General features: G+C 58.4%; 48 protein-coding genes and 1 pseudogene (2 of these 49 cut by a window edge). 28 read left to right on the top strand and 21 right to left on the bottom strand.

Going from position 1 to position 57,671, the window contains the following annotated elements; genetic code table 11:
• Positions 1–498 carry the 5' portion of a symmetrical bis(5'-nucleosyl)-tetraphosphatase gene (locus tag M0D68_RS19105; RefSeq protein ID WP_266224958.1) on the bottom strand. It extends 414 nt beyond the left edge of the window, so the window shows 498 of its 912 coding nt (coding positions 1–498); the start codon lies at positions 496–498; its stop codon lies off the left edge, out of view.
• 225 nt (positions 499–723) lie between these two features.
• Between M0D68_RS19105 and M0D68_RS19110 the strand changes: the two genes are divergently transcribed.
• The 20 genes from M0D68_RS19110 (at position 724) to M0D68_RS19205 (ending at position 23,373) form a co-directional block, all read left to right on the top strand.
• The gene (locus M0D68_RS19110) at positions 724–1,635 is read left to right on the top strand and encodes a GDP-mannose 4,6-dehydratase (RefSeq protein WP_266224959.1); all 912 of its coding nucleotides are present in this window, start codon (positions 724–726) and stop codon (positions 1,633–1,635) included.
• Positions 1,636–2,020: 385 nt separating this feature from the next.
• The gene (rfbB, locus tag M0D68_RS19115) at positions 2,021–3,082 is read left to right on the top strand and encodes a dTDP-glucose 4,6-dehydratase (RefSeq protein WP_266224960.1); all 1,062 of its coding nucleotides are present in this window, start codon (positions 2,021–2,023) and stop codon (positions 3,080–3,082) included.
• 10 nt (positions 3,083–3,092) lie between these two features.
• Positions 3,093–3,986, top strand: a complete 894-nt coding sequence (rfbA, locus tag M0D68_RS19120; RefSeq protein WP_266225040.1) for a glucose-1-phosphate thymidylyltransferase RfbA — start codon at positions 3,093–3,095, stop codon at positions 3,984–3,986.
• Entirely contained in the window at positions 3,971–4,522 is a 552-nt protein-coding gene (gene rfbC, locus M0D68_RS19125) for a dTDP-4-dehydrorhamnose 3,5-epimerase (protein WP_266224961.1), read from the top strand. Before rfbA ends, rfbC begins: the two co-directional genes overlap by 16 nt.
• Positions 4,523–4,533: 11 nt before the next feature.
• Positions 4,534–5,460: a dTDP-4-dehydrorhamnose reductase gene (gene rfbD / locus M0D68_RS19130; protein ID WP_266224962.1), complete on the top strand. Its 927-nt coding sequence runs from the start codon at positions 4,534–4,536 to the stop codon at positions 5,458–5,460.
• Between the two features lie 246 nt (positions 5,461–5,706).
• On the top strand, positions 5,707–7,122 hold the full coding sequence (locus M0D68_RS19135; protein ID WP_266224964.1) for a mannose-1-phosphate guanylyltransferase/mannose-6-phosphate isomerase: 1,416 nt from the start codon (positions 5,707–5,709) through the stop codon (positions 7,120–7,122).
• Between the two features lies 1 nt (position 7,123).
• Positions 7,124–7,942, top strand: coding sequence for an ABC transporter permease (locus tag M0D68_RS19140; RefSeq protein WP_093636413.1), 819 nt, complete (start codon positions 7,124–7,126; stop codon positions 7,940–7,942).
• Between the two features lie 4 nt (positions 7,943–7,946).
• Positions 7,947–8,723, top strand: a complete 777-nt coding sequence (locus M0D68_RS19145) for an ABC transporter ATP-binding protein (RefSeq protein ID WP_211702999.1) — start codon at positions 7,947–7,949, stop codon at positions 8,721–8,723.
• Between the two features lie 210 nt (positions 8,724–8,933).
• Positions 8,934–10,316, top strand: coding sequence for a phenylacetate--CoA ligase family protein (locus tag M0D68_RS19150; RefSeq protein WP_093636407.1), 1,383 nt, complete (start codon positions 8,934–8,936; stop codon positions 10,314–10,316).
• On the top strand, positions 10,313–11,890 hold the full coding sequence (locus M0D68_RS19155) for a polysaccharide deacetylase (protein ID WP_266224967.1): 1,578 nt from the start codon (positions 10,313–10,315) through the stop codon (positions 11,888–11,890). The genes M0D68_RS19150 and M0D68_RS19155 overlap by 4 nt, the downstream gene beginning before the upstream one ends.
• On the top strand, positions 11,887–13,008 hold the full coding sequence (gene wecB / locus M0D68_RS19160) for a non-hydrolyzing UDP-N-acetylglucosamine 2-epimerase (protein ID WP_266224969.1): 1,122 nt from the start codon (positions 11,887–11,889) through the stop codon (positions 13,006–13,008). Before M0D68_RS19155 ends, wecB begins: the two co-directional genes overlap by 4 nt.
• Positions 13,001–14,257 carry a glycosyltransferase gene (locus M0D68_RS19165; protein WP_266224971.1) on the top strand — a complete coding sequence of 419 codons (1,257 nt, stop codon included), beginning with the start codon at positions 13,001–13,003 and terminating at the stop codon, positions 14,255–14,257. The genes wecB and M0D68_RS19165 overlap by 8 nt, the downstream gene beginning before the upstream one ends.
• Positions 14,254–15,381, top strand: a complete 1,128-nt coding sequence (locus M0D68_RS19170) for a glycosyltransferase (protein WP_266224972.1) — start codon at positions 14,254–14,256, stop codon at positions 15,379–15,381. Before M0D68_RS19165 ends, M0D68_RS19170 begins: the two co-directional genes overlap by 4 nt.
• Positions 15,382–15,406: 25 nt before the next feature.
• The gene (locus tag M0D68_RS19175; protein WP_266224973.1) at positions 15,407–16,831 is read left to right on the top strand and encodes a UbiA family prenyltransferase; all 1,425 of its coding nucleotides are present in this window, start codon (positions 15,407–15,409) and stop codon (positions 16,829–16,831) included.
• The gene (locus tag M0D68_RS19180; RefSeq protein ID WP_266224974.1) at positions 16,828–18,147 is read left to right on the top strand and encodes an FAD-binding oxidoreductase; all 1,320 of its coding nucleotides are present in this window, start codon (positions 16,828–16,830) and stop codon (positions 18,145–18,147) included. Before M0D68_RS19175 ends, M0D68_RS19180 begins: the two co-directional genes overlap by 4 nt.
• Positions 18,144–18,884: an SDR family oxidoreductase gene (locus M0D68_RS19185; RefSeq protein WP_175052597.1), complete on the top strand. Its 741-nt coding sequence runs from the start codon at positions 18,144–18,146 to the stop codon at positions 18,882–18,884. The genes M0D68_RS19180 and M0D68_RS19185 overlap by 4 nt, the downstream gene beginning before the upstream one ends.
• 8 nt (positions 18,885–18,892) lie before the next feature.
• Positions 18,893–20,533, top strand: a complete 1,641-nt coding sequence (locus tag M0D68_RS19190; protein WP_266224976.1) for a hypothetical protein — start codon at positions 18,893–18,895, stop codon at positions 20,531–20,533.
• 178 nt (positions 20,534–20,711) lie between these two features.
• Positions 20,712–21,650, top strand: coding sequence for an NAD(P)-dependent oxidoreductase (locus M0D68_RS19195; protein WP_266224978.1), 939 nt, complete (start codon positions 20,712–20,714; stop codon positions 21,648–21,650).
• 14 nt (positions 21,651–21,664) lie between these two features.
• On the top strand, positions 21,665–22,948 hold the full coding sequence (locus M0D68_RS19200) for an NAD(P)/FAD-dependent oxidoreductase (protein ID WP_266224980.1): 1,284 nt from the start codon (positions 21,665–21,667) through the stop codon (positions 22,946–22,948).
• 2 nt (positions 22,949–22,950) lie between these two features.
• The gene (locus M0D68_RS19205; RefSeq protein ID WP_093636619.1) at positions 22,951–23,373 is read left to right on the top strand and encodes a GtrA family protein; all 423 of its coding nucleotides are present in this window, start codon (positions 22,951–22,953) and stop codon (positions 23,371–23,373) included.
• An 11-nt stretch (positions 23,374–23,384) separates the two neighbouring features.
• Here M0D68_RS19205 and M0D68_RS19210 read toward each other — a convergent pair whose 3' ends face one another.
• A complete protein-coding gene (locus M0D68_RS19210; RefSeq protein ID WP_266224982.1) occupies positions 23,385–24,398 on the bottom strand; it encodes a methyltransferase domain-containing protein in 1,014 nt (337 codons plus the stop codon).
• Positions 24,399–25,140: 742 nt separating this feature from the next.
• Between M0D68_RS19210 and M0D68_RS19215 the strand changes: the two genes are divergently transcribed.
• Entirely contained in the window at positions 25,141–27,120 is a 1,980-nt protein-coding gene (locus M0D68_RS19215) for a hypothetical protein (protein ID WP_266224984.1), read from the top strand.
• A gap of 142 nt (positions 27,121–27,262) precedes the next feature.
• Here M0D68_RS19215 and M0D68_RS19220 read toward each other — a convergent pair whose 3' ends face one another.
• Positions 27,263–28,330 (bottom strand): phytanoyl-CoA dioxygenase family protein, encoded by a 1,068-nt coding sequence (locus tag M0D68_RS19220; RefSeq protein ID WP_266224986.1) that lies wholly within the window; start codon positions 28,328–28,330, stop codon positions 27,263–27,265.
• Positions 28,331–28,674: 344 nt separating this feature from the next.
• Here M0D68_RS19220 and M0D68_RS19225 point away from each other — a divergent pair, with 344 nt between their 5' ends.
• Complete coding sequence (locus M0D68_RS19225; protein ID WP_266224988.1) at positions 28,675–29,403, top strand: class I SAM-dependent methyltransferase; 729 nt, start codon at positions 28,675–28,677, stop codon at positions 29,401–29,403.
• Positions 29,404–29,440: 37 nt separating this feature from the next.
• Here M0D68_RS19225 and M0D68_RS19230 read toward each other — a convergent pair whose 3' ends face one another.
• From M0D68_RS19230 to M0D68_RS19265, 8 genes are read right to left on the bottom strand one after another with little or no spacing between them, the layout of a single operon-like run.
• Entirely contained in the window at positions 29,441–30,319 is an 879-nt protein-coding gene (locus M0D68_RS19230; protein WP_266224990.1) for a hypothetical protein, read from the bottom strand.
• Positions 30,316–30,909, bottom strand: a complete 594-nt coding sequence (locus tag M0D68_RS19235; RefSeq protein ID WP_266224992.1) for a histidine phosphatase family protein — start codon at positions 30,907–30,909, stop codon at positions 30,316–30,318. The genes M0D68_RS19230 and M0D68_RS19235 overlap by 4 nt, the downstream gene beginning before the upstream one ends.
• Positions 30,910–30,926: 17 nt before the next feature.
• Positions 30,927–31,982 carry a glycosyltransferase gene (locus tag M0D68_RS19240; RefSeq protein ID WP_266224993.1) on the bottom strand — a complete coding sequence of 352 codons (1,056 nt, stop codon included), beginning with the start codon at positions 31,980–31,982 and terminating at the stop codon, positions 30,927–30,929.
• A 1-nt stretch (position 31,983) separates the two neighbouring features.
• Positions 31,984–32,967 (bottom strand): glycosyltransferase family 4 protein, encoded by a 984-nt coding sequence (locus tag M0D68_RS19245; RefSeq protein WP_266224994.1) that lies wholly within the window; start codon positions 32,965–32,967, stop codon positions 31,984–31,986.
• On the bottom strand, positions 32,964–34,031 hold the full coding sequence (locus tag M0D68_RS19250; RefSeq protein ID WP_266224995.1) for a glycosyltransferase family 4 protein: 1,068 nt from the start codon (positions 34,029–34,031) through the stop codon (positions 32,964–32,966). The genes M0D68_RS19245 and M0D68_RS19250 overlap by 4 nt, the downstream gene beginning before the upstream one ends.
• Positions 34,028–36,370, bottom strand: a complete 2,343-nt coding sequence (locus tag M0D68_RS19255) for a glycosyltransferase family 4 protein (RefSeq protein ID WP_266224996.1) — start codon at positions 36,368–36,370, stop codon at positions 34,028–34,030. Before M0D68_RS19255 ends, M0D68_RS19250 begins: the two co-directional genes overlap by 4 nt.
• Positions 36,371–36,374: 4 nt before the next feature.
• Positions 36,375–38,549: a glycosyltransferase family 2 protein gene (locus M0D68_RS19260; protein WP_266224997.1), complete on the bottom strand. Its 2,175-nt coding sequence runs from the start codon at positions 38,547–38,549 to the stop codon at positions 36,375–36,377.
• A gap of 4 nt (positions 38,550–38,553) precedes the next feature.
• Positions 38,554–39,531 carry a glycosyltransferase family 4 protein gene (locus M0D68_RS19265; RefSeq protein ID WP_211605841.1) on the bottom strand — a complete coding sequence of 326 codons (978 nt, stop codon included), beginning with the start codon at positions 39,529–39,531 and terminating at the stop codon, positions 38,554–38,556.
• A gap of 606 nt (positions 39,532–40,137) precedes the next feature.
• Between M0D68_RS19265 and M0D68_RS19270 the strand changes: the two genes are divergently transcribed.
• The 3 genes from M0D68_RS19270 to M0D68_RS19280 are packed head-to-tail and all read left to right on the top strand — an operon-like array spanning position 40,138 to position 44,028.
• On the top strand, positions 40,138–41,097 hold the full coding sequence (locus tag M0D68_RS19270; RefSeq protein WP_266224999.1) for an SDR family oxidoreductase: 960 nt from the start codon (positions 40,138–40,140) through the stop codon (positions 41,095–41,097).
• Between the two features lie 10 nt (positions 41,098–41,107).
• Complete coding sequence (locus M0D68_RS19275; protein ID WP_266225000.1) at positions 41,108–42,130, top strand: glycosyltransferase family 4 protein; 1,023 nt, start codon at positions 41,108–41,110, stop codon at positions 42,128–42,130.
• Between the two features lie 11 nt (positions 42,131–42,141).
• Positions 42,142–44,028 (top strand): nucleoside-diphosphate sugar epimerase/dehydratase, encoded by a 1,887-nt coding sequence (locus M0D68_RS19280; RefSeq protein WP_200621934.1) that lies wholly within the window; start codon positions 42,142–42,144, stop codon positions 44,026–44,028.
• Between the two features lie 70 nt (positions 44,029–44,098).
• Here M0D68_RS19280 and M0D68_RS19285 read toward each other — a convergent pair whose 3' ends face one another.
• Both M0D68_RS19285 and M0D68_RS19290 read right to left on the bottom strand, forming a co-directional pair.
• On the bottom strand, positions 44,099–45,100 hold the full coding sequence (locus M0D68_RS19285) for a glycosyltransferase family 9 protein (protein WP_266225001.1): 1,002 nt from the start codon (positions 45,098–45,100) through the stop codon (positions 44,099–44,101).
• A 75-nt stretch (positions 45,101–45,175) separates the two neighbouring features.
• On the bottom strand, positions 45,176–46,276 hold the full coding sequence (locus M0D68_RS19290) for a glycosyltransferase (RefSeq protein ID WP_054041755.1): 1,101 nt from the start codon (positions 46,274–46,276) through the stop codon (positions 45,176–45,178).
• A 269-nt stretch (positions 46,277–46,545) separates the two neighbouring features.
• Here M0D68_RS19290 and M0D68_RS19295 point away from each other — a divergent pair, with 269 nt between their 5' ends.
• Positions 46,546–48,099, top strand: coding sequence for a methyl-accepting chemotaxis protein (locus M0D68_RS19295; protein ID WP_093636340.1), 1,554 nt, complete (start codon positions 46,546–46,548; stop codon positions 48,097–48,099).
• A 184-nt stretch (positions 48,100–48,283) separates the two neighbouring features.
• Entirely contained in the window at positions 48,284–49,780 is a 1,497-nt protein-coding gene (locus tag M0D68_RS19300) for a hypothetical protein (protein ID WP_266225002.1), read from the top strand.
• A 152-nt stretch (positions 49,781–49,932) separates the two neighbouring features.
• Here M0D68_RS19300 and M0D68_RS19305 read toward each other — a convergent pair.
• The 3 genes and pseudogenes from M0D68_RS19305 to M0D68_RS19315 all read right to left on the bottom strand — a co-directional run.
• A pseudogene (locus M0D68_RS19305) lies at positions 49,933–50,061 on the bottom strand (UDP-glucose 4-epimerase); the annotation flags it as partial.
• Positions 50,062–50,347: 286 nt separating this feature from the next.
• Positions 50,348–50,527 carry a hypothetical protein gene (locus M0D68_RS19310; protein ID WP_266225003.1) on the bottom strand — a complete coding sequence of 60 codons (180 nt, stop codon included), beginning with the start codon at positions 50,525–50,527 and terminating at the stop codon, positions 50,348–50,350.
• A gap of 50 nt (positions 50,528–50,577) precedes the next feature.
• A complete protein-coding gene (locus tag M0D68_RS19315; RefSeq protein ID WP_266225042.1) occupies positions 50,578–51,396 on the bottom strand; it encodes an integrase domain-containing protein in 819 nt (272 codons plus the stop codon).
• 209 nt (positions 51,397–51,605) lie between these two features.
• Between M0D68_RS19315 and M0D68_RS19320 the strand changes: the two genes are divergently transcribed.
• On the top strand, positions 51,606–51,953 hold the full coding sequence (locus M0D68_RS19320; protein ID WP_266225005.1) for a hypothetical protein: 348 nt from the start codon (positions 51,606–51,608) through the stop codon (positions 51,951–51,953).
• A gap of 998 nt (positions 51,954–52,951) precedes the next feature.
• Here the strand turns inward: M0D68_RS19320 and M0D68_RS19325 are convergent.
• The 5 genes from M0D68_RS19325 to M0D68_RS19345 form a co-directional block, all read right to left on the bottom strand.
• Positions 52,952–53,824: a hypothetical protein gene (locus tag M0D68_RS19325; protein WP_266225006.1), complete on the bottom strand. Its 873-nt coding sequence runs from the start codon at positions 53,822–53,824 to the stop codon at positions 52,952–52,954.
• 224 nt (positions 53,825–54,048) lie between these two features.
• Positions 54,049–54,603 (bottom strand): hypothetical protein, encoded by a 555-nt coding sequence (locus tag M0D68_RS19330; RefSeq protein ID WP_266225008.1) that lies wholly within the window; start codon positions 54,601–54,603, stop codon positions 54,049–54,051.
• 103 nt (positions 54,604–54,706) lie between these two features.
• On the bottom strand, positions 54,707–55,726 hold the full coding sequence (locus M0D68_RS19335) for an integrase domain-containing protein (RefSeq protein ID WP_266225010.1): 1,020 nt from the start codon (positions 55,724–55,726) through the stop codon (positions 54,707–54,709).
• Between the two features lie 1,350 nt (positions 55,727–57,076).
• Complete coding sequence (locus M0D68_RS19340; RefSeq protein ID WP_266225012.1) at positions 57,077–57,457, bottom strand: hypothetical protein; 381 nt, start codon at positions 57,455–57,457, stop codon at positions 57,077–57,079.
• Positions 57,458–57,580: 123 nt separating this feature from the next.
• Positions 57,581–57,671, bottom strand: the final stretch of a protein-coding gene (locus M0D68_RS19345; protein WP_266225044.1) for a DUF6516 family protein. It continues 122 nt past the right edge of the window; 91 of the gene's 213 nt are visible here — the last part of the coding sequence; the start codon falls outside the window, past its right edge; its stop codon occupies positions 57,581–57,583.

Below are 57,671 nucleotides of genomic sequence, written 5' to 3' on the forward strand. Positions count from 1 at the left end.
CAGCGCTCGCTGCAATTCATCGGCGAGTTCCATCGTCATGGCGGCATCCCATTGCGGCAGCACGCCCGCATGCACCATCAGCATGCCGTTATCGAAATGCGCGATCGGACGGTGGCGGACCCAGTCGAGCAGATCGGCGGCATCCGGGGCGGCGAGGATGTCGTCGATCGTGTCGCCTTTCTTCGATTTGCGAATTCCCGCCGACACCGACAGCAGATGCAGGTCATGGTTACCCAGCACCGGCACCGCCTGATCTCCCAACGCGATGATGTCGCGCAGCGTGGCAAGCGATTCGGAGCCGCGGTTGATCAGGTCGCCCGCGAACCACAGCGGCGTGCCTTCGGGCGGCGCGGCTTTGGCCAGCAGTTGCTGGAACGGCGTGCGGCAGCCCTGAAGGTCGCCGAAAGCGAGCGGTAGCGGGTGCGCCTCTGAAACGGCAGCGGATCCGGCACTAAACGCAGCAGGAGAAGCGACGGTGGAAGCGGTGGAAGATGTCATCGGAAAGTCGGTGCAGTTCGATACACGCGGTTACGAACAAGGCGTGCCGCGTTGGGCAGTGCAGCAAATTAGCGTGACATAATAGCCCGTTTGAAGCACGGATATCGCGGCACGCCCGCCGGGAGCCTCAAGCAAGTGGCATTCCCAGGGGCGTTGTCAGGCGCACCGCAAGGGCCGCGCGCGATATTGCACTACAACAGGATGACCCTCGTGAACGGAGAAAGCATGTCGTCTATTCATGCGAATCAACCTATCCGCACCCTCGTTACTGGGGCGAGCGGCTTCACTGGGCGCTATCTGGTCGACAACCTGCTCGGCCGCGGCCATACGGTGATCGAAACGGTGGCCGGGCGCGACGAGCCTGAAACACCGACGCGCCTCAGGCTCGACATTACGTCGCCCGACGCCTGCCGGCGCGTGATCGAAACCGCGCGGCCCGACTACATCGTGCATCTGGCGGCCATCAGCTTTGTCGGCCACAACGATCCGCTCGACTTTTACCGCGTCAATGTGATCGGCACGCTGAACCTGCTTGAGGCCTGTGCGGCCGTCGGCCATACACCCCGCAAGCTGTTGATCGCGAGCAGCGCGAATGTGTACGGCAACGTCACTAGCGACGCCATCGACGAAACCTTCCCGGTCACGCCGGTGAACCACTATGCCGCCAGCAAGGCGGCCATGGAAACGATGGTGCGGACCTGGTTCGACCGGCTGCCCATCGTGATCGTGCGGCCGTTTAACTACACCGGCCGCGGGCAAGCGTCGAACTTCCTCGTGCCGAAGATCGTCGAGCATTTCGCGCGGCGCGAACCCGCTATCGAGCTCGGCAATATCGACGTGGCACGTGATTTCTCGGATGTGCGCTACGTGGCGAACGCTTATGAGGCTTTGCTCGAGTCAGATGCCGCTTCTGAAACGGTCAACGTCTGTACCGGCACGCCTTACACGTTGCGAGAGATTCTCTCGGCGGCGAGCAATCTGACTGGGCACGAACTCGAGATTCAGGTCAACCCTGCTTTCGTGCGCCAAACTGACGTGAAGATGCTGGCCGGGTCGCCGGCCAAGCTGCGCTCGATGGTTCCGGCGGTCGAGGCAATTCCGTTTATGGATACGCTGCGCTGGATGTTGGCGGCTTAACTGACACAATCGGCGGTATCTTGAGGTATCTGCCGTTATCTTGCGTAGTAGGTCCGCTCGCCGGCGCCGCAACGTGGACGCCTGCCCAAGTGGCCGGCCGGTTCATCTCCCCTTGCGGCAGTACCCGCTGGACGCGGCGCTCGCCGTCAAACTCCCCCTCAGTAATGAACGGAAACCAAACTTGTCAAGCTGTTTCAAGTTGTTAGGGTTCTGGTTTTTGCCCCGAGCGGCTTTATAATCAGGGCTTTATAAGATTGGCGTCTGAGCGCCTGCCTGCTGTGCGAGGGGCGCCGCCGGGCGTCGACAAAAATCGGATTCCACCACGCGGGATGCGTAGATCGGTGAAACGATGCCGATCTGCCGCCAACATCTAGAAGGGAAATTCATGATCCTGGTAACGGGCGGTGCCGGCTTTATCGGCGCCAATTTCGTGCTCGACTGGCTCGATGCGTCGGACGAAGCGGTGCTGAACGTAGACAAACTGACCTACGCCGGCAATCTGGGTACGCTCAAATCGCAACAGGGCAATCCCCGCCATGTGTTCGCGCGGGCCGATATCTGCGATCGTGCCGCGATGGATGCGCTCTTTGCCGAGCACAAGCCGCGCGCCGTGCTGCACTTTGCCGCTGAAAGCCATGTGGATCGCTCGATTCACGGCCCGGCTGATTTCGTGCAGACCAACGTGGTCGGCACCTTCACGCTGCTCGAAGCCACCCGTCAGTACTGGAATACGCTCGGCGGGGCCGACAAGGCCGCGTTCCGTTTCCTGCATGTCTCGACCGACGAAGTGTTCGGCTCGCTGTCCGCTACCGATCCGCAATTTTCCGAAACCACGCCGTACGCGCCGAATAGCCCTTATTCGGCCACCAAGGCGGGTTCCGACCATCTGGTGCGCGCCTACCATCACACGTATGGCCTGCCGGTGCTCACCACGAACTGTTCGAACAACTACGGTCCGTACCAGTTCCCCGAAAAGCTGATTCCGCTGATGATCGCCAACGCGCTAAGCGGCAAGGCGCTGCCGGTGTACGGCGACGGTCAGAACGTGCGCGACTGGTTGTATGTCGGCGACCATTGCAGCGCGATCCGCGAAGTACTCGCGCGCGGCACGCCGGGCGAGACGTACAACATTGGCGGCTGGAACGAAAAGAAGAACCTCGACGTCGTGCATACGCTGTGCGACCTGCTCGACCAGTTGCGTCCGAAGGCAGGCGCCTCGTACCGCGACCAGATCACCTATGTGAAGGATCGTCCCGGCCACGACCGCCGTTATGCGATCGACGCCCGCAAGCTCGAGCGCGAACTCGGCTGGAAGCCGGCGGAGACGTTCGAAACAGGTCTCGCCAAGACGGTCCAGTGGTATCTGGACAATCAGGTGTGGTCTGACGAAGTCGCTTCGGGTGAGTATCGGAAGTGGGTTGAGACCAACTACGCGCAACGCGCGTAAGGGCACGGCAATGGCGCGCAAAGGCATTATTCTCGCGGGCGGATCGGGCACGCGCCTGTATCCGATTACTCATGTCGTCTCCAAGCAGTTGCTGCCGGTCTACGACAAACCGATGATCTACTACCCGCTGTCCACGCTGATGGTGGCGGGGATTCGCGACGTGCTGATCATCTCCACGCCGCAAGATACGCCGCGTTTCGAAGCCATGCTCGGCGACGGCAGCCAGTGGGGCATGAACATTCAGTACGCGGTTCAGCCTTCGCCGGACGGTCTCGCGCAGGCGTTCATCATCGGCCGCGACTTTGTGGGCAACGATCCGTCGGCGCTGATTCTTGGCGACAACATCTTCTACGGTCACGATCTCGCGAAGCAGCTGGAACGCGCCAATGAGAAAGACGAAGGCGCTACCGTCTTCGCTTATCACGTGCACGATCCGGAGCGGTATGGCGTCGTCGAATTCGACAAGCAGTTCCGCGCGTTATCGATCGAAGAGAAGCCGGTCAAGCCGCGCTCGCACTACGCCGTTACTGGCTTGTACTTCTACGACAAGCAGGTCTGCGATATCGCGGCGGACATCAAGCCGTCGCCGCGCGGCGAGCTCGAGATTACGGACGTCAACTCGCGTTATCTGGCCAACGCCGCGCTCAATGTCGAGATCATGGGCCGCGGCTATGCGTGGCTCGACACCGGCACGCACGATTCGCTGATCGAAGCGGCGACGTTCATCGCGACGCTGCAAAAGCGCCAGGGTCTGGTGGTTGCGTGTCCGGAAGAGATTGCTTACCGGCAGGCATGGATCGACGGTGAACAGCTGCTCGCGCTGGCCAAGCCGCTGGCGAAGAACGCGTACGGCAAGTATCTGCAAAACCTTCTTACGGACCACGTTGCATGGCCATCCAAGTAACCGCTACGGCGCTGCCCGAAGTCAAGATTATCGAGCCGAAAGTGTTCGGCGACGCCCGGGGCTATTTCTACGAAAGCTTCAATGCGGTGGAGTTCGCGGAGCACGTGGAGAAAGACGTGACGTTCGTGCAGGACAACCATTCGCGTTCGGCGAAAGGCGTGCTGCGCGGCCTCCACTATCAGATTCAGCATGCGCAGGGCAAGCTCGTGCGCGTGGTTGAAGGGGAAGTGTTCGACGTTGCTGTCGACATTCGGAAGAGTTCGCCGAATTTCGGCAAGTGGGTGGGTGTGCCGCTGTCGGTGGAGAACCATCGGCAGTTGTGGGTGCCGCCTGGTTTCGCGCACGGCTTTGTCGTGTTGTCCGAATCGGCGCAGTTCCTCTACAAGACCACCGACTACTGGTTTCCTGAACACGAGCGCAGCATCGTCTGGAACGATCCGGCGGTCGGCATCGAATGGCCGATCGACTTCGAGCCGTTGCTGGCTGCGAAGGATGCGGCAGGCAAGCGCCTTGCCGATGCTGACGTCTTCGCCTAAGGGGTTGCCGCATGAGCGCACATGATGCCAAGCGGACGATTCTCGTCACCGGTGTAAATGGCCAGGTTGGCTTCGAGCTCGCGCGTACGCTGCAAGGGCTCGGCAACGTGGTCGCGGTTGATCGCGCCACGCTGGATCTGTCCAATCTGGACCAGATCCGTGCGGTTGTTCGTGACGTGCGGCCTGCGCTGATCGTCAACCCGGCGGCCTACACCGCGGTCGACAAGGCAGAAGAGGAGTTCGATCTCGCCATGCGTATCAACGGCGAAGCGCCGGGTGTGCTGGCTGAAGAAGCGAAAAAGCTCGGCGCAGCGTTGATTCACTATTCGACCGATTACGTATTCAACGGCGAGAAAGACGGCGCCTACGTCGAAGACGATCCCACCGATCCTCAGAACGCGTATGGCCGCACCAAGCTCGCTGGTGAGCAGGCAATCGCCGCGACTGGCGTGAATCACCTGGTGCTGCGTACTAGCTGGGTGTACGGCACCCGCGGCAAGAATTTTCTGCTCACCATGCTGCGTCTCGGCGCCGATCGGCCCGAGTTGAAGGTCGTTGCCGACCAGTTCGGCGCGCCGACCTGGAGCAACACGATCGCGACGTTGAGTGCGCATCTGAGCGCACAGGCCTTTGCCGCGGAAGACAGCGCGACGTGGTGGAGCGAGCGCTCGGGCATCTATCACCTGTGCGCCGGCGATGCGACTTCGTGGCACGGCTTTGCGTCGGCCATTTTCGAACTCGCGGACCTGCCGAATCGGCCGAAGGCGCTACCGATTCCGGCTTCCGACTATCCGACGCCGGCAAAGCGTCCGTCCAATTCACGCATGTCGAACGAGAAGCTGGCACAGGTGTTCGGGCTGGCCGCGCCGCATTGGCGCGATGCCTTGAAGCTGTGTCTGACCGATGCTTTTCCTCGGTCGCCTGCGGCCCGTTCTTAACGCATAGCACGCGCCCTCGCTCGAAGCTCGCCTGGCGGCGTAGCGCCTTTGCTGTCTGACGATAGTGAAAGGGGGCGGGGGTAGAATATCGGTCAGTCTGGAAGGCTCGCGCCGGCCCTGTATTCGGGCCTGGCGCGTCAACGTTCAGGGCGCGCGGATCGTCGCACAGCCCATTGATTTTCTGGGTTGTGCTGACTATTCGTGGTCATGGCGCTTCCGTAATAAATACGGTACTGAGAGGACTCTGTGAGTTTGTTACCGATCATTCTTTGTGGCGGGGCGGGTTCGAGACTATGGCCGGTCTCGCGCGAGTCGCACCCGAAACCGTTCATCCGCCTTGCGGATGGCGAAAGCTTGCTGCAAAAGGCGTTCTTGCGCGCGGTGGCACTGCCGGGCGTGAAGGAAGTGCTCACGGTAACGAACCGCGATCTGTTCTTCAAGACTGAAGACGATTTCCGCGAAGTGAACGCGAAAGGCTGTGCAACCTCGTTCATTCTCGAACCGTTCGGTCGCAACACGGCTGCGGCGGTTGCCACGGCGGCGTTGCATACGGCGAAAGTGCACGGCGACCAGACGGTCATGCTGGTGCTGGCCGCCGATCACCTGATTACCAACCAGCAGGCCTTCGGCGCGGCTGTCGCGGCTGCGCAGAAGCTTGCTTTGGCGGGCAAGGTGGTGACCTTCGGCGTGCATCCGGAGACGCCTGAAACGGGCTATGGCTACATCGAGGCGGATGGCGACAAGGTAGTGCGTTTCGTCGAGAAGCCGTCGCTCGAGAAGGCCCGCGAGTATCTCGCCTCGGGCAAGTTCGTGTGGAACTCGGGCATGTTCTGCTTCACCGCAGGCACGATCCTGAAGGAAATGAAGCAGCACTGCCCTGAGATTCTCAGCGCGGCTGCCGAGTGCATGGAGAAGTCGCCTTCTGCCGCGGGTAAGGATGGCGCGCAGGTTCGTCTCGAGCCGGGCTCTTTTGGCGCGGTGCCGGACGTGTCGTTCGACTATGCGGTGATGGAGAAGTGCGAGCAGGCTGCGGTGGTTCGCTGCGACATCGGCTGGACGGACGTCGGTTCGTGGACGGCGCTCAGCGATCTCTCGCCGGCGGACGGCAGCGGTAATCGCGTGGAAGGCGAAGCGCTGCTGTTCGACGTCAAGAACTGCTATTTGCGTGGCGGCGACCGGCTGATCGGCGCAGTAGGCGTCGAGAACCTGATCGTGATCGATACGCCGGACGCGCTGCTTATCGCGGACAAAGACCGGGCGCAGGACGTGAAGCAGATTTTTGCCGAACTCAAGTCGCGCGGTCACGAAACGTACAAGGTGCATCGCACGGTGCATCGGCCGTGGGGAACGTATTCGGTGCTTGAGGAGGGCCCTCGCTTCAAGATCAAACGCATCGAGGTCAAGCCGGGCGGAAGCCTCAGCTTGCAGATGCATCATCACCGCAACGAGCATTGGGTCGTGGTCAGCGGCATGGCCAAGGTCGTGAACGGAGAGAAGGAGTTGTTCGTTTCGACCAATGAGTCGACCTACATCCCGGCGGGTCACAAACATCGCCTCGAGAACCCGGGCGTGGTCGAGCTCGTGATGATCGAAGTGCAGAGCGGCGAATATCTTGGCGAAGACGACATCGTCCGCTTTGAAGACATTTACGGACGTACTTGAGATGGATATTAGTTTTAGCAACGATTCGGAAGATCTGACTCGTCACAATGAAAGCGACGATCTGATCGTTGGCATGAAGGCGGTGCGGGTATGGGGTACGCTGGGCTGGCACGATATCCGGCAACGGTATCGCCGTTCAGTGCTCGGGCCGTTCTGGTTCACGTTGAGCACCATCATCATGGTGGTGGTGCTGGGTGCGCTGTATTCCACCTTGCTGCATCAGGAAATCTCCCAATATCTTCCGTACCTCGCGGTCGGTCTGGTCGTGTGGGCGTATCTGTCCGCGGTAGCCAATGAGGGCTGCGTTGCCTTTATTAGCGCCGCCTACCTGATCAAGCAGATCCGCTTGCCACTTACCGTCCACGTATGTCGCATTGCGTGGCGCAATTTTGTGATTCTGCTGCACAGCTTGCCGGTGGTCGTGGTGCTGCTGCTCATCTTTGGGCGCTGGCCCGGTTGGGAATTCCTGCTGGTGCCGTTCGCGCTCGCCATTCTGCTGCTGCATGGCGTCTGGCTCGGCGTGACGCTCGGTGTGCTGTGCGCGCGCTTTCGCGACATTCCGCCGATCGTGACCAACCTGATCCAGGTCGTGTTTTTCTTCACCCCTGTGATGTGGTCCCCGGAAATTCTGAAAAACCGGGCGTGGGTCGCCGAATACAACCCGCTTTATCACCTGATCGAAACGGTGCGTGCGCCGCTGACCGGTCGTCCGACGCATTGGGAGTCGTGGGCGTGGTCGATCGGCCTGTTGATTGTCGGTTTTGCCTTTGCGCAATTCCTGATGAAACGTTTCCGTAATCGCGTTCCTTACTGGCTTTGATATTGTGAGTTCTTCATCGATTGTTGCTCGTAACATCTCCGTCGAATTTCCGATCTACGAGAACTCGCATCGCTCGTTGAAAAAGGCGGTGCTTAATCTCACGACGGGTGGCCGGATCGGTCAGGATGCCGGTCGTCATGCGATCGTCAAGGCGATCGACGACCTCAGCTTCAGTTTTACCGAAGGCGAGCGCGTGGGTTTGATCGGCCACAACGGCTCGGGCAAGACAACCCTGCTGCGCACGCTCTCGGGCGTGTACGCGCCGGTGCGCGGCGAGCTCAAGGTGAACGGCAAGATTGCTTCGCTGCTGGACGTGTCGATGGGTCTCGACCCGGATGCAACCGGCTTCGAAAACATCTATCTGCGCGGCATTCTCGACGGCCTGAAGCCGGTGCGTATCCGCAGCAAGATCGACGAAATCGCCGACTTCAGCCAGTTGGGCGACTACCTGAATCTGCCGGTGCGCACCTATTCGAGCGGGATGATGTTGCGTCTTGCGTTCGCGATTTCGACCAGCGTCGAAGCCGACATCCTGATCATGGACGAGTGGCTGAGCGTGGGCGACGCGGAGTTCAGCATCAGGGCGGCCGAACGTCTCGAGAGCCTGGTGGGCAAGGCATCGCTGCTGGTCGTTGCTTCGCACGATCCGGGTCTGGTGGCGCGAGTGTGCAACCGGAAGATTTCCATGGAGCACGGCAAGATGGTCTCCGACGAACCGGTGATCGCGCCGGAAGTCAACGAGGGGCCGTTGATTAGCGAAACTGCGCGGTTGCCGCACTAACGCCGCAAGCGGGCGTGCCTGAATGGGTCGCGTGACCACGGCACTGCCCGGTGTGATCATTCAGAAAAGTGTGATGCGGGTGCCGAGCTTCGGTCCGTAGACAGGCTTCGCGCCCAATACAACGGTGACAACGATGCCACTGAACGCGCCCGCGAACCTCCCGCAGCGCGTTTGGCGGGAGCCACACAGGCGCAACAAGGTTCGAATTTCATGCGAGCTAACCATCCATTTCTGCGGTATTCCGAGTCCCTGCTGGTGCGCCAGCCGTTTCGCACGTTAAAGGGTTTCGCGGGCGGCTACATTGCGTACCCGATCGCGGAGAGTCGCGAAAAGCGTAGCGTACGTCCGAAGATCGAAGAGTTGCGGCAGCACTACACGTTGCCGATGCCGCATCGTCGCCGCATTGCGCTTGAGCGGTTGGCCAGCATTCTCGAATTCGCCGGTGCGCAGGTGCCGTATTACCGCGACCTGTTCCAGGCGAAGCAGTTCGATCCGGCCAAGGTCAAGCAGGACCCGCGGTATCTGGAAGAGCTCCCGTATCTGACGAAAGACATCATCCGCGAGCAGGGTGCGCGCATGCTGTCGATTCCGCTTGAAGCGGGTCGCCATCACGTGTGCAAGACCGGTGGTTCGACGGGGTTGTCGACCACGATCTACTACGACCAGGAAGGCGCGGACTATTCGTCGGCGGTCACGTTCTACGCGCGTGAACGGATCGGCAAGCTGCGCCACCGCTCGGAACTGCACTTTGCCTGCCGTTTCCCGGATCAGGTGATGCCTGAATGGCCCTCGCGCGAAGACTTCAAATGCTTCGCGATGAATCGCAGCAACATTTTCTTCGACCGGATCGACGATCAGGGTCTCGAAGAAATGTGGCAGACGCTCAAGCGTCGCAAGCCTTATCTCGCGCACTCACATCCGTCGACCATGTATGCGCTGGCTTGCTACGTGCAGCGCAAGTACGGCGGCGGCAAGGCGTTCGCGGTGTTCGAATCGAGCGGCGAATTGCTCGAGCCGCACGCCCGCGAAATGATCGCGAAGGCGTTGCGCTGTCGGGTGATCGATCGCTACGGTCTCGCCGAACTCGGCGTGATGGCCTACGAACTCGACGGCCATGAGGGCGGCTTCCAGATTCTCGAATCCGAAGGGTGGCCGGAAAGCCGCGTGTCGGAAGGCAATCCGGATGGCGCGCATGAGCTCGTATTCACGGGTTTCCGCAACCGCTTGATGCCGTTGATTCGCTACGCAACGGGCGATCTCGCGCGTGTGCAGGAGACCGAAAAGGGTTTCTTCCTGACGGACGTTGTCGGACGCATTCACGACGTCGTGCCGATCAATGGCGTGGCGCACCCGACACACCATATTCAGGACATGCTCGACCATCGCGTCGGCGGGATTCAGGAGTTCCAGATCGATCTGCGAACCGAGCCGCCCACCTTGCGAATCGTGCTTGAACCGACAGCGAACGCGGAAGAAACGACCAACAAGCTGCGTCACTTCTGGCAGGACGCGTTCACGATTGCCTATGTTGGGCACGACGATCTGGTGCGCGTGGGCAGCCGGGCCAAATTTCGTCACGTGGTCACTGCATGATCGGCATTCTTTTCTCCGACGCAGCAGCGGAAGCCGGCCAGTATGTGTTGGCGGCCGTGCAGCGCTCCGTCAGCGCCACCCAGGCGCAATCGATCTCGCGCAGCACCTTGCGTTCGATCGCGCCGGACGTGGTCGTCGCGGTCGACGCACCGGACGGCTGGAGTGCGGACCTGATCGCATGGTTGACCGCGCGGCCCCGCAAGCTCGTCGTGTTCGGCCGGATGCCTGTGGCGCTCGCAGACTATCTGTGCTATCAGTCGACGGATGTGCCGGCCGAGTTGGCGAGCGCGAGCCGCAGCGCGTCGGCGCCCGCGGGCGAAGCGCGCGAGAGCGCTGCGGTGGTGCGCTATAGCGAGTTGGCGCAGACGCTGGGTGGCCAACCATGGCATCGCCCGTTCGAACGTTTCGACTTCACCGACGAGTGGAACAACCTCGGTTTCGGCGCGATTCGCAGCGACGGCTCGATCTGGGCAGTCGCGCAAGCAGCCCAGGTGCCTGCCGGGGCGGAACTCGCGGCTGTCGTCGTAGACGGTGAGCGGCAGTTTTCGTATGCCGCGCTGTGGGATACCGGCGCATCGAGTGTGCTGTGGTTCAACCGCCCCGTGGGCCCATGCGATTCGTTCGAATGGCGCATGGTCGAGAATTTTCTGTCGGGCTACCGTTCGGACGCGCTGCCGTGTCAGCCGGTGCTGAGCGAGTTGCCGTGGGGTTACGACGCGGCGATTACCTCGCGGCTCGATTGCGACGAAGACGTCGAGTCGGCGCGTCCGTTGTGGGAAAGCTATCAGCGCCTGGGCGTGCCTTTCTCGTTGGCGGTTCACACGCAGAACCTGAGTCGCACCGAGCATCACGGCATTCTTCGTGAACTGCTGGCCGACAGGCAGCAGGGCGCGGTGCTGTCGCACACAGCGACCCACGCGCCGAACTGGGGTGGCAGCTACGAAAGCGCCCAAGGGGAAGGCGCGCATTCGGCGGCCTTGCTCGAAGCGGTAACGGGCGTTCCGGTGCGTTACGCCGTGTCGCCGTTTCACCAATCGCCACCCTATGCGATGCGCGGCCTCGCCGACGCCGGTTATGAAGGTTGCATCGGCGGGATCATCCGCAATGATCCGGAGTTTCTGACGGCGCGTGGCGGCGCGTTGGCCGGCCTGCCGGCAGGCTTCATCGGCCACAGTCAGCAGTGCATGCTGCACGGTGAATGCATGCTCAACGAAGGCGACAAGCTTGCAATTTTCAAGCAGGCTTTCGACTACGCTTACGCCACCAACACGCTGTTCGGCTATCTCGACCATCCGTTCTCCGAACGCTACGCATATGGCTGGCCGGATGAGGCATTGCGCATCGATGCCCACGAGAAATTCATCGCGTACATCCGAAGCAAGGCGCAAAAACCGCTCTTCATGCATGAGGACGCGGCGCTCGATTTTCTGAAGTTCAGGTCGCTGACCCAGGTCATCGAAGAAGGTGGTACGTTCCGCATCCTGACGCCGTCGAATGGCGCCTCGCCGTTGACGCTCGGTGTCGAGTTTCGCGGTGCTCACGTGCAGGTCGAGGCAGGGAAGCCATTGCAATGAAAGTCATGGTGGTAATGGGCACACGGCCCGAGGTCATCAAGCTGGCGCCAGTGGTGCGGGCCTTGCGTGCCGAAGTCGACACCATCGTCTGTGCGAGCGGTCAGCACAAGGACATGGCTGCGCAGGCGCTCGAATTCTTCGGCATCGAACCGGACATTACGCTCGATACGATGAGTCCCGGGCAATCGCTGAACGCATTGTCCGCGCGGCTTTTGTCCGCGCTCGATCGGGCGCTCGAGCAGGTGCGTCCCGACTGGGTGATCGTGCAAGGCGATACGACGACGGCGTTTTGCGCGGGTCTCGCAGCTTTTCATCGCGGCATTCCCGTGGGCCACGTCGAAGCCGGATTGCGCACGGGCGATCTCAAGAGCCCGTTCCCCGAAGAAGCGAATCGCAGCCTGCTGAGCCGCATCACCACGCTGCATTTCGCACCGACTGAGCTCGCGCGTGAGAACTTGTTGAGCGAAGGCGTGCCCGCGGAAAAAATCGTCGTCACCGGCAATACGGTGGTGGATGCGATTGCCGCAGTGCGCCGCAGCTGGGACGCGACGCCGCCGCAAAGTCCTCTGCCGCCATGGACGGGCAGGGAGCAGCAGCACATCCTCGTGACCTGTCATCGGCGCGAAAACTTCGGCGACGTGTTGCAGGACATTTGCCGTGTGCTGCGCGACCTGTGCCAGCGCTATAGCGAATATCGCTGGATATTTCCGGTGCACCTGAATCCGGCTGTTCGCGAACCCGTGTTGCGCGAACTGAACGGCATCCCCAACCTCGCCTTGATCGAGCCGGTCGATTATCCGACCAGCCTCTATCTGATCAGCGGCAGCGCGGTCGTTGTCAGCGACTCCGGCGGCATTCAGGAAGAAGCACCAACCTTCGGCGTGCCGGTGGTTGTGATGCGCAATCACACCGAGCGGCGCGAAGGCGTGGATGCAGGTTTTGCGACGCTGGCCGGTCAGGCGTCGGACAGCATCGAAAGCGCGGTGATTGGCTGGCTCGACGATCCGGCGCGCCGCGAGGCGCTGCGCAATCGCGCGAACCCTTACGGTGACGGGCTGGCCTCGCAGCGTATTCTCGACAGTCTGCTGGGTCGGCCGGTCGAGGTGTTCGGTGGTTGAAGGCAAGGACACGGCGTTTGCCGCGCGCGACTGCGTGTTGTTTTCGACCGCTGATTGGGATGAACCGTACTGGACGAACAAGCAGCATACGGCGAGCATTCTGGCCGCACGCGGCTGGCGGGTGCTTTACGTGGAGAGCGTCGGTTTCCGTTCGCCCAAGGTAGGTAGCGGGCGCGACTGGGCCCGCTTGTGGCGTCGTCTGTGGCGCGGCGTGCAATCGCTCGTACTCGGGCCGCCGCGGCGTGCTGAGAACATCTGGGTGTTGTCGCCGTTGATGGTGCCGGCCGGGCACCACCTGCCGTTTGTGCGCTCACTGAACCAGGCGTTGCTGCGCTTTTCCGTGACCCGTTTCGCGAAGTCGCAGCGCTTCAAGGATCCTGTCGTCTGGACTTATCACCCGTACATGCTCGATGCGATTGCGACGCTGCCTCGCGGGCCGCTCGTGTATCACTGCGTTGACGATATCGCGGCGATTCCCGGCGTCGACGTGGCGGCGTTCCGTAACGCGCAGCAAGCGTTGGTGGGGCGCTGCGAGGCAGTCTTCACGACGGCGATGTCGTTGAAGGAAACGTGCCAGCCGTTTAACCCCAACACGCATTTTTTCGGCAACGTGGTGGACGAAGCGCACTTCGGCGAGGCGCGTGCAGAAGGGGCGCTACCGCCCGAGCTTGCCGCGATTCCGGAGCCGCGGCTGGTGTATCACGGCGTGCTGTCCGACTTCAAGGTCGACTTTCCGTTGCTCCTGCAGACCGCGCAGGCCCGGCCGCAGTGGCAATGGGTGATCATCGGCGAGGAGCGGGAAGGGCAGCGCAGCGAATTGCTCGCGCAACTGGCGCGCTTGCCGAACGTGCATCTGCTCGGCTATCGCAGCTATCAGACTTTGCCCCGTTATATGCGCGGCATGCAGGTCGGCGTGCTGCCGACCTTGCTGAACGAATACACCCGTTCGATGTTCCCCATGAAGTTTTACGAATTCCTCGCGGCGGGCTTGCCAGTGGTCTCGACGCCGCTGGACTTTGCGAAAGAGCCCCGTGCGGGTCTCGAAGTAGGGGGCGACCTCGAAGCCTTTATCGCCGCAATCGAGAAACAGCTTGCACGCGGCAAGCTGAGCGCGGATGAGTCGCGGGCAGCAGTGGGCGACAACACGTGGGAGCGCCGGCTGGACAAGATGCTACAGATCACTTTCCATGGCCGTGAATCGGGCAACGGCAGTGTGCAACAGCACCACGGCACGGAGGTGCGCACGTGAAAGTGGTTCATGTCTACCGTACCTATTTCCCCGATCCGCCAGGTGGCTTGCAGGAAGCGATTCGACAGATCGCGCTATCAACGCGCGAGTGCGGTGTAGAGCCCCGCATTCTGACTTTGTCGCCGACACCCGAGCCAGGCGAGATCGACTATCCCGAGGGGCGCGTCGTACGCGCGAAATCCTGGGCGGCGCCGGCCTCATGCGATCTGGGCGGCCCGAGCGCGTTGATGAAGTACCGGCAGATGGCCGACTGGGCCGACGTTGTGCATTTCCACTTTCCGTGGCCGTTCGCGGACGTACTGCATCTGCTGGGCCGAACGAAAAAACCCACAGTGATGACATATCACTCGGATATCGTGCGTCAGAAGGCGCTAGGCGCCGTCTACGGGCCGTTGATGCGGCGCACGCTGCGCAGCATGTCCGCGGTGGTTGCAACCTCGCCTGCCTATGCGCAGACCAGCGAGGCGCTGACGGAATGCGTGACGAAGGAACGGTTGAAGACCATTCCGCTCGGCATCATCGATTACCGCGACGAGCCGCATTCCGTGGACGCGCAACGCGACATCGCAAATCGTCTCGGTCTTGCGGCCGGCGAACCGTATTTTCTCGCGCTCGGCGTGTTGCGCTATTACAAGGGCCTGCACACGCTGATCGAGGCAGCAAGCCATGTGAATGTGAAAATCGTGATTGCAGGCTCCGGTCCGGAACGGGAGCGCCTCGCGGCGCTGGCGCAGCAATTGGGCGCGACCAATGTCGTTTTTGCCGGACAGGTGACGCACGAAGAAAAGGTCGCCCTGCTTAAAGGATGCCGCGCGATGGTATTGCCGTCGCACTTGCGTTCTGAAGCATTCGGCATGGTGCTGGTGGAGGCCGCCATGTTCGGTAAGCCGATGGTGTGCTGCGAAGTGGGATCCGGAACGTCCTACGTCAATCAACATGGTGTGACGGGTTTTGTCGTCGCACCGGAACAATCAAAAGAACTGGCTGGCGCAATGAATGTGCTGCTGAGCGACGATGCGGTAGCGGCGGCTATGGGAAGCGCCGCTCGTGAGCGATACGAAACGCTGTTTTCGGGCGCGGCGCTTGGCAAAGCATATAGTGCGCTATATCGGGAAGTCGCGTGACGCGGCGAGGGGAAGGATTAGCGAAATGCAATGGAAAACACTGGCGGTAGATCTGGACGGCACGCTGATACGATCGGATATGCTGATCGAGACGGGTTTTGCCTATCTGAAGGCGAACCCGTTGCGCTTTTATCGTCCGCTGGTCTGGATTGCCCAGGGCGGCAAGGCGCATCTCAAGGCAAAGCTTGCCGCAGCTACGCACGTCGACGTCTCGACCTTGCCCTATGACCCGAAAGTGATCGAGTGGCTCAAGCGCGAGCGTGCGGCCGGCCGCTCGCTGGTGCTTGCGACCGCCAGCGATGCCCGTTATGCCGAGGCGATCTCCGGGCATCTCGGCTTGTTCGACAAGACGCTTGCCACCGACGGCAAGGTCAATCTGTCGTCAGGCCGCAAGCGTGATGCGCTGGTGCGCGAGTTCGGCAACAAGGGCTTCGATTACGCCGGCAACTCACACGACGACATCGCGGTCTGGGAAGCGGCTGAGCGCGCGTATGTGGTGAATCCCTCGCCCGGCGTAGCGCGGCGCGCGCAGAAAATCGGCAACGTCGAGCGCGTGCTGCAGACTCGCAAGAACCCACTTCGCGTGTGGCTCAAAGCGCTGCGCGTGCACCAGTGGCTCAAGAACCTGCTGATCTTTATCCCGCTGCTGGCGTCGCATCAAGTTTCATCGCTGGAACTCGACCTGCGTGGCGTGCTCGCGTTCGTGCTGTTTGGCCTCTGCGCGTCGAGTGTCTATCTGCTCAACGACCTGCTCGATCTCGACGACGACCGGCATCATCCCACCAAGCGGCGGCGCCCATTCGCCTCGGGTTCGTTGTCGATCGTCTGGGGCATGGTGGCGTTTCCGGTCCTCGCGATCGGTGCGTTCGCGGGGGCGCTGATCTGGCTGCCGTGGCGGTTTGCCGCCGTGCTTGCAGGCTATTACGTCCTGACGATGTTGTACTCGTTTGTGCTCAAACGCCGCGTGATTCTCGATGTCGTGGTGCTGGCGATGCTCTACACCGCGCGCATCATCGCCGGTACGGCGGCGTTCCGGATGAACCTGACGTTCTGGTTGCTGGGCTTCTCGATGTTTCTGTTTTTGAGCTTGGCGCTGGTGAAGCGCTATGCCGAATTGCATGCGACGCGCGTAGCAGGCGGCGCGAAAGCGCGCGGCCGCGGCTACATAGCCGACGACCTGTCGATGATCTCGTCACTTGGCGCCGCCTCCGGTTATCTTTCGGTGCTGGTGCTCGCGCTCTACATTCAGGACTCAAAGACGACGCATCTCTACAGTCATCCGCAGGTGATCTGGCTGGCGTGTCCGTTGCTGCTCTACTGGATCAGCCGCACATGGCTCATCACGCACCGCGGGCTGATGCATGACGACCCAGTGGTGTTCGCTGCCAAAGACCGCACGAGCTTGTTGACCGTCGCGCTGATGGGGCTGGTGTTCTGGTTCGCCATATGACGAAGCCGCTCAAGTCCTGGGGGCGTTACCCAGATCATCCGCAGGCGGGCCATGCCGTGCAGTGGCGCGACCGCCTGCAACCGGTACTGGCGCAGGTTGCCGGCGTCAACGGTACGACGCTGGCCTATGGCAATGGCCGTAGCTATGGCGACAGTTGTCTCGCTGCGAGTGATCAGGTTGTGTATACGCGGCCGCTCGATCGATTTATTGCGGCTGACTGGCAAACTGGCGTGGTGCGCGCGGAGGCGGGTGCGACGCTCGACGACATTTTGCAAATCGCGGTTCCGCGCGGCTGGATGCTGCCCGTCACGCCCGGCACAAAGTACGCAACGCTGGGCGGCGCAGTAGCCAACGACGTGCACGGCAAGAACCATCACGTGCGAGGCACGTTCGGCCGTCACGTGCGCCGCTTTGCGTTGTTGCGCTCGGACGGTGGGGCGTTCGAATGTTCGCCCGAGGAAAATGCCGAGTACTTTGCCGCAACGATTGGTGGCCTCGGACTCACCGGCGTGATCGCCTGGGTGGAAATTCAGTTGATGCCGATTCGCTCGAGCCGCGTCTCGGTGACGAGCATCCGCTTTGGCAATCTCGACGAATTTTTTGCGTTGTCGGAAGAGCTCGACAGCAAGCACGAGTACAGCGTGGCATGGATCGATTGCCTAAGCCGTGGGTCATCGCTTGGGCGCGGCATCTTCATGGTTGGTGATCATGCGGAGCGGGGCGGTCTGCAGCTTCCGGTCAAGAAGAAGCGTGCCGTGCCGATCACGCCGCCGATCTCGCTGATCAATCCGCTCACGCTGCGCGCATTCAATGCGCTGTACTACAACCGTCAGCAGCAGAAAACGGTGCAAAGCGAAGTCGATTACGACAGCTATTTTTATCCGCTCGACAGCCTGCTCGAATGGCACCGGATTTACGGCAAGCGTGGGTTTCAACAGTATCAATGCGTGCTGCCCCAGGTTAACTCCCGCGACGCCATGCACGCCATTCTGGAGGCAATCGGGCAAAGCGGTACGGGCTCCTTTCTCGCCGTGCTCAAGCGTTGCGGCGATGCGGTCTCGCCGGGCCTGTTGTCTTTTCCGATGGAAGGGGCGTCGCTCGCTCTGGATTTTCCGCAGCACGATGAAAGCAATCGTCGGCTGTTCGAGCGCCTCGACGCGATCGTCCGGGAAGCCGGGGGCCGCTTGTACCCGGCGAAGGACGCGCATATGTCCGCGAGCGACTTCCAGCTCGCGTATCCGGCGTGGCATCAGTTGGAGGCATTGCGCGATCCCGCGCTGATGTCCCGTTTTTGGCAACGAACAACACAAACATGAAAAAAGTCCTGATAGTCGGTGCGACTTCCGCAATTGCCATCGCCTGCGCGCGCCGTTGGGCGTCCGAAGGCGCGACGCTGTTTCTCGTCGGGCGGCAGGCGGAACGCCTGGAACAGATTGCCGCGGATCTCGTGGCGCGCGGCGCCAAGGCGGCGACGAGCCACGTGCTGGACATGAACGACTTCGACGCGCATCAAGCGATGCTCGATGCGTGCGTGGGTACGCTTGGCGGTATCGATGTTGCGTTGATTGCGCACGGGACCTTGTCCGATCAGAAAGCCTGCGAACAGGATGTGAAGGTCGCGTTGCGTGAGCTGTCTACCAATGGTTTGTCGGTCATTGCGTTGCTGACGCCGCTGGCGAATGTTATGGAAAGCGCGAAGACCGGTGTGATCGCGGTGATTTCGTCGGTGGCGGGAGATCGGGGCAGGCCTTCGAACTATGTCTACGGTACCGCGAAGGCTGCAGTGTCTACGTTCTGTGAAGGTTTGCGCGCAAGGCTGTTCAAGTCGGGCGTGCATGTGCTGACCATCAAGCCGGGGTTCGTGGATACGCCGATGACGGCCGGTATGCCGTTGCCGGGACCGCTTGTCGCCACGCCTGAGCGCGTTGCGAACGATATCGTCCGTGCGGTCGAGAAGAAGAAGGATTCGATTTATACGCCGTGGTTCTGGTCGGGGATCATGTTGATCATTCGGTCGGTGCCGGGGTTCTTGTTTAAGAGGGCGTCGTTGTGAGGGGGCGTTTGACCGCAACTGCTGCGTGGGTACTCGGGTTCTGCGGATTGTTCGTCATTGTCAGTTGTGTCATCGGCGTCGTGAGAAGCTATTCTCCCGTGCCATTCTGGGATCAATGGGACGGCTCTTTGGGCGGTTATATACGCTTCGCAGACAACTGGTCCGTGCTGTGGGAGCAACACAACGAACATAGACTGCTCTTGCCCAGGCTGATTTTCTGGACGGATATTCGATGGTTCGGCGGCCGTAATATCGTCGATCTCGTGGCGAATCTCGTCTTGCTCGCGGGTTTGGCTGCAACGGTTGGCCGGATCGTGTCGCGCGATGTCCGCCTAACGTGGATCGCGGGTATCGCGCTTGCCGGTGCGATCGCAACGATAGCGTTCTCCTGGATACAGGACGAGAACCTGACATGGGGATTCCAGAACCAATGGTTCGGCGTCTATCTGTTCGCGATGTTGGCGTTCGACGCATTGGCGCGTTGCCGTGATGCGTCTGGAAGAAGTGGTCAGTTTCTGCTGGCGTTGCTATACGGCGCGCTCGCCGCGTGCTGGATGGCTAGTGGCCTGTTGGTATTGCCGGTGCTGCTCGTTTTTTCACTTTACTTCGGTCTGTCAAAGCAGCGCGTTGCGTTGATAGGGTTCGCAACCGCTGTGGTATGGACTGCATACTTCAGGCACTACGCGTCGCCGCCAGTGCACGGAAGCGTGACGAGCTCTCTACTCCATCATCCGATACAGATGGTTGAGTACGTGCTGCTTTATCTGGGTGCTCCAGTTTGGGCTGCGACGGCGCAGCTTTCGCTGACATACCTGGCCGGTGCCATTGTCGTGGTCGCTACACTGGCCGGTTTGTGGCTCGGGCGCAGCCGAGAGGTTCGCGCTCCCGCATTGCTTGCTTTCGCCGTTTTTGTATGCGGCTGCGCGTTCATTACCGCCGGGGGGCGCTTACCCTTTGGTATCGAATCTGCGTTTGCGCATCGCTACACCACGTCATCGCTATTTGCATGGTTGTCGCTACTGCTTTACTTCTGGGTCAACGCACCGCGCCCGCAGGCTCGCGCCGTGAACGCTGGATTATTTGCCTTGGCGCTTGCCACGGTTTTGTCGTATCAGGGTGCAGCCTTCCGGCCGGACCGGGATCAGTTGTTTGCCCGGAAGTTGGCCGGACTTGCGGTGCGCGAGGACGTATACGATGGCGAATGGACACATGTCGTGTATCCTGGGGTCGAGGCGCTTCGGATTACTTCGCAAGCCGCGCAGGCTCGAGGCCTGTCGATTTTCAAGCGATGCTCGCAAGACTATCCTTGCGCGCCTGAACAAACTACGGCGAGTCGCACCTGTGAAGGCGCGATCGATCTGATCAAGCCGACCGGCACGCCGGGCAGATATATGGCCAGTGGCTGGATTTACGATCAGGATGCAAAAGTGCAGCCGACGGAAGTTGTCATCGTCAATGCGCAAAACTACTTGCGCGGTTATGGGATTGTCGGCAGACACCGGCCAGATGTCGAGACGGTACTGAAGTTTAAGGGCGACCGTGTTGGCTGGACCGGCTTTTTCCGTGCCGATGACAAGACCATCCGCGTCCTGGCGAAACAGGGAGATACGTACTGTGCGTTGACCGAGGCAGGCAAAGTGCCGGAGTAAGTTGCCCAGTAGTGTGGATGCTACTGTTCGAACCAGACGGCGGTGATGAATTCGAATTGCAGCCCCAATTCAGAAGGGGCGTTTCACAAAGCTTAAAATGTCGCGTTATCTGACGCGAGCATGTGCTAGCCCGTGTGCGGCGCATTACCTAAACTCGAGTAATCTGAACGATAGATCAATGAACGATACGCGCATCATTCTCCCAGGCGGCGCCGGCCTTGTCGGCCAGAATCTTGTCGCTCGTCTCAAGCAGCGCGGGTATACGAACCTGGTCGTACTCGACAAACACCGCGCCAATATCGAAGTCTTGCGCAGCGTGCACCCTGACATCACGGTCGAGTACGCGGATCTGGCTGAGCCGGGCGATTGGACTCGGTATTTTGAGGGCGCGGCCGTTGTCGTGATGCTGCAGGCCCAGATTGGTGGCCCGACGATCGAGCCCTTCATCCGCAACAATTTGACGTCTACGACTCACGTGTTGGCGGCGATCAAGCAATTCAATATCCCGTACACGGTGCACATCAGTTCATCTGTCGTGGAATCCGTGGGCGACGATTTCTATACCGACACCAAGAAGCAGCAGGAAGAGATGGTGCTGGCGTCAGGCATTGAATGTGTGGTGCTGCGCCCGACACTCATGTTCGGCTGGTTCGACCGCAAACATCTTGGCTGGCTTTCGCGCTTTATGCAGCGCGTGCCGGTCTTTCCGATCCCCGGAAGTGGGCGCTACATGCGTCAGCCGCTCTATGCAGGGGATTTCTGCAACGTGATTATCAGTTGCATCGAATCGCGAATCAGCGGCAAGGTGTTCAACATCACGGGGCTGGAGCAAGTCGACTACATCGACATTATTCGTCAAATCAAGGCGGCTACGAATGCCCGTTGCGCGATCGTGCGCATTCCGTACGGACTGTTCTATGTGCTGCTGAAGGTGTACGCGCTGTTCGACAAAAACCCGCCTTTCACGGCGGATCAGTTGAAAGCGTTGACTGCCGGCGATGAGTTCGAGGTGATCGACTGGGAGGGCATATTCCAGATCAAGGCCACGCCGTTTGCCAAGGCGATGCATGAAACCTTCAACGACCCTATGTACAGCCAGATCGCGCTTGAATTTTGAAGTAGGAAATAGTGATGACAGACGAAAAGATCGCGGTGTTGGGCGCAGGCCCCATGGGCCTTGGGGTCGCCTACCAGTTGGTTAAAGACGGGCGCAAGCCCGTTATATTCGAAGCAGACGACCGCGTAGGCGGCATGGCCGCGTGCTTCGATTTCGGTGGGTTGTCGATCGAGCGCTATTACCACTTCCACGCGATCTCCGATCACGCGTTCTTCGAGGTGCTGCGTGAACTTGGTATCGAGGACCAACTGAAGTGGGTCGAGACCAAGATGGGTTACTACTATCAGGGACATGTGCAGGCTTGGGGAAACCCGATCGCGCTGCTCAAGTTCAAAGGGCTGAGTCTGACGGCGAAGATTCGCTACGGCCTGCATGCATTCCTGTCCACCAAGCGCGATGACTGGCGTCCGCTCGACCATGTTGAAGCGTCCGGCTGGATTCGCCGTTGGATTGGTGAAGAGGCGTGGGAAGTGCTGTGGCGCCGGCTGTTCGACTACAAGTTCTACGACTATGCGTACAACTTGTCTGCTGCCTGGATCTGGAGTCGAATTCGCCGTATCGGCCGTTCGCGCTACGACTTGTTCCGCGAGAAGCTTGGTTATCTCGAGGGCGGCTCGGATACGTTGCTCGAGGGCATGCGCCGTTATATCGAGGCTAATGGCGGTGAATTCCGTTTGGGTTCGCCGGCACAGAAAGTTGTGATCGAAGACGGCGCAGTGAAGGGCGTGCAGGTCAACGGGGAAGTGCTGCCATTCGACAAGGTTATCAGCACGATTCCGTTGCCGTATGTCCCGCGCGTCATTCCAGATTTGCCCGCTGACATTTCGGCCGCGTTCCAGAGCGTGAAGAACGTGGCGGTGGTTTGTGTGATCGCCAAGCTGAAGAAGGCAGTGACGAAGAACTTCTGGCTGAACGTCAACGATCCGGATATGGATATTCCTGGCCTCGTTGAGTACACCAATCTCCGCCCGCTCGATGAGCACATTGTGTATGTCCCGTTTTACGTGCCAGGCGAGCATGCAAAATATCAGGAAGCGGACAGTGTTTTCATCGACAAGGTGAAGCGCTATCTGATGAAAATCAATCCGGCTTTGACCAGCGACGATTTCATCGATGTACGCGCGAGTCGTTACCGCTACGCACAGCCGATTTGCGAGCCGGGCTTCCTTGACCGGCTTCCGCCGATCCAGCTTCCTGTGAAGGGGCTTCTGGTGGCCGATACGTCCTACTACTATCCGGAAGATCGTGGCATTTCCGAAAGTATCGGTCTGGCGCGAAAGATGGCGAGGATGCTGTGACGATGCCCGCAGGGACCGCGAAGGGGCGACTGGTGTCGCCCCGTTTCCTCAAATTCCTTCTGGCTGGCGGGGTCGCGGCCGGAGTGAATTTCGGCAGCCGGATCATCTTCAATAACTGGATGCCGTTTACGGCGGCGATCGTACTTGCGTATATCGCAGGCATGATCACCGCCTTCATTCTGACGAAGCTATTCGTCTTTACGGAAAGCGTTCACTCCACATCGCGGTCTGCGATGTTTTTTACGTTGGTGAATCTGGTCGCCGTGTTGCAGACGTGGGTGGTGAGCGTGGTGCTGGCTTTTCATGTCTTGCCGTGGCTCGGAGTTGTGTGGCACAAGAAGGAAATCGCTCACCTTGTGGGTGTGATCGTGCCCGTATTTACTAGCTATATTGGGCACAAAAAGCTGTCGTTCCGATCACACTAGGGCTGCATCGGTTACGCCCTTTGTCTCTTTCGGCGCAACGTTGAACCCAACGACCGCAGCGGTCCAGTGACTCTCCACGAAGTCGACTCTCGGAGGTCCTGGATCGTCCGGTGTGCCGCCTCCAATTTTCTTGAGAGCGCGAGATTGCGTGACCGCTCAAGCTCGAGTAGATCTGCAAGCGACTTGCTATTCGAGGCAGCAATGTGCGGCACGGAAGTTGTCGTCGCACTCTTCATGGCGGCCCAGCTGTTGACGATCTGCTGTTGATCGTCCGAAGCTTTTAGCGCGACGAAGAATTCGATTTCATAGCGCTCTGTGTCGAAAAAGTTATCACAGGCGAAGTGAACGAGTCCGGCGCGCGCCAGACTTTCAAACAGGCTCGCAAATGAGCGGGGTGTGAACGTCCAACAGTGCACGTCGTGGTATGTGCCGTTTTGGAACGAATCGGTTGCAGGTGGAATTGCGTCGGCAAATGAATGGCAACGCTCGACCGATTCTGCGTTCAATTCGGCATCCCAGGCGCGTTTGGGATCGACGTGGGAGACGTTCAGCAGATGGTCAAGAATGCATATGGGTTGCGGTACACGGGCATGCGCAATGTAGGCGCTTAGAACGTCACATAGCTCCGTTTCGCGGCGGATGAGATCAAAAGTAAAACGCTTATCGGGGACGACAAGTCTCAGTTCTCCCTGCCGATTCAGAATGGAGTGTAGTTCCTCCAGCCATGTGATCAGATCGGGGACGTGTTCGATTACGTGAGACGCTATGACGTAGTCTACGGTCCTGTTCTTGAGACATTCACGCAGCGTCTGGGCGCCCCATACGGCGTCGATCTCAACAATCGCGTTGATGTCGACTGCGGAATTGGTCCGATACTTGTTCCTTAAAGATTCGGTATCGGCATGATCGATGTAGATGACATCGCCCTCTGATTTCGTCACTACAGGACGAAATAGAGGCCCGATCTCAATACCAGTCAGTTGCTTTAGATTCAGGCCGTCGAGCAATTTCTGCTTGCGATTCATCAACTATTTCCTCGCGAAGTGAGCACTGAAATGATGCCGTCCACCCGTCTTGGTTAAAGCTGATACTTGCGCTGCTGGATGTCCGCTCGGTCTGTATGCGAACTAGATAAACCCGAGATCGTGTCGTGAACGGAATGTGAATGACATCGAGACCCAAGTTTGTGGTTGGTTTGGGTAAACCCTTGGGCACAGAGACGTTGCGGCACCTGGCGGTGCGTGGCTCGTCCACGATTTCGCCTTTGCCCGCTAACTCGCCCATGATAGTGCCGGAAGCTACGAAAGGCTACGAGAAGCTACGAAAGCCTACGAGAAGCTACAAATGCGATCTCTTTTACGCATCTTCCCGGTAGGTCACCATAGGGGCGAATGTGAAGACAGGCGACCATGACGTGGTGCCCGGCGAGGGAGAAATCGTCGGGTGGATTTCATTTTAGGCAAGCTTGCAGAAGTGGCCGTGCTTGTAGACGTAGGCGGTGACAGCCCTTCAGCAGCATTGGCGAATCCGGTCCACCCCGCGTGCCTTGCGAAGCCATTTTGACTGACGCGGAAACGTCCAATCTGTGGAGGCTTGCCCCCGGTACACAGAGAGACTCTCGCCCGGCCGACTAAGATCCAACCAAGGAGGCTGGGTAGCGTCTGACCGATGTTATTGTGTTGTCGGATTTGAACAAGATGCGTCTGGAGCGACAACCGGTAAAATCGCGCGACAAAATCGGTTGAATGAAATTTGGCCAGGAAACGAATGCACACCGCAGACCACACAGTTGAGCAAACCTCGCCGCGCCCTATCCGCCTGCTAATACTGGGTGTCGCCATCATTTCCCTGGTGCTTGCGGGACTGGCGATCATCCCGTTCCAGCCGATGTTTGCGATGGCACCTCCCGACCCGTCCTATTACTTCGTGGGTCTCGATTCATCATGGGCATATGCCATGAATGAAGCCGTCGCGCGACACTTGGTCTTTGGACGTGACGTTATTTTCACATTCGGTCCTTTCGCCTCGGTTTACACCACGCTCTACCATCCGGCAACGGATTCCATCATGCTGGTTGGGAGCGCGATACTGGCCGCGGGGCTGTGTGCTGGCTTCTTCCTCATAGGCTTTGATCGCCGTCCCATGGCGCTGCTACTCCTACCGTTGATAGTGGCTTTGTCGCTCTCGAGGGATGCCATTTTCCTGAGCATTCCCCTTTTGCTCATGCTGGCAACATATCGAATCGCCACGCGGCCGGAGAGCGAACATCATTTAGCGGTTACGCCTTCCGTGGCGATTCTTGTTGCCATTGTTTCAGGTGCAACTGGAATACTTCCTATCGTAAAGGGAAGTTTCGCAGGCCTCGTCGGCGCCGAGGGGGTGATCACGATTGCAATGCTTCTCTACATGCGGCGCGGTAGAACCGCTTGTGGGGTGTTGGTGACGGCAGCCCTATCGCTATGCATCGGATGGGTTGCGGCTGGCCAACCGTTAGCCCAATTACCTCATTTTTTCGTCGCCCAAGGGCCTATCATTTCTGGCTATTCCGAGGCTATGTCTCGGCATGGGCCTTTCACTGAAGTTTTGTATTGGATGGTCGCAGCGGCAACTGCTGCAATCTTGTTTTATGTCTGCGTCGGCCGCACGCATGCGAAACTCGGCATCTTAGCGATCGCCGGTATCGCAATCTATCTGTTCATCGTGTTCAAAGCTGGCTTCGTGCGACAGGATGGTCACGAGCGCATGTCCGCAGCGTCAATGCTCTTTCTTGCACTTGCACTGTCGACTTTTCTTAGGCGCGTTCCCGCCGTGGTGCTTTGCATCGTCGCAGTTGTCAGTTGGGGGGCAATGGAATACACGATGCCCGATTTCCAGCCAGATTTCCTCCGACAACGGACGGTCCTTGCTTACGAGTCGCTAAGAGACGGGTTAGATCGAAGACTGACGAGTCCGTCGTCTTTCCCTGGCACTTTTGCTCAAGGCAATGAACAAATTCGCGCGCTGACACCGATTCGTGACGTATCGGGAACCGCCGACGTATATCCGTGGAATTTGTCGATTCTGTTTGCGAATCAGATACCGTGGAACGGCCGCCCGATTCTGCAGAGCTACTCGGCCTACCGCCCGCGCCTTGACCAGGCTAATGCAGATCATTTGACGAGCGCACAGGCACCCGAAAATGTCTTCTTTCAGGTTAAGACGATCGACGATCGCCTTCCGACACTTGATGATGCTCTGAGCTGGCTGGTGCTGCTGCGGTACTACACCATTGTTAGTGATGAACATGGATATCTGCGCATGGCGCGGACTCTTCCGCCACGTCCTTATGCGTCGACACCGCTTGCAGATATTGATACGTCCGTGGAAGAGCCAATCTCAATTCCGGCTACGGATGGCATTGTGATCGCTCGAATTCACATGAGGCCCACCATTCTCGGCCGCCTCGTGCTCGGCGCCTTTAAACTCCCGCAAGTCTTCATCGAGATCACATTGAATGATGGGCGCTCGTTCAAATATCGTTACATCCCTGCTATGGGAGAGACGGGATTCCTGCTATCGCCTCTTGTGAAATCGAATGCCGATCTGCTCTCGATCGCGACGGCAAACAACAGTCGGTCGCGCGTCAAGGAAATCAAACTACTTACGCCCTCTGTAGGGATGTGGAGCAGAGGCGTCCATGTCACACTTGAAAATGTGCATATCGCTCCTCAGCCGATCGATGAAAAATTGCTAAAGACGTCGAACTGAAGGGCTGCGATCAACTATTTGTCTGACCACATGCTAGTCGCCGGGTGACATTGACGATTCAGCTAGGAATTGCGCCGCGAAAATGGTGTCGTTGAACTTCACGCTCTGAAACAGGACGCCGCCCTTTCGGGCGGCCGGTGCGTCAAGTTTTGATTGCGCGCCCCTCTCTAGCACCAAAATAACGATAGTGGTGAATCGGATCAACGCCAGCGGCCATGACGTCAGGATTGGCGGCTAGATATTCTGCAGCGTCGAAATCCGCGGGGAGCGGAGCGGCACGATCAATTTGCTGGAGGCGAGTCGCTAACTCGACGAATTCGCCCGGAATATCGTATCCGCAGTACTTATTCGGGGATCTTTCGCCAGTGAGGATGTTCATCGGATCCCGAAACTTGATGGCGCCATACATCGGGTCGGAACTCAGGGGCGTGTAGTACGCGCAACCCTCAAAGTAGTAATGTGTGACCTGCGACCAACGGGTTTTGGTCTTGTCCGATTGCTTTAGCCCACCGTGAAGGAGGTTGGCAAGCCAGATGAGGCTTTGTCCCTTCTTCGGTGTAAAGAACTGTGGCTTGATGCCATGCTCCTCAACCAAGGCTTCCCAAAGCGGCTCAAATGTCTGCTGGTTCCGCGAGCTAGGTGTCTCTACGGAGCAAACACCAAGATGTTCGTTCGTATAAATCGGCCACTTATGCGACCCCGGGTAGTAAATCAGCGGGCCAGCATCTTCATCGATGTCTTCAAGAGCGGTCCAGACGCCGCACATGAAGCGCTCTGGAACCGAACTGAAATGTACTGAATCACTGTGGTAATGCTGCTGCGTGCCCACGGGAAAATTCAGAGTCTGAAACGGCCATGCCTGACGACCGAACAGGTTGCTCAGAAGCGAAATGACCGTGGCATTCGTTGCTAGCCGGCGCACGTTTTCATTGTCTTTCCATGCGTCGATGACGCGCAGGCTATCGCCGGCATCGTATCCTTCGGAAAGCCAATATTCCCAGTCGTACTTGTCTACCAGATCTTGTTTGATTTGATCCGCTATTGAGTCGAACTCTTCGTCAGGAAAATCGATGACGGCGAAGCCGTCTCGGTAAAGGTCTTCTGCAACCCGGCGCGTCTCGTTATCAAACCCCGCCGTCGCGATTCCTTTGTTGAAGAACGGGCTTTCGATAAACGGGACCCCCGGCAATAGATTGCTGTGTATTTTCATTGGTCGAGTTTCTTATTGGTATATACGAAGAATTGTCGCGGCAAGAGTATGCCGCGGCCCCTTCGGGGCCTATTGAATGTCCGGATACCTTAATGGAGTTGTTTGCTAGTCGTCAAGATATCGTAAGCGCTTCTTGCAAAGGCGTTTAAAATGACTTATCGGAGACAGTTCGACACCCATACACAACGTCGCGCAGGACAACTGGGAACGTCGCGAGCTAATCTTGATGAACGTGTGCAGCAAGTTAAGCGGCGTCGTGACCAAGTGCAAGGAAACGATATTGGCGCGCGCCTTGTACAATTGCTCCTCCTGCTGTTGCCCAAACAAAGATGAGGAGATAACCAATGCACGCCGCGCCGATCCACCCTAACGACGACATGTTCCACGGTTCGCTGGAACACTACGCTTCGGTCGGCAAGCAGATGGCTGACTTCGTAGTACATGCGGCCGAACTGGCGGGCGCCGAATCGCCGACGATTCTCGAACTTCCGTGCGGATACGGCCGTGTAACGCGTCAGTTGGCGGAGCGATTTGACCCTTCGCACATTCACGTGGCGGATATCATGGCCCCGTCCGTAGATTTCTGCGTTGAAACCTTCGGGGCCATTGGGTACTACATCACTGATCCTGTTTACGAGTTCAAAAACATCCCTGCAGAAACATTCGATGTTGCTGCGCTAGGCTCGCTCGTTACTCATTTGTCCAGTCACAACGCGCGCTCGGTCATCGGACATTTTTTTTCGAAGGTCAAGTCAGGAGGCGTCGGTGTAGTCACCACGCACGGTGAGAAATCTCGCGAACATCTTGGTATTGGGGATTGCTATCAAGTGGGCGAGGCCGCACGCCAACATCTGTTGAACAGCTACGACGCAAATCAGTTTGGCTTTGTGAACTATCGAGTCGATCACTCACTTGAAGCAAAGACCGTAGATTATATTGGCGATAGCTACGGTATCTCGCTCACCCCTGGCGATTGGGTCAAGGACGTCTGCGCGGAAAACGACCTGACTATCGTCGAGCATCTTCCAGGCGGCTGGGACAATCACCAGGACGTATTTCTAATCAGGAAATAATCTGGTTTAAGCCGCCTGGAGTCGTTAGCACCCGACGCTAACCCCGAGTAACGACATTCATCGTATGTGGATGCGGTCGCAAAGCATAGTAGTCGAAGAAATGCTGTTGCCACAGCGCGCAGACCGTGTCCATTTGTTCGATGAGATCTGATCCAAAAGCATGGCCAGAATCTGCGGCGTCAATTCTGGCTCGCATGCGGTCAAGCAGCAATCGCTCAAAATCGTTGTTGCAATAGTCCTTTATTTGCTCGTGCGTGAGCGGATAGGCCACGGTGTTCGTGTCCGCATGAGTCGATACGAAAGTGCTGAATAGACGCTCGATGATGAACGGCAGAAAGGGCGCTGGATCCGTATGGCTGGTTTCCTCCATGACGTTTCGCGCAGCCACGTGAGTCGGCTCGGACTCCAGAAATTCGGCGATCGGAACCAGAACGCCGCCTACATAGCGTTCCCAGAATTGCTGGGATCCCACCCAGAAATTGCTATAGGCGAGGTACCGGGAATCGTGCCTCGGCGTCTCGCCGAGCTTCCAACCCAACTTGCAAGCGTCGATCAGTTCTTGCGCCGCACGGGTAAGTCCAGGATGGGCATGCTCGCCCTGCATCCAGACGTTATACGACCAATAGGCAATCTGCGGAAATGGATTGATGAAGCAGACGTCCGCATTAGCCTGTGCACGCACGAATTCGAGGAAACGGGCGCCTGATATCTTTGCCTTCAGATTGAACTTGGGAGAGAACAGGCCCGTGAAGTCGTGGCGTAGATGAACCTTGTTGCGATACATGTCGACAAGAATCCCGAATTCACGCCACTCCGGTCGCGCGTTTTCCGCACGCACGAGTGGAATAAATTCAGGGTCGGCGAGTGCCTGATCCTGCGCATAAAGCGGTTCGTAGATCGCAACGCTCTTGTTCATACCTGGCCTACGCGCTCCACGCAATAGCGTTTCAGGTCGCTGCGCCACTTCAGGTAGGTGAATGACGCATTGGGTACGGTGAAGCTCGGGTAGCGCGTTTCGATAGGAATGCCCAGCAGGTGCTGTAGAACCACGCTAATGGGTCCGCCGTGTGCAACTGCTGCGGTAATTCCTGGCTCCGACGCATGGGGCAGTACTTCGAGATCTACCCAGTTGCGTACGCGATCGGCCATATCCAGATGCGACTCACCTCCTTCATAGCGATTGGTGATGTCGTCGTTGAACGTCGGATACGCAGCGTTAAAGTCAGCTTCACGCCACGTGGCATAGATGCCAGGATTGGTTTCGGCAAGCCGGGCGTCAAGCTTCATCGGCGCTGATTCACCGAAGACGATTTGCGCTGTCTGATGAGCACGCTTCCACGGGCTGGAAAAGAGGGGGGACGGTTGATAAGCAAACCGCTCCAGTGTCTTCGCAAGCTGTGTGGATTGTGTTTTGCCGAGGTCCGTGAGCGGGTCCTGGTTGGTCGAAATGAGCAGTCCTTGCGCATTCGCGGTCGACTGGCCGTGCCTGATCAGTAGAAGGTCCATAGTTCGGATTGAGTCGACTAGATTGAGTTTTCGCTAGTTAAAAGTGTCATCAGCGTCCGCGCAGGTGCCGCAAGTCCAAACCGCTGGTGCACATCGTCGAAAGCATTGCGTTTCATCTGCTGTCGCAACTGGCTATCCTGATACATCTGTTCCATGGCTTCAGCCCACTCGTCAGCTGTATTGTTCACGAGATAGCCCGTCACTCCGTGCGTCACGGCATCTTCGTATACGGGGCTTTTCGAATAGATGCCCGGAATGCCGAGGCTGCCATAGTCGATGTATTTGATACATGACTTGCAGCTATTGAAGAACAGCGCTTCAGGATCTTCCCGGCCGCCAAGTGGAACAACCGAGAACAGATAACCCGCGTCACGTATGGCGGACTTATAAGCCGCGTTGTCGAGAAAGCCCTTGGCCGCCAGGCGCGGAATCCGGGACATTTCCGGAAATCCATCGCCCCAAAATTCCAGCGACACTTCCGTATGCCGGTTCATGAAGTCCACAAGGACCTTGAAAAAGTCCTTTCTGAAGTGGACAAGCTTGATGCCGTCAGTGTTCGAAAACATGATCTTTGGCGGTTGGACTTCTCGCCAATCGCTCGGATCCGACGGAATAGCGCTGTGATCAAACCCGTTGGAAATGATCGATACAGACGAACGAATACGCTGCAATTTATTGCGCAGCGCTTCGTTGGACACCGTCGCCACGGAAGCATGTCGCAACAGCCAGGTTATGTTCGCCAACAGGTCGTCGTTCAGATCAGTGACGCTGTACATCGGCAAGTCAATGATCCAGTCATCCATATCGTAGATCGTACGCAGGCCTAGATCGTTGGCCATGCGCATCAAATCTACCGCCCGATTGGAGGTGTGCTTGTTGAACAACACCGCGTCAAAACGCCTGAGCTGGCCGATGGTAATGTCGCCTTCGACAATTTCCTCCCATTCGATCATGCCGTGATTGGCCATATAACCGAGCAGGGGACCAAAGCGGGCGGCAATCGACCTCGACATCAATTTGTCGTGTGATAGCGAAACTCGCTGCACTACCAGTAATCGTGGGATTCTTGGCATGTCAAATACTTTCTCTTGCTAGCATCTCGGCGAGTTGTGGTCCAATGGTTGAAGCTGAATGCCGGTCCAGCACACGCTCGTACGTCTGCAAGATTTTCGATTCACGATCCGCGTCTGTCATTGCGCCTTCGATCGCCTTTGCTAATCCTTGTACCGAATCGGTGGGCGCATACCAGACACCGTCTGCGAAATGCTCCCTTTGCCAAGGGCCGTCTCCAATAACAAGCGGTTTGCGCATGATCGCGCCCTCCAGGCTCGAACGCCCTGGCGGATCGATGCTGGCTTCAACTATGACTGCACAGTTGGAAATGATCGAACGCAGGAGCGCGCTGCATGGCTGCACGAAGGGTAGGAAGGTGATGCCAGGGTGTGCTTCCTTGACGCATTGCCGGTAATACTCGTCGTCTCTCGCACCGCCGACGAACACGCCTTCGAGCTTAAGCTCGTTCAACGCCCGGATCAGTTGCAACTGGTTTTTGATCGGTTCAATCAGGCCGAGACATAGCGCGAAGTTAGTCGCATTGCAGATCGTCGACAACAGGTCGTTGTCTGCTGGTGCGAGAAAGCGATCGGAAACGCATGTCGGAACCACCAGGAGTTTGTCCTCCGGTACGGAGACATACTGCATAAAGTTGGCGAGTTCCGCTTGTGATTTGAATAACAGCTTGTGCACGCCACGTGTGATCTCGGCAATTCTCGCAACCTCGTTAGCGGTTGGTGCGTCGGTCCACCAGACATTCGGCCAAAGAAAGACAGGCTTGTTCTTAAGTTTGGCCTCTCGGAGAATGGCTTCTCCGTCGGCGTGTACCGAGAAATGGATGATGCCGTCGTAGAAACTGAGTGGCCGGCTGCCGATGCCGTAAATGTCCGTATGAACACCGGAAGCCTTCATGATTTCGGCGACCTGTACGAGCTCGGACTCGCCTCCGCCGCTTACAGTGAATGCTGTGCTGTACGTGGTGAGCAGGAATTTCAAACCCGTCATGTCGTTCTCCCGGTCGCAAGCTGTGTGAACAGATTGCGCCACACTTCATCGCTGGTCTTCAGAAGGATATCCTTGGCGCGATTCAAGTAGATTTCGCGCGACTGCCCGGCCTTGCCCCCGGTGACATCGACCAATTGCGCGAGCAGCGTCGCCCATGAATCGGCAGGCGCGTCATCCGGCAATACGCTTTCGGCGAGACACAACTCTTCGGCTGCCGTGCCCGCACGCACGAGTACGGGCTTCCCATAATGCATCGCTTCAAGTACGGGCACGCAAAACCCCTCGTGACGACTGGTCACCAACAGAACAGCTGATCGTTCGAAACAATCAAGCAGATCGCAGTCATCGAGCGTGCCCTTGAAATCGACGTGGTCGAGCACGCCGAGTCTGCGAGCATAGTTAATCAGGTATTTCGAGTAGTCATAGTTCGGCATGCTGCCTATGACCGACAACGTTGAAGGCACGCCGAGGTTGCGTAACCTGTGCAGAATCTCGATGCCATCTTCGATCCGCTTGTGTGGAACGACGCGGCCAACCATCAGCAATTCGGCGTTCGCGCGCGGTGCGCTGCGCGAGTTCGGATTGCGGCTGAATGCGGGCATGTCGGCGAAGACAGGCGGGACAACTTCAATCGATGCATGCCCCGCGACGCCTTCAAGCGCCTGCGCGGAAAAATGCGAGTTCGCAACGAGTAAATCGAAGGCTTCGAGGGCGGGTAACTGCGCGAGCGCGTCCTGGCACAATTGAGCAGTGCGTGGTTCGAAAGCGCGCAGTAGTTCCGGATCTGTTACGCCATGGAAATAGCCAATCTTCTTGCACTTCAACTTTGTTATCTGATCTAGGTTCGGATCAAAAATTGAATAGCTTAGGAAGAGGACATCGTCGGGCTGAACCGCGGAAGTTAGTTCGCTGAGAGGATGCACTCTCTCGTTAGCGGCATCGTGGTTCTGTGCGTACAACTCCGCAGCGAAGCCAAGCCGCCGCGCAGCTCGAGCCACGCCGAGGCAATGGTTTCCGACAGCGTCGCCGCTGAAGATGTCTGGCGCGCAGATCAGCACTCTCATGGAGACACCACTCCCGCTTTGATTTCCGCCAGTCTATCGGCGTATGCACGAGCGACTGCCTCAATAGAATAGTCGCGGACAATACGCGCCTGTCCGGTCTTGGCAACGCGTTTCCGGCGGTCTTTGTCTTCGAAGACTGTACGGATCTGCTCCGCCGCGGCCGACACGTCGGGATCGCACCAGTACTGACCTTCGTAAAACAGATAGTCGCCTGCGCGCAAGGGGACGAGATCTCCATCCACAAGAAAGGATGTCTGCTCATCGCAGAAATCCACATTTCCCGAGAAGTTCGTTACCACGACAGGCTGTCCCAGTAGCATGGCCTCAGCAATTACGCGCCCGAACCCTTCGCTACGATGGAGCGAGATATAAGCGTCGCATGCGGCCATAAAATCGACCGTATCCTGACGGCTCAGTCGCTCCGAGACGATGCGGATTCGAGGATCCTGTGCAGCGAGTTCGCACACTGCGCGCCACGTCGGATCGCTGTCTCGCACATTCATCGCTTTGACGATCAGGCTGACGCCGGAGGTCTGGGCGCCAAATGCTTTCTGAAACGCATGGATCCCGGCGATTGGATTCTTGCGCGTCAGCCACGAATTGCCGTCGAACATCAGGTAGAACAGGAACTCGTTGGACGGTAAGCCAAACCGGCTGCGGTCGGGATTCACCGGCGCAGGAATGTTCACTGCCATCGGAACGTGATGGACTGCAGTGTCCCCTTGTCTCGCGAATGCCGATTGCACGAACCTGCTCTGCGCCCAAATTTCGTCGACGAGCCGATGAAGCTGGCCGAAGGCGCTCGGCCACTGTGGCAATTCCCACGGCCACGCACCGATCTTGTACGTGTCAGCCTCAATGAGGTTGCGTCCGCCCTCGAGCGAAAGTCGCAGCATTTCGGGCGGCGGCAGGCAAAAGACGCTCAACCCGTACTTGAGGTTGACGCTTAGGAGGTGGTCGACGGACGTATCGAGTTTCGCTGGGCCTGCCATGGGCGCATTGATCAGCGCGCATGGGATCGCGGAGAGCCCAAGAGCTTTCGACGCCATTCTTGCGTCTTCGCCGAGCCCGAGCACGCCCTGCGGAAATCCGACAATGTTGACCCCGAACGGGCGGGCGCGCCAGGCGCGCTCGATCGACATAACGTATTGATTGCCGCTGCCGTGAGAATTGGCGCTAACGGTAGCAATGGAGATCGAACCCAGAGTGGGATATTCGTTTCTGCCGTGGTTTTGCCACCAGCGTACCAGCTCGGTTGCTCCGGCCTCCGTGCTGGTGTCAAATGTCGCGGTCAGATCAGCGCGGTCCTGCCGGATCGATTCGAGGAATCGGGGGACGGCAGACGCGGGTGTTCCGGGGGCCGACTCTGATGCCAGCAAGGTCGGCAAGAGGGTGTTTGTCGACCATTGGATAACCGGGTAGGCGAACTGTCCTTCGCTATCCCACCAGGTCAGCGCGGCCAGGCGTCCAGTCAATGTTTTCAGATCGAACGCCTGCCGCAAATCAGCCCGGTCGCGACACATCAGAATCAGAAAACGGGGAAGAGGGATCCCTGTGGCGTTATCGGAATCCTCGAGCTCAAAGAGACCCTCAGGCACGCCAGAAAGTATCCATCTGATGCTCGGGTATTGGTCCTTTCTGTGATCGCGCCACCAGCCCAGAAATGCGATTCGACCACCGAAGGTCTCGAGGTCGTAAGCTTGCCGCAAATCGGCGCGTTCGTTTCTGATGAGGTGCAGCAGACGCGGGCACGGCACTTCGTCGGCATTACTGCTTTCGTGTGTTTCGAGAAGCGCGTGAAAGATCTCTGCCGGAGACCAGGCGATCCTCGGGTATTCGACTTGGCCGCGCTCTTGCCACCAGCTCACGCACCCCAGTCGACCGGCAACGGTCGTCAGGTCAAAAACCTGTTTCAAATCGGTTCGGTTTTCGACGATTACCGAAAGGAACGCAGGTAAGTCGAAACCACTTGGCCCGTCGATATCGGCCGGCTCAAGCAAAGTTGCGGTCAGATGCTTTCCGTCCAGAATGCTCGGCGCTGTGCTCTTCAGCCAATATGCAATGCTTCGGGGGTGTTCCGAGATCAGCGTTGCATTGTCGAGTTGCTCGACATAAGCAAGGTCTTGCGATCGGGGTTTCCAGTCGAAGTCCGGGTAGTCTGTACGCGCGACGGATTCCCACCACAGATACAGTGCGATCCGGTCGGTCAGCGTCTTGCAGGAAAACTCAGCAAGATCGGCACGAAACTTAAGCAAGAAGTAAACGGCGCTGGGCAACGCGAATCGTTCACCTTCGGACGGGTGTCGTGCTTGATCCAGCCACTCGGTTGTTTTTGTCATTTGTTTACTGAATCAGATCGGCAACTCGGGAAGGCCACGCAAAGGAGAAGTCCTCGTGTTCCAGCGTCAGGTTCGGCGAGTAGCATGGGTCGTTCAACAAGAAATCACCCCAGCGGTTCTGCACGTACGCGACTTCCCGATTGAATCGGGCGATCTTCTCCGGATTGTCTTCGTATCCGCGAGTCGCAGACTCGTGGTGATACAACTCGGCATAAGGGGTCCACACATTGCGATACCCCTCTTTGCGAACGCGCAGGCAGAAGTCGACGTCGTTGAACGCGACCTGTAGCTGTTCGTCGAGTCCGCCGACCTGCTTGAAAATCGATTGCCGTACCACGAGGCAGGCGGCGGTCACTGCGCACATCGAACTGCGAAGCAGTGTTCTCGAGAAATAACCCGGCTGAGGCTTGGCGCTATGTTTGTGCGAGTGACCGGCAACACCCCCGACACCGATAATGACGCCGGCATGCTGCAGTGTGTCGTTCGGATAGAGCAGTTTCGCGCCGACACAGCCCACGCCCGGTTGCAGCGCGAGCGATACCATTTCGCTCAGCCATTCCGGTGTGATGACTTCGATATCGTTGTTCATCAGACAGACGAAATCGGCTGTACTCGCAAGCCCTACGCGATTATTCAGTGCCGAGTAGTTGAACGGGGCATCGTCCCGCTTCACTGTCACGACGCCGTCTGCCTGCAAGCGGGCAAAGAGTTCGTGCGTTGCCGGCTCGACCGAACCATTGTCGATGATCGTGATGCGAAAGTTCTTATAGGTGGTCTTTTCGCGAATCGACGCCACACATTGTTCAACCAGACGAGCAGCATCGCGCGTCGGAATGATGATCTCGACCGACGGTTGTGCGTCCGGGAGTTCGTAGCACACCTTGTTGTAACCGCTTGCTCCGGGCGCCGGTTCGACATGGCCCTTTACGCCTTTTCTCTGCAAGTGCTCGTCGATTGCACGCATCGCCGCGATGTGTGCATACGGCTTGGCTTCATGCGTGGATGCAGTGCTTTGCGGGTGTACGCGCCAGTGATAGAGCACGCGCGGAATGTGATGAATCGCACCTTCGCCGCAGTAGTCAAGGAATCGCAGCGCCAGATCGTAGTCCTGCGAGCCATTGAACTCGTCGCGGAATCCGCCGATTTCCCGCATTGCCGAAGCACGGTACACGCCGAAGTGCGTGATCATGTTCTGGCTAAGGAACAGGTCGTAGTTGAACGCCGGCTTGAAGTACGGTTCGGAACGCACGCCGTCCACCGAAATCTTGTCTTCGTCCGAGTAGATCAACGAGGCTTCCGGATGCTCCTGTAATGCTTCTGCGACGCAAAACAGAGCGAGCGGGTGAAGTTCATCATCGTGATCCAGCAAGCCAACGAATTCACCCGTGACCAGTTCGAGCGCGCTGTTGCTCGCAGCACTGATGCGGCCGTTCGTGGTGCGGTAGGTGACCTTGATGCGAGGATCTTTGCGCGCGTACTCCGTAAGCGTTTTTCGAACGCTGGGGTCGGAGGAGTTGTCGTCCGCGATGCAAAGCTCCCAATTGTCGTACACCTGGTTGATGACCGAATCGATTGCCTTGCGAAGCCAGCGCTCCGGCGTGTTGTAGGTCGGCATCAGCACGCTGAATAGTGGCTTGTCCTTCCAGCCCGACACTCGCTTGCGCAGCGCGGTGTATGCGGAGCGTTGTGGCTCGTGCGACTTGATCCACTTCGGGTAGTCGCGACGGCCGTCGGCCACAGGCGCGGGTGTGTTTGCGACAACGCTTGGTTGCGAAGCCAGCATGTGGCGTGGCCGATGCAGAACGAACGGCACCTCACGCGCCAGAAGCTCAATGTTGAAATTGCTGATGGAGAAGAGACCGGCCTGTGCGATCGGATCCAGGCGCAACGCGTTCGTGGTGAAGGGCAGAAGCAGATCCTGTTTGACCGTGCCGTCCGAACCGACCGTCATGTAGATGGCCGTTGCTTCAGACATGCCGTGGCCTGCGTCGTAGTAAAGGACGCAAGGCGACGCCGGCAGCTTGTCGGTCTGCAGCTGAAAGGAGATCCGGGCATGTCTGCCCACCATCTTCTTCCAGCCTTTGATCCAGAACTGCGGATCGTTGTTGATCGCTAGCCACGGAAGAGCCGCACTCGACGTTTTTTCAACGTTCTTTAAAGGACGCAACTGAAATTTCATATTCTCACACCAGGGAGCGGTAAGTCGTTTCTAATTGAGTGAGCACCGTTTGCCAGTTCAGGTGTCGACGGTGAGCCTCAGCGGCGAGCGTCGTGCGCGAACCTCGCGGTTTTGCTGCTCGGCGTATCGCGTCAACAATGCTGTCGACGTTTGAGGGATCCAGATACTCCACCTCGTCGCCGAAGTATTCGCGTGTCGACCCCACCTCAGTCACCGCGGCGGGGCATCCCGCTGCATGAGCCTCGAGTGCAGCGAGCCCCGGTGTTTCCAACGTGCTCGGCAAAACGAACACTTCGCATGCCGCGTACGCGGAGCGAAGCGCCGGCGAATCGTGGGCTAACGTGCCTGCGTAAATGAGCTGGTCACCGCCCTCCGCGAAGCACGCCTTCGCATATTCCGGATCGCGCTGGTGGCCGATCAGAACGAGCTTGAGTTCGGGGAACGATTTCATCGCCTTGACCAGCGCCAACTGGTTTTTGCGTGGCTCGATGTTGCCCACGTTCAGCACGAAGCGATCGTGAATTTTGAACTCGTTGCGAAACAGCTCGGGCGCGACCGGCTCGTAAAAGCTTTCCTCGACGCCGTTCAGAACCGTGACGAATTTTTCTCGTGGGAGGTCAAAGATCCGTGCGAGTGTCTCGCATTCGATGTCGGAGTTCGCAACGACGCGGTCCGCCAACGAAAACTGGTGATGGATCTCGCCGATCGGATAGAGATGCTTGGTCTCTTCCGTCACCCACAGACTGGACGAGACCACTAGGGGCAAGCCCAACTGCTTAACGAAGTTGCAGAAATGGACTGAGCCGCCGACGCACGAGAAGAAGTGGACCACGTCATGTTCGAGGAACCGTGGGTTCCATTGATCGAACAGCGTGACGTCCACTCCGTGCGCGGGTAGATGCTTGCGATACGCAAGCAGCTGTATTTCTCCGCCTCCGGGGGTGTGGAAGGCCATTGGGTAAGTGGCGAACAGCACTTTCATGAATGGGACTCTATCTGCTCAAACTTTTAATCAGATCGACAATCTCTGCCAGCGCACAGGCGCGCGTGATGCGCTCGCGATCACGCGGCGCGGAACGGCGATCCGTAAGATGCCTGATGGCGATCCGGTCGGCACGTCGCAGGACGTACGCGCGGCGGCGCGATGCAAAGCCCAGTGGTAACAGTGGTAACTAAGTGTCGACTCACCGGAGCGCGGGTCGCCGCGCCTCCACGTCGCTCTGGGGCGAAGTTGATTGTGCTGTCGTCGAGCACGTCGGACCTAAACTGCGAATTCCACATGCGCGAATATGTTTGAGATGTTAAGAAGTGTTCGAGCGGGCGTCTGAGGGGCCCGTCCGTTTTATCATCACGACCCGAGACTCCGCCGTGCTTTCAGCCTGTTTGCTACTCGCGCATTTTAGCGCCTAACGCTTACGAGAAACGGGTTGCAGCGGAAGCTGCCCGCATACAATACGCTTCCCAAACAGACTTCCACAGAAGCATCGCCGATGCCAGATTGTATCGTGTCTCATCAGCCTGTCCCGCCGTTTGTAGGCGCGGTAATCCATGCCGGAGCGTGGTCACTTCGCCAGTTGGACGCTGCCCGATGACTCAACGTGTGCTGATTACCGGCGCCAACGGTTTCGTCGGCCGTGCGGTATCCCGAGCATTGCTGCAGCGCGGCGACAGCGTCGTCGGCGTAGTACGCCGCCCGCAAACCACCGTCGAAGGCGTCCGCGAATGGCTCTTCGACGCCAACGACTTCGAAGGCATCGACCAACGCTGGCCGGTGGCAACGCGCTGCGACGCGGTTATCCACCTCGCAGCACGCGTGCATATGAAGCACGAAACGACGGCCGATCCTTTCGCCGCCTATCGCGCCACCAACGTCACAGGCGCTTTGCGTGTCGCCGCTGCCGCCCGCCGCGCGGGCGCGCGCCGCTTCGTTTTTGTCAGCAGCATCAAAGCAGTAGGCGAAAGCAGCGCCGGCCGGCCCATTACCGAAGCAGACGAACCCGCGCCCACCGATCCCTACGGGATCTCCAAGCTCGAAGCCGAGCGCGCGCTGATCGACTACGGCCGTGAATCGGGCCTCGAAATCGTGATCGTGCGCCCGCCGCTGGTCTACGGCCCCGGCGTGCGCGCCAACTTCCTGCAGCTGATGCGTGCCATTGCTTACGGCGTTCCGCTGCCCCTCGGCTCAATTGCGGCCCGTCGCAGCCTCCTGTTCGTCGACAACCTGGCCGACGCGCTCGTGCACTGCACAACCGACCCGCGCGCCCTTGGCGAGACCTTCCATGTAACTGATGGCCGCGATCTAAGCGTTTCAGAGCTGGCCCGGGCACTCGCCACCCAACTGCACGCGCCGGCGCGCCTGATACCCGTTCCCGTGGGTTTACTGAGCCTTGCCGGCCGTCTGACCGGCCGCTCGGCCCAAGTCGACCGGCTGATCGGTGAACTACGCCTCGACAGCTCTCATATCCGCGAGCGCCTCGGTTGGTACCCGCCTTATACCGTCGAACATGGCTTGCTGGAGACAGCCGCCTGGTACCGCTCAACGCACTGAACCATCCTCAATGCCGATCGCTTCGTTCTTTACCGCTCCTTTCGTGCACCTGCTCCTTTGGGGCTTACTAGCGCTGTGTGCATGTGCGGGGATCCTATGGTTTCTGCTCCGAACGGGCCTGGCCTGGCGTCTAGCCACCGACATCCCCAACGACCGTTCGCTGCACACACGTCCAACGCCGCGCGTAGGCGGCTGGGGCATCGTGCCGGTGGTCGTGATCCTGATCTGGCTCGCGGCGCCCGTCCTATGGTTGCCCGCACTGCTGGCGGCGCTGCTGGCCGCGTTGTCGCAAATCGACGACCGCCGCGGTTTGCCCGCCCGAGTCCGGTTCGGCGGCCACGCAGCGGCAGTGGTTGCGCTGATCGTCGTCTACCCGGCTGCAGCACCTTGGTGGGCCCTGGCAGCGCTGGCGTTCTTACTCATCTGGCTGGTCAATTTGTACAATTTCATGGACGGTTCGGACGGTCTGGCCGGTGGTATGGCCCTGTTCGGCTTTGGCGGCTACGCAATCGCCGCGTCCATTTCAACCCATCCGGACCCCGCGCTGGCGCTGGCTTGTCTGGTGGTGGCGGGAGCGGCAGCGGGGTTTCTGCTGTTCAATTTTCATCCCGCCCGAATTTTTCTCGGCGATGCGGGTTCGATCCCCTTGGGCTTTCTGGCTGGTGCCCTCGGCTACTGGGGTTGGCGCGAAGGCGTGTGGCCAATCTGGTTCCCGGCGGTAAGTTTTTCTCCCTTTATCGGTGACGCGTCGGTTACTCTGCTTAAACGGCTGCTCCGTGGTGAAAAGTTTTGGCAGGCGCACCGGGAACACTACTATCAAAGACTGGTGCAGGGCGGTTTCGGGCACGCATCAACGGCCCGAATTTGGTATTTGTTCATGGTCGCGGGCATAATGCTTGCTTTATGGGCACTAGGTATTGCTGTGGTTTATCAATGGCTTGTCGTCGTCGCATGGGCTGCTGTGCTCGTGCTCGCCGGGCTTTTCATTGATCGCTACTGGCGGCGCCATGTGTCCCGTTCCGGGCAATCTTGAGGTTCTGCGCAATGAAAAGATTCAAAGCCCGATGGCTTTCGTTCAGTGCGTTTGCGTTCGACTTGTGTGCGGTGGCGCTGGCCTGGTTGCTGGCCTACGTGATCCGGTTCAACGGGCCCGTGCCTGCCCCATTCTGGTCGAGCGGACTCCATGCACTGGTGTGGGTCCTGGTGATCTATGCCGTGATGTTCCGCAGCTACGGGTTGTATCGGGGCATGTGGGTCTTCGCCAGCCTGCCCGACCTCGTGAGAATCGCCAAGGCGATTGGGGTCGGTGCGGTAGTGGTCGTCATTGGCTCGGCGCTGTTGCAGCCGGCCCCGGTCGTGCCACGCTCTGTCCTGATCGTTTCGCCCATGCTGCTTTTCCTGTCAATGGGCGGCTCGCGCGCGTTGTATCGCGCTGCGAAGGAGTTCTATCGCTACGGTGGCCTCGTGGGGCAGGGCAAGCCTGTGCTGGTGCTCGGCGCGGGTAACGCCGGCGCGAATCTGGTGCGGGAGCTGAAACGTTCCGGAGAATGGCGCCTCGCGGGTCTGCTGGACGACGACCCGGTCAAACAGGGTCGCGAAATCTACGGCTACCGCGTGCTTGGCGCCATCAGCGATCTGCAGAAGATCACCGCTGAAATGAAGGTTGAGCACGTCATCATTGCGGTGCCTTCGGCTTCGGTAGAAGCACATCGCCGTATTGCCACGCTGTGCGTGCGCGCAGGCGTACGCGCCATGACGTTGCCGGCGCTCACGCCGCTTACCCAAGGCCAGGCTTTCCTGTCGCGCGTGCGGCAGATCGATCTCGAAGACCTGCTTGGCCGCGATCCGGTCATGATCGACACGCAGCACGTCGAAGCGCTGCTTAAAAACCGTGTCGTGATGGTGACTGGCGCGGGCGGCTCGATCGGCTCTGAACTGTGCCGGCAAATTCTGCGCTACGGGCCGGTCCAGCTGGTGGCGTTCGACGTCTCCGAGTTCTCGATCTACCGCCTCAACGAAGAGCTGCGCGATAAATATCCCGAAGTATCGGTAGTGCCGATCATCGGCGACGCGAAAGATTCCTTGCTTCTCGATCAGGTGATGGGCCGTTACTGCCCGCATATCGTCTTCCACGCCGCGGCCTACAAGCACGTGCCGCTGATGGAAGAGGTGAATACCTGGCAGGCGGTGCGCAACAACGTGCTCGGCACGTATCGCGTGGGGCGCGCAGCGATTCGCCACGACGTCGCCCATTTCGTTTTGATTTCCACCGACAAGGCCGTCAATCCGACCAATGTCATGGGCGCGAGCAAGCGTCTTGCGGAAATGGCTTGTTCAGCGTTGCAGCAGGGCGCAAAACGTACGCAGTTTGAAACCGTTCGATTCGGCAATGTGCTCGGCAGCGCAGGCAGTGTGATTCCGAAATTTCAGGAACAGATTGCGCGCGGCGGCCCGGTGACGGTTACGCACCCGGAAATCACGCGCTTTTTCATGACGATTCCGGAAGCGTCGCAACTGGTGCTACAGGCTTCCAGCATGGGGCACGGCGGCGAAATCTTCATTCTCGACATGGGTAAGCCGGTGCGGATCGCCGACCTCGCGCATGATCTGATTCGTCTTTACGGCTTTACGGAAGAGCAGATTCGTGTGGTGTTTACCGGCCTGCGCCCCGGCGAAAAGCTGTACGAAGAATTGCTGGCGGACGACGAAACCACCACCCGTACGCCGCATCCGAAGTTGCGTATCGCGCGGGCGCGTGAAGTGCCGGACAGCTTCATCGACAACCTTCTGCCCTGGCTAATGCAGCATCGCGTGCCGAGCGACGATGAAGTGCGCCGCGACCTGCGTCGCTGGGTGCCGGAATATCAACCGGCCGCCGCACCGGCTTTGCGCAGTGTCGGCAGCGTCACGCAAGTCACGCGGGCCTCCTAGATCCTACGTGCCTTTGGGGGTGCCGTGTCCCGCGGATGCCCCCATAGCGCGCCTTCCCTTCCAGCCTCGTTTACCGCAGCAACTCGCGACAATAATCAGTTACCTCGCTGGCGATTCTCTCGATCGGAACGCTTTCGATATCCTGCTCAGCGGAAACGGTCCGTATCGTCGATTGGGCATGGAGTCGCCACTCAGGCTTGATTTGACAGAAGATCGCGACACCGGGCTTTCCGAGTGCTGCGGCGATATGCATAAGCCCCCCATCCGCGCCGATAAAAAAGGAACTCTGCTTGATCAACTCGGCTGCCGCGGCGATATTCGGCAGGTCTACGTAAGACTCGACATGGCCGCAAGCAATGTCGTCACGGACCGCTCTCACCGTATCGAGCGCAATTTCGCCCGTGCCGATCAGAATGAACCGCGGGCTCGGGACCTGCTTAGGCCAGCTCGACGAAATCTGCTTGATAAGCATCGCCCAGTTTTCGTACCTGCGTCGCTTGTCGCCGCCCCCCACCGCGACCGCAATCGTAAATATTTCTGCGCTTCCGGCGCCCTGGTCAGAGATCGTCAACGTGGGTGCGATCGGGCCAGATTCGAGCGTCGATTTGAACACGCGCTTAATCTGTTCGTACGAAAGCTGAATTCTCGAAAAATTCTCGTCCCTGCGGTGCCCCATGATCGAAAACCATGGAGTGAACGGATGGTATTGAATCTTCTTTAAGATGGTTTTCGTAGTGAGGCTTTGGACGATCACCATGTCGTACCGCGCATCGCAATCGTCCAGCGAACGGGACACACGCCGGAACCGGGCATCCCTGACAAAAAGCTCCACCGGACCGTGTGGCATGCATAGATCGATGGATATGTGCGGGTCGATCAGAAGCCTCTGTGACAGATCCATAATGGAGTCACCGATCGTGGCCCAGTCGTAATACCAGAGTAATTTTTTGACTTTCTGTGGCGCGGCATGAGCTATCAAAAGCTGCTGGCCGGAGAGAAGCATCAAGGCGATTCGCTTGACGGACGAAATAGATATCATGTCGATCGGGATAACGCCAAAAGGCCGGTTCATTGCGGACCCTTGGCGATTCATGGATGCAACTGATGATATTCGTGCCGCCTGCGTTCAGGCAGATATGTGCTTCGACTATCGCTTCCCTTTCCTTACCACCATCCACCTCGGTGACTTAAACCGCACGATGCTCATATAGAGCCACACATAAGTCGCCGCAAACACCACCACAAAGCAGAACAGATGCAGCGTGTGCCGCCAGAACAACGTCGCCGGCACGACTGCGATCAGGCATAGCAGCCACAGATACGGCGACGTCAGCGAGTTCCGCCGCGTCAGCTCACGAGCGGTACGCGCACCCACCGCCCAGCGCATCAAGCGCTTATAAACCAGCATGTGCAGATGCACGCCGTCGGGAATCCCAGGAGACATCCCGCGAATGAACTTCTTCCGGTAGATCGAGAAACAGGTCTCGAAGATCGGGTACATGAAAAGCAGCACCGGATACCACGCCGACACATCGCGATTGCGCATCACCAGCATGATCGAAAGCTCGGCGAGCATGAAGCCGATGAAATACGCACCGCCGTCGCCGAGGAAAATCAGCCCCGCCGGGAAATTCCAGATGAAGAAGCCGAGCACCGCGCCCATCATCATGAACGAAGCCGACAGCACGATTGGATCCGACACCTGGAACGCCACGTAAGCGAGCGAAGCGAACATCATGAACGCGACCATCGAAGCGAGGCCGTTGAAGCCGTCGATGATATTGATCGCGTTGGCGAGCGCCGCGACGGCCAGCACGGTCACCGCGCAGGAGATCACCGCATACGAGAGCAGAAAGTCGAGCGGCGGCACGCTGATGCGCGTCACGGCGATATTCAGCAGGAAGTAGGCGAGAGCGGCGGCCGCCATGGTGCAAACGAGCCGTGCGAGCGGCGAGACCCGCTTGGTCAGATCCTCGACCAATCCCGAGCCGAATGCCGGCATGCCGCACGCGATCAGGCCCAGAATGCCGCCCGAGACGGCGGGATACGCGTGATGCAACTGCACGGCGGACACGATCAGCCCGACCAGAATTCCGGCCCCGCCGATGCGCGGCACCGGCCGCACATGGAATTTCTGCACGCCGGCCAGATCGGTATCGGTCGAGAATTTTTCATGCAAATGCGCATAGCGCACGATCAACAGCGTGATCAGCAGTGAAACGAGGAAGCCGAGCGCAAAACTAAGCATGAAAGTGGGCCTGAGCGAAGACGCCGAATTATACAAACGAAACGCATGAGGCCCAGAAAAGCAGCGCTCGTGCCAAACCGGCGAAAAATCCCAGATAGTGAAGCTTTGACAGCCCGCAAAGCCACGCCTGTCATGGATTCCACCTATGCAGCGAGGTCTCGCGAGGGCCGTTAACCTAGATGCGGTGAGGTGTAGGTTGCCGGCGAAAAAGACGATCGCCGGCGCATCACGGGGTTCGCCGCCGATCAATGAGACGTTCCGGAGAACCAATGCTTAACAACATCACCATTCGTGGCGGCCTGACGCTAGTGATTAGCGTATTCGTCGTTTTCCTGCTGACCGTGATCGGCGTCGGCTACGGCGCGCTCAAACTGGCGAATAGCAGCCTCGACGAAACCCAGCACAGCGCCGCAGCGCTGTCGCATCTGAAGGCGAGCTCCGAGAAGCTGCTGCAAGTGCAGCTCGCGCTCGGCTCCTATCAGACGCTCTTCAGCGTCGGCAAGCAGACGGACGACCTGTTGCCGGCCGCGCATAAGGTGCTGGTCGAGTCGAACAAGGACTTCGCCGATTACATGACCGGCCCGTTCGCAAGCGAGGACGAGAAGAAGCTCGCGCAGAACGTCGAGCAGGCGCGCAGCGCGCTCGTCGACAAGGCGATCGAGCCGGCGTTCAAGGCGCTCAACGACTTCGACTTCAATACCTTCCGCAACATCCAGGGCGAAACCGCGAACGCTTTCTACGCGACCTATTCGAAGGCCATCGACGCGCTGCAGCGCTTGCAGACGGACAGCCAGCACAAGCAGGCCGAGAAGGGAGCTCAGCGGTTCCAGCTTGCGACGCTACTGTTCGCGGGGATCGGCGCGATTTCTATCGTGATCGGTGTGATGGCGCGGGTCGGCTTGTCGGCGGCGGTGGTCAAGCCCGTCAATGCGACCATAAAACACTTCGAACGCATTGCGGCGGGTGACCTGACGATCTCAATCAAAAACAAGTCGCGCAACGAGATGGGCCAGTTACTCGGCGCATTGACGAAGATGCGCGATGGCCTCGTTGAGACGGTGGCAAAGGTGCGTGGCAGCACGACCGCGATTACGCAAGGCGCCAACGAGATTGCGGCAGGCAATGCCGACCTGTCTTCGCGGACAGAGCAGCAGGCGGCGGCACTTCAACAGACCGCGGCGAGCATGGAGCAGTTGTCGGCGACGGTGAAGCAGAACGCGGATAACGCGAAGCAGGCAAATCGGTTGGCGCAGGGTGCGTTAGACACGGTAACGCGCGGTGGCGCCGTGGTGTCGCGCGTCACTGAGACGATGGATGGGATCAGCGAATCATCGCGCAAGGTGGCTGAGATCATCGGCATGATCGAGGGGATCGCGTTTCAGACCAACATCCTCGCCTTGAACGCGGCCGTCGAGGCAGCCCGTGCGGGCGAGCAGGGGCGCGGCTTTGCGGTGGTGGCCTCGGAAGTGCGTAGCCTCGCGCAGCGCTCCGGCTCGGCGGCGAAGGAAATCAAGGAATTGATCGGCGAATCGGCCGCCAAGGTAGAGCAGGGGGCATCGCTCGTGTCCGACGCACAGAAGACGATTCACGAAGCCATGGACGCGGTTCAGCGCGTCACCGGCGTCATGAACGAGATCGAGGCTTCCGCGCATGAACAGAGCGACGGTATCGAACAGGTCAACAAGGCCATCACACAGATCGACGAGGTGACGCAACACAATGCGGCGCTCGTTGAGGAGGCCGCTGCCGCAGCAAAATCCCTCGAAGAGCAGGTCATCATCCTGAAGGATGCCGTTGCGGTGTTCCATCTCGATGAGGCTTGATAAGGCGGTCTAATTTACAATCCTGTTTTTCCATAACCGTTTTCGCTTGCGGCTGATTTCGCGAGGCTATTCGAAGAGTTGCGTAGCCCGAACGACGTCGAAAGACAGCCCCGCATTCGAATAACCTGAAAACAGGTGCGCCGTGCTCAAGGGGTGGGTGGCTTTTGTCGTCTCAGCGATTTGCATGGCGCTGTTTATCATCGTGTTCGGGCAGACCTTCTCGTCCGTCCAGCTTCACGAAACCGGGGATTTTGCGGCGAATTCCCTGCTGGTGCTTCAGGCCAAGCAATTCAGCCTGTTGGTCGGCAATTATTCTCGAATCGGATTTAACCATCCGGGCCCCGCGTTCCTTTACGTACTCGCCGCCGGCGAGGCCGCATTTTTTGATCTGACACGCTGGGTTACTTCGCCGTTCTCCGGGCAGATTTATGCGGTGGCGTTGCTTTCCGGATTCTGGATCGCATCGATCGGCGTGCTTTTGCGAAGGATGCAAGGGTCGATGCCGGCTGCCGTGACTACCACGGCTCTGTTTGTCGGTGTCACCGCGTATATCAACTATCAGGCGTTTGCGGGCACCTGGTTCCCGCATCTTTACTACTTTGCGTTCGCCGCCTTTACGGTGGCCCTTGCTGCTTTGATCATGGGGCGTCGGGACGGACTCGTGCTGCTTGCGGTCAGCCTGGGGTTCCTTTTGAATGGTCATGCGTCCTTCTTCGGGATAGCCGCAATCATGCTCGCATGTGCGGTCGTTGCGAATACGTGGCTTTATGCTCGGACCGGCAACACGCGGGGCAATTGGGTGTTGAGTCGTGACTATCTCGTAGGGAATTTTCGGGCGATTGCGATCGCGGTGGTGATTGCAGCACTGTTTCTTGTCCCGCTCGCGATCCAGACCATTCTCCATTTTCCTGGACCGGTCGCTGAATATGCCGCTTTTGGCCGCGTGCATCACGCGAACCATCTTGGCGACGCGATACGTTTCGTTGGTCTGTTCTGGAGTAACGGCCTCTTTGGGATTCTGTTCGGCGCTGCCGCCTGTGCCGTCCTCGCGACTAACCATTCGGGGCGGGAGGGTGAAGACCGCGTTGGGTCGGAGAGAGCAATCGTGCTGTCATTGGCGAGCGCGACGGTCGGCTTCCTTTTTTATTCTGTCTTCGGCGTCGACAATTTTTCGTTCATCTACGTCGGGATTTTCTACTACGCGGTGCCGGCGCTTGCGCTGACCTTGCTATTTAAGCGCGTTTTCGACAACGTGACGGCCGCGCCTCTCCGTGTGACGGTGGCCGCCTGTGTCGCCGTGGCTGTTTTCGCCGGTGTTCGTATCCATCAGCCGCCTGAATACGTTTCTCAATACAACGACCCGGAGATTCCGGCCGTCTACGCGGCGATCAAGCAACTCGGGGCTGATGGTCTTGTGTTCGATCTCGACGGTTCTGCGAACTGGGAGCACCTCTGGGCTACCGTGGTGGGCACGCAGGTATATGCGCTGCGTCAGGGAGCCACGCGGTTTTGCATCGCGCAGAACTGGCAGCTTGTCTTCTCGCAATCGGCGCGTTGCACGGAGGCACAAATCAGCGCCGCTCGTGGACGCTATCTTGTGTCAGCGGTGCCGAAGGCGGGGTTGGTCAGTGCGGCTAATGTCGCCGGTCTGTATTTCTATCCGCAAGGGGACGTGAAGTAAATGGGTTTATGGCTATCTGGGCGCGCATGCGACCGCGCCCGGAGGCATCGAAGTTTCATAGAAAATTGAGCGAGTTGATCGAAGCGGAACCAATCTCCGATGATCGGCCCCCAACGCTACGTCTGCGCAAACTCCGGCAGATTAATCGACTGTCAATGATCCGCACACATCCGTTCGATCCCAACCTTTGCGCGCCAGTTGAGCATATCGAAAGCCGCTGCGGGATCGTCAAAACACGAAGCCACGTCGCTCGCTCTACGAACCAAAACCTCATAGGGTACGCTGGCCGGTGAAACGTTGAGTCGACATGCTTAGTCTCTGTTTCCTGACGTTGATTTGGTGCAGATCTCGCCAAGATCTGGCCACAAGACGGCCTGCGGCCCCTTTGCGAAACTCTAACGATTTATCGAGGCGAGAGAGGGCGGCTCGCCACGAGTTATCGCACCGCCGCGGCGAGTACCTTCACGAAGCGGTAATTGCCGTTCTTATCGTTGGCGAGTCGTTGTCGCTTTACGTGCACGCTCAATGGCGCGAGCTGCTCTATGGCGCAACCTGATACCAGCAGAATCATCCTGATCCCGCGAGCATCATCAAAAATTGTTCGACGTTTATGCATTCCGACGATTGGCGCTCTGCGAAGCCGGCCAATGTTGCTGCGTCGATGTCTTCGAGTCGAGATGGGAGTTTGCTGCACTGGACTAGAAACTGTTCGAGCGACAGCCACGCATCCAGCATGATCGTGCTCATGGTGCTATTGCTTCCAATTTATCGATGAAATGCATTACCCGATTTTTAAATTAGGACCACTGTATATAAAAACTCCATGGCCGGGTTGGATGCGCTAGCTCGAATTCGAGCCGTTGTCGGCTCTTCGGACGTGAATCATGCGGTTCGCATCCGAGAGTCGATCGGCCAACGGGATAGCAGCTAAGGGCGCTGTGTCGAAGCTTGGCCTCCTTGTGCGCAGCAGGGCGAGGGAGCTTATTCACAGGGCGCCGTCTGTGAGCTTCGTCCCAAGGAAGGGAAATATGGCCTTCGATCCTGATTTTGATAGGTTGACAATAGTGTTCGAGAATCATCTGCGCGCGAGTCGGTCCGTGGCCCATCGATTCGCTGAGTTGGACCAGTATCTCGTATGGTGCGATCCCGCAGTCCAGCATTTCGGAAGCGGCCGTTAGCGCATACGTATAGCGGAGAGAGTGGAAACTTACCTGGCCGACCATCCCCGCGCGACGAAGTAGCGCTTTTAGTCGGTTCATTGCTGACTTGAGCGCTTTTCCGCTACCAGTGATCAGCTCGAAATCGTGCTCTTGGCAGTAGGTCAAGGCTGACCTGATTGCCTCGATCGTATCCTGCCGGTTGCTCTGGGCCATCCGCGCGTCTCTTGGACTCGCTTTTTTTGCTCCTCTCATGAGCGGAATGCTGCTCTCGCCATGCATAGGCGCGTCAAGCCACATTTGCAGATCGCGTGGACACATCAAATCCTCTTTACGCCGTAGACCAAGGTGCAGCGCAAGCGAGATCATGTGCATCAGTCCAATGTTGGTGCGCCTCGCTCTCGCTAGCAGTTCCTGAATTTCGCTGACGGTCTGAGCGCGCTTTGTGCCTTTGCGCACGCTTCGTGTCAAACGGAGTTTCCTGTTGCCGCACGCTTCGTCGATATCGCGTCCCGCTGTCCCGGACGTTAACGGTCATATGGGACTTGCGAGTGGTTTTCGATGCGTGATTAATCTACCTTGGGTGTGATGCGTGTTACGCATTTGGTTTCGAGGGTATTCGCGTAGTGTTGCAATGTTCACCCTCCAGACTGAGGAGGGCGGTCCTCATGGACAGACCACGCGAAGCGACGGCCGATTTGAATGAGTCAATGGGTGTGCTGATCATCCACCTGAGATACGAGGCGCTCGGGGAGGACGGAAAACTGCCTTCGGGTGGACTCATTGAAGCTGGTGGTTTTTTGCAGACTGGCACATCGGAGGAGAACTATTGCGCGTGTGGATACGGCTATTGTTCGCACATACCGGCATCGCTCCTGGGGCGAGCGGATTGTTCTCGTGATGGCTTGCATCACGCCTCCTATCCCGGCAATGCGCACCCTGGTGAGCAGTCTAAAGACTACGATTATTTTAACCGGCAACCTGCCTATCGAGCTTCCGGTGACACGCGCTGGTGAAGCTTGCATTCAGTTATTCATGAGGGAGACTGGTATTGCGGCCGCTGTCCGTCTGTTGGGCCGCGCAATAGTCTCATTTTCATTCTCAATAAAATGGAATCCGAATGAATCTCTTACGAAAACTAGCTGAATGTCTCTCTCCATCCGATGGCGGCGATATCGATCTTCCATTGCTCGCCATCGTCACGGCAACATTAAGCGGCGGTGTCGTCGCCATAGTGTTATGGATTGTACATTCCCCTCCCACATTGCCAGCGTCGGACGTGATGCCGCACGATTGTCTGGAACGCTGCGAGAAAATGTGCAACGGTCAAATCCGTTAGCCGCCGCAACGCGCGAGATTTTCATCAACTCAAGCGAGAAAATACACATGCGAAAATTTGGTTTCTACCGGCATGTCTTCTGGACAGAATGTCGTGCCGTGTTCCTTGACTGCGTGCAGCCATTGGTCGTCGTCGCGCGATGGCTGCGTAGGAAAAAATAGCTTGTAGTCTGCCACCCGCTTTACGCCCACCCCCGTGAGGGGGTGGGCGGATGGCCATACGCATCTTTCCGCTCATCTCTTCCTGAATTTCCCTTCCGCGTTGGCCACACGGCGATCCATCGCATTTGCATGCCGCATCTTCATTTTCAATACCAGCTTATCGTGCGCCTTCCACGATCGTCAAACAATGGCGCCGTTCCTGCGCGTCCTGGGATCCGGGTTGACGCGGATGACCTCGATGAGATGCCCCTGATGGATAGTGCTCCGACGGATAGCGCAGGCAGCATGCCGGGTTGTATTGCCATCGTGATTGTCGGCGTCCACCACGAGCTCATCAAAGATGATCGCGGTGGACGAGCAACGTTTTGCGGGCAATCCCTGTTGGTCAGCAGGTGTGGCAGTACAAGTATCAGCCGTGATCCAGAGGGGCGGCAAAATCGCGCGTTCCGGATTTGCTTCATCTGTGAGGGCACACGTGCTCACTTCATATGTTTCGCGCTGGTAAGTGAGCGAACTACACCGGCTTGAAACCCTGTGGTTCGTAGGCAAAGTGCCCCGCCGATGTCGACTCCGGCACGACTTCGATGGCGGCTGGTTTGGCAGCCCGTTCTTCGCCAGCTTGCTCGTGGGAGGTCACAGACGGGATGGCCTGCGGCAGTACCATGTCGAGCGCTCGTGTGAGCGCGGGCTTGAGTGCCTGAAAGCGCCTCTGGAGAATCATCCTGTCGACCAGCCCGGCCAGCTCACCCTCGCCCGCGCCCTGGCTGTGAGCCTCAGCCAGCAACGACTCATAGTTGACGGTCTCCCGCATGGCGTCACCGATTGTAAAGTGGGCTCGCTCCAGTGCCGAAACTACATTGGACTCCTGAATTACTGCGTTCGGGCTGCAGTTGATGAATTGTGGGTTCTGGGAGAGGTAGGTATCGAGGGTCTCGAACCACCCCATGTTTTCCTGACCCGACTTCATGGCTGGGACACCGGTGCGCAGAATGCGCAGTTGCCCTGGCGTCATACCCGCCTCGGTCAGCTTCGCGATCTGTGTGATCGCGCCACGTTGCGACTCTTCGCGAGGGGTGAGCGTGATGATGATGCTGTGAAGGTCGCCGAGCGTTCCAGGCGTTTCGCATGCAAATTCACACAGCGCGTCGAAGCCGGAGGGGGCAATGCAGAGGATAGCGCGGCCGGATGTGCAGCTAAGCTTCCTGTAGCTTTCGTCCAAGCGAGCCGGTGTGAAGCGATGTGTGTCGGGTTCAGCATTTGCGCTGCTGCCACGCTGATTGCTGACGGTAACTACCTGCCCGCTAAACTGTGCCTGTGCCAGTGAGCAGGTCGTCTCGAGGTTATCGGCCGTGGTCGGTGCAGTGAGAAGAATGTATTGTGGTTTCATCTGTGGCAGTGTGTAAGTTGGATTGTTGGCAACAGACCTGACGCTGGCTCCCGCCCCTTCTGGCTGGGAGCGCAGCGATGATCAATGTACTCGCCGGGACGTCGTTTTAATGCCGCGCTGTCGATAGCCATCGGGCCTGGCGGCCCCCGGGCGCTGGAATTGGTGGTGTCACTTTTCATGGTGGGTCCTGTTGCGTGGGTAGCCATAGCCATCGCTTTTCATCGCTAATTAGGTTCATCGTTTGAGCTGTTCCTCGTGCTCCCGGTGTCCGCCGCAATGTCTTCCGGGATTGCACCAGAGTCTTTGGGGAAATATTCAAACTGATACGTACCGTCGTCGGCGTTTTTCACCCGTTTGCGCTTGCGCGGGGCCACCAAGCCAGCAAGATCGCGCTGATCTCGACCTGAGAGGACCAGTAGCGAGCGCAACGCGGCGAGTACCATGAAAAGCTGGGAGTCGGGCATCTGCGAGCGCTCGCAGTGGGCGACAAACGGCGCAAAAAGCGACGTCGGGATTTCATCCAGGCTCTTCAGGTCAGCGGCGTGCTGGCTTGCGATAAACGCGTCAAAGATCTCCCACGCGGGATTTATCAGCCGCGTGAACTCGTCGCCTCGCGAGTAAGAGTTGATAGTGAGGTCGATCTGCTGTTTCAGGTCAGGGTAATGCATAGGAATGGGCACCTGGGGTTGGGGGTGGATAGCGTGAAGGTGGTTGGTAAGGTCAAAGGAAAGGTAATGCACGTTGGTGCCGGGTGCGTCGTTTTCCTGGAAGCGAACCACGGTGCTCCCGGTAGATTTTTTCTGACATGGGTTGAGGAGGATTCCATATAAGACGAATTGAAACGGATATCTCGTCGCACACGCGTACCATCACTTGCCGGTTTCATCTTCTTTTCCAGCGAGACTTTCTGCACATCTTTTCGGCAGAATTCGGGTTCCGCAGATCACTTAGGACTTCGTTCAGGTACCGTGAGCAACCCATAAACCGGCTTCCCTGCATGATTCGTGAGAAATGCGGAAGAATTCCACGTAGGTACACGCGAGCTGTGAAGGATTGACGGGATGGTCCATGCCCAAGATCGGCGCTCACGTGAATGAGCGCCGCGTGTTCATCCATGCCGCTTTGGAGGTATTCGAGCGCCTTGTCCTGTGCGTACGAATAACGTGCTGCATGGGAGGACGTCTGTCCTGTCATGCCAATGGTGGTATAGAATGCCTTCAATCTGTTCAGAGCGCTCTCCAGCGAGTTACGGCGGCCCGTGATCAGTTGGCCACCATTCGCTTTGCAATACTGAACAGCTGAATGCAGGACCCGGATTGTTTCTTCGCGCCGCTGCATGAGGATCGTGACCGTTCGCCTCCTGCCGCCCTTTACGCCGCGGGTGACTAGCACGGTGTGGTCGCCGGCAGTGATGCAGTCAAGCCAGAGTTGAAGGTCCGGCGCGCTGCGCAGCGCTTCGAGTCGGCGGAGGCCCAGCAGGCGCTGCAGCTGAAGCAGCAATGCGAACCCCAAGTTCAATCGCGCGGCGCGCGCGACGAACGCATCGACTTCAGACGGCAGTAACGCCCTTTTCTGGCCGTTGCGGTCGCGCGAAGAAATTCCCATCGCGGCGTTGGTCAGATAGTCAATATTCCGGCCGGCGCGGCTGAGGGCGCGCCGGATTTCCGTGGTCGTGTTGCGCACTGTTCCCGGCGCAACACCCCTCGCGACGCAGTGCTGGACATAGAGGAGGATTGCGAGCTCGGGTGTGTCCTTCACGCGCCTGGGCTTGATATCGAGGGTTCGCATGAAGCGGGCGAATGCAGTGAATTCGCACATCGTGTTGCGATGACTCGCAAAGGCGCCCTTTGCTCTACGCTTGCCGCACCCGATCTCGTGCATATAGTTTGAAAGCCAGCTCATTTTTCTGCTCCTTTTGAGATTGCACGGGCGGGCCCATGCGTATCTGCGCGGGGAAACGCACAGCTATCGTCAGTCAGCAATCCTCGCACTGCACTGCACTGCACTGCACTGCACTGCACTGCACTGCACTGTGCGGTGCGGTGCGGTGCGGCGTGGCTCGGGTGTTTGTGTAACGGATGAAGCGAGTCAAGCGGGTGAAGCGGGCGAGGCAGCATGCAAGTGGTCATCAGTCACTCCGGGGCAAAGCTGGGTGGGCATACTCATCCAGCGGAAAGCAGGTGCAGCTCTGGGTGCGGACTTCGCAGGTATTTGCATTGGGGCCAGGGATGCCAATGGCAGAGGTGGCGCTCCCCGAGCTGCGGGGAAGCGCACTGCCGTCCGGGATTGCGGTTGCTGTTGATGGAGCTGATGTGCAGGGGAATCTGGAGTTAAGTTGGGAGAACCGGCGAGATCCGGTTTGAGATTCTCAGTGCAATGTCTGCTGGGGATCGGAGGGAGCCGCGGGTGCGTGCGGGACCATCTGCACGGAACGCACACAACGTGTCCTGGGAGGAGTGATTGCGTGCAACAGGGCTCGGAGAAATGCCAGTAACGGCATGTAGACGCCGGGTGCAAGGCGGGGCTCGAAGCCGAGGCGACCGGACTGTCAGTTGCGTTACCGCGAAAGCGGAGCAACTTATGACTATCCTGGCCGCAGCTATGGGCCGCACCCGACGTAATACGTTTAAAATGAAGGGTTTATCGACCGCAGCAAACAGAGTGCAGCCTTGCGGCTGACGCAGGCGGTCTGGTGAGTTTTATAGATGCGCTGTCAGGCAGGATCGCTCCAGCCATAACGATGCGTGCCCGCCGCATGTGCATGCGGCCCGGCTGCTACCGAGGATTTACGTCTGGACGGTTGAAGAGCCACATGGCTGTGTCTCTCACGTCCATCTTGCTGAGAAAAATAGTGCTGACAGGGCCCGCGCACGCAAACACGCCAACGTACTGTTGCAATCTTTATGGTTATTCAGCCGTAACAGCGCGGCTTTTACTTTCATGATCCGTGACCGTCAGATAAGCCACGACCACTAGTTTTATTTCGCAAGGATGGACAAAGGTGTTCATCGCGCCAATCTGATTACGATTCGAGCCCTGAACAACAGGCGGGAGCCGGTGCGTCATGCCTAATACAAGGCTTTGTAAAAAAGGTACTGCGACATGAGCTAAATTCAAACATATAAAGGAGTTGCGATGAGCTAAATTCAAACATATAAATAAGCCGGCTGGCAAGAGCGCGCGAGAGAGTGCGCGAGATGGTGTCGCAAAAAAGCGACACATCGCACCCTACAGGTGGCAGCCGGTCAGCCTCTAAAGGCTCGTCCCGAATAAGGCGTTTTCCCAGTCGGTTGCCCACCCGTTAACACGCCTGACGGGCTCGACCGCCGGCTTGTTGGTTGAAAAAAAGCCGACCATTTTGAGGCCGGCCTCCCATCCCCGGGATATCCCGGCCAGGACACGCTGCCGCGCTACCTGTGATAATGCTACGTCTGTCACCAGCGTGTCCCACGGTGCGCTCAGCCAATTGCCTTCGCGCACGAGCAGTCCAGCCACTTCCAGATCCGTGACGTCTTCGTGGACGCGCTTATAGTCGCGCGCCAGTGTCTTGGCGAGGGCGCTGATACTTTCCGCACCTTCCCGGTGCAGATGGCGCAGCAGTTCCAGACGCTTGGGCGTGAGCGCCGCTGTCAACTTCCCACGTGAAGAACGTTACGTGCCGCTCCTTAACGTCATCACCTGTTTCCGCACGATTCCAGGCATTGATGAAGCGGTCGCCCATGCTGCGCAAGGTGCCTAAATGTACATTCAGTTTGTTCATTTCCGGCTCCTTTCGCCTTCCACATCATCTATAAAGTCAGCCACCATCTGTCCAGCTGTGGTTAGGGTGTAGGGCTCTTTGCGGTCC

Origin of the sequence: Paraburkholderia sp. SEWSISQ10-3 4 (assembly GCF_030464785.1) — a bacterium.
Lineage (GTDB): Bacteria > Pseudomonadota > Gammaproteobacteria > Burkholderiales > Burkholderiaceae > Paraburkholderia > Paraburkholderia aspalathi.

What these genes read in the sequence shown, in the direction of transcription:
- M0D68_RS19110 (WP_266224959.1), top strand. Translation starts at nt 724, where the DNA reads ATGTCGTCTATTCATGCGAATCAACCTATCCGCACCCTCGTTACTGGG.
- rfbB (WP_266224960.1), top strand. Translation starts at nt 2,021, where the DNA reads ATGATCCTGGTAACGGGCGGTGCCGGCTTTATCGGCGCCAATTTCGTG.
- rfbA (WP_266225040.1), top strand. Translation starts at nt 3,093, where the DNA reads ATGGCGCGCAAAGGCATTATTCTCGCGGGCGGATCGGGCACGCGCCTG.
- rfbC (WP_266224961.1), top strand. Translation starts at nt 3,971, where the DNA reads ATGGCCATCCAAGTAACCGCTACGGCGCTGCCCGAAGTCAAGATTATC.
- rfbD (WP_266224962.1), top strand. Translation starts at nt 4,534, where the DNA reads ATGAGCGCACATGATGCCAAGCGGACGATTCTCGTCACCGGTGTAAAT.
- M0D68_RS19140 (WP_093636413.1), top strand. Translation starts at nt 7,124, where the DNA reads ATGGATATTAGTTTTAGCAACGATTCGGAAGATCTGACTCGTCACAAT.
- M0D68_RS19150 (WP_093636407.1), top strand. Translation starts at nt 8,934, where the DNA reads ATGCGAGCTAACCATCCATTTCTGCGGTATTCCGAGTCCCTGCTGGTG.
- M0D68_RS19155 (WP_266224967.1), top strand. Translation starts at nt 10,313, where the DNA reads ATGATCGGCATTCTTTTCTCCGACGCAGCAGCGGAAGCCGGCCAGTAT.
- wecB (WP_266224969.1), top strand. Translation starts at nt 11,887, where the DNA reads ATGAAAGTCATGGTGGTAATGGGCACACGGCCCGAGGTCATCAAGCTG.
- M0D68_RS19175 (WP_266224973.1), top strand. Translation starts at nt 15,407, where the DNA reads ATGCAATGGAAAACACTGGCGGTAGATCTGGACGGCACGCTGATACGA.
- M0D68_RS19180 (WP_266224974.1), top strand. Translation starts at nt 16,828, where the DNA reads ATGACGAAGCCGCTCAAGTCCTGGGGGCGTTACCCAGATCATCCGCAG.
- M0D68_RS19185 (WP_175052597.1), top strand. Translation starts at nt 18,144, where the DNA reads ATGAAAAAAGTCCTGATAGTCGGTGCGACTTCCGCAATTGCCATCGCC.
- M0D68_RS19195 (WP_266224978.1), top strand. Translation starts at nt 20,712, where the DNA reads ATGAACGATACGCGCATCATTCTCCCAGGCGGCGCCGGCCTTGTCGGC.
- M0D68_RS19200 (WP_266224980.1), top strand. Translation starts at nt 21,665, where the DNA reads ATGACAGACGAAAAGATCGCGGTGTTGGGCGCAGGCCCCATGGGCCTT.
- M0D68_RS19205 (WP_093636619.1), top strand. Translation starts at nt 22,951, where the DNA reads ATGCCCGCAGGGACCGCGAAGGGGCGACTGGTGTCGCCCCGTTTCCTC.
- M0D68_RS19210 (WP_266224982.1), bottom strand. Translation starts at nt 24,398, where the DNA reads ATGAATCGCAAGCAGAAATTGCTCGACGGCCTGAATCTAAAGCAACTG.
- M0D68_RS19215 (WP_266224984.1), top strand. Translation starts at nt 25,141, where the DNA reads ATGCACACCGCAGACCACACAGTTGAGCAAACCTCGCCGCGCCCTATC.
- M0D68_RS19220 (WP_266224986.1), bottom strand. Translation starts at nt 28,330, where the DNA reads ATGAAAATACACAGCAATCTATTGCCGGGGGTCCCGTTTATCGAAAGC.
- M0D68_RS19225 (WP_266224988.1), top strand. Translation starts at nt 28,675, where the DNA reads ATGCACGCCGCGCCGATCCACCCTAACGACGACATGTTCCACGGTTCG.
- M0D68_RS19230 (WP_266224990.1), bottom strand. Translation starts at nt 30,319, where the DNA reads ATGAACAAGAGCGTTGCGATCTACGAACCGCTTTATGCGCAGGATCAG.
- M0D68_RS19235 (WP_266224992.1), bottom strand. Translation starts at nt 30,909, where the DNA reads ATGGACCTTCTACTGATCAGGCACGGCCAGTCGACCGCGAATGCGCAA.
- M0D68_RS19240 (WP_266224993.1), bottom strand. Translation starts at nt 31,982, where the DNA reads ATGCCAAGAATCCCACGATTACTGGTAGTGCAGCGAGTTTCGCTATCA.
- M0D68_RS19245 (WP_266224994.1), bottom strand. Translation starts at nt 32,967, where the DNA reads ATGACGGGTTTGAAATTCCTGCTCACCACGTACAGCACAGCATTCACT.
- M0D68_RS19250 (WP_266224995.1), bottom strand. Translation starts at nt 34,031, where the DNA reads ATGAGAGTGCTGATCTGCGCGCCAGACATCTTCAGCGGCGACGCTGTC.
- M0D68_RS19255 (WP_266224996.1), bottom strand. Translation starts at nt 36,370, where the DNA reads ATGACAAAAACAACCGAGTGGCTGGATCAAGCACGACACCCGTCCGAA.
- M0D68_RS19260 (WP_266224997.1), bottom strand. Translation starts at nt 38,549, where the DNA reads ATGAAATTTCAGTTGCGTCCTTTAAAGAACGTTGAAAAAACGTCGAGT.
- M0D68_RS19265 (WP_211605841.1), bottom strand. Translation starts at nt 39,531, where the DNA reads ATGAAAGTGCTGTTCGCCACTTACCCAATGGCCTTCCACACCCCCGGA.
- M0D68_RS19270 (WP_266224999.1), top strand. Translation starts at nt 40,138, where the DNA reads ATGACTCAACGTGTGCTGATTACCGGCGCCAACGGTTTCGTCGGCCGT.
- M0D68_RS19275 (WP_266225000.1), top strand. Translation starts at nt 41,108, where the DNA reads ATGCCGATCGCTTCGTTCTTTACCGCTCCTTTCGTGCACCTGCTCCTT.
- M0D68_RS19280 (WP_200621934.1), top strand. Translation starts at nt 42,142, where the DNA reads ATGAAAAGATTCAAAGCCCGATGGCTTTCGTTCAGTGCGTTTGCGTTC.
- M0D68_RS19285 (WP_266225001.1), bottom strand. Translation starts at nt 45,100, where the DNA reads ATGAACCGGCCTTTTGGCGTTATCCCGATCGACATGATATCTATTTCG.
- M0D68_RS19290 (WP_054041755.1), bottom strand. Translation starts at nt 46,276, where the DNA reads ATGCTTAGTTTTGCGCTCGGCTTCCTCGTTTCACTGCTGATCACGCTG.
- M0D68_RS19295 (WP_093636340.1), top strand. Translation starts at nt 46,546, where the DNA reads ATGCTTAACAACATCACCATTCGTGGCGGCCTGACGCTAGTGATTAGC.
- M0D68_RS19300 (WP_266225002.1), top strand. Translation starts at nt 48,284, where the DNA reads ATGGCGCTGTTTATCATCGTGTTCGGGCAGACCTTCTCGTCCGTCCAG.
- M0D68_RS19310 (WP_266225003.1), bottom strand. Translation starts at nt 50,527, where the DNA reads ATGAGCACGATCATGCTGGATGCGTGGCTGTCGCTCGAACAGTTTCTA.
- M0D68_RS19320 (WP_266225005.1), top strand. Translation starts at nt 51,606, where the DNA reads ATGGACAGACCACGCGAAGCGACGGCCGATTTGAATGAGTCAATGGGT.
- M0D68_RS19325 (WP_266225006.1), bottom strand. Translation starts at nt 53,824, where the DNA reads ATGAAACCACAATACATTCTTCTCACTGCACCGACCACGGCCGATAAC.
- M0D68_RS19335 (WP_266225010.1), bottom strand. Translation starts at nt 55,726, where the DNA reads ATGAGCTGGCTTTCAAACTATATGCACGAGATCGGGTGCGGCAAGCGT.